At 55.9% G+C, this 55,620-nt stretch carries 61 protein-coding genes (2 of these 61 only partly in view); 32 read left to right on the top strand and 29 right to left on the bottom strand.

What is annotated here, in order from left to right; all coding sequences use genetic code 11:
- From JCM17207_RS11400 to JCM17207_RS11380, 5 genes are all read right to left on the bottom strand, one after another.
- Positions 1-7, bottom strand: partial view of a CpsD/CapB family tyrosine-protein kinase gene (locus JCM17207_RS11400; protein ID WP_238317750.1) — the start only. The gene continues 689 nt to the left of window position 1, outside the view; 7 of the gene's 696 nt are visible here — the first part of the coding sequence; the start codon lies at positions 5-7; the stop codon falls past the left edge of the window.
- A complete protein-coding gene (locus tag JCM17207_RS11395) occupies positions 4-831 on the bottom strand; it encodes a YveK family protein (protein WP_238317749.1) in 828 nt (275 codons plus the stop codon). Before JCM17207_RS11395 ends, JCM17207_RS11400 begins: the two co-directional genes overlap by 4 nt.
- A gap of 30 nt (positions 832-861) precedes the next feature.
- Positions 862-1,812 carry an LCP family protein gene (locus JCM17207_RS11390; protein WP_238317748.1) on the bottom strand — a complete coding sequence of 317 codons (951 nt, stop codon included), beginning with the start codon at positions 1,810-1,812 and terminating at the stop codon, positions 862-864.
- 132 nt (positions 1,813-1,944) lie between these two features.
- Positions 1,945-2,679 carry a CpsB/CapC family capsule biosynthesis tyrosine phosphatase gene (locus tag JCM17207_RS11385; RefSeq protein WP_238317747.1) on the bottom strand — a complete coding sequence of 245 codons (735 nt, stop codon included), beginning with the start codon at positions 2,677-2,679 and terminating at the stop codon, positions 1,945-1,947.
- Between the two features lie 846 nt (positions 2,680-3,525).
- On the bottom strand, positions 3,526-4,020 hold the full coding sequence (locus tag JCM17207_RS11380; protein ID WP_238317746.1) for a DUF7000 family protein: 495 nt from the start codon (positions 4,018-4,020) through the stop codon (positions 3,526-3,528).
- A gap of 146 nt (positions 4,021-4,166) precedes the next feature.
- Between JCM17207_RS11380 and JCM17207_RS11375 the strand changes: the two genes are divergently transcribed.
- The 7 genes from JCM17207_RS11375 (at position 4,167) to rbr (ending at position 9,421) form a co-directional block, all read left to right on the top strand.
- Positions 4,167-4,616 (top strand): helix-turn-helix transcriptional regulator, encoded by a 450-nt coding sequence (locus JCM17207_RS11375; RefSeq protein ID WP_238317745.1) that lies wholly within the window; start codon positions 4,167-4,169, stop codon positions 4,614-4,616.
- A 32-nt stretch (positions 4,617-4,648) separates the two neighbouring features.
- Positions 4,649-4,849, top strand: a complete 201-nt coding sequence (locus JCM17207_RS11370; RefSeq protein WP_238317744.1) for a hypothetical protein — start codon at positions 4,649-4,651, stop codon at positions 4,847-4,849.
- 147 nt (positions 4,850-4,996) lie between these two features.
- A complete protein-coding gene (locus JCM17207_RS11365) occupies positions 4,997-5,434 on the top strand; it encodes a LytTR family DNA-binding domain-containing protein (protein ID WP_238317743.1) in 438 nt (145 codons plus the stop codon).
- A 5-nt stretch (positions 5,435-5,439) separates the two neighbouring features.
- Positions 5,440-5,880, top strand: coding sequence for a hypothetical protein (locus JCM17207_RS11360; protein WP_238317742.1), 441 nt, complete (start codon positions 5,440-5,442; stop codon positions 5,878-5,880).
- 163 nt (positions 5,881-6,043) lie between these two features.
- Entirely contained in the window at positions 6,044-6,778 is a 735-nt protein-coding gene (locus JCM17207_RS11355) for an EFR1 family ferrodoxin (protein ID WP_238317741.1), read from the top strand.
- Positions 6,779-6,926: 148 nt separating this feature from the next.
- Positions 6,927-7,304 (top strand): Fur family transcriptional regulator, encoded by a 378-nt coding sequence (locus tag JCM17207_RS11350; RefSeq protein WP_238317740.1) that lies wholly within the window; start codon positions 6,927-6,929, stop codon positions 7,302-7,304.
- Positions 7,271-9,421: a rubrerythrin gene (gene rbr / locus JCM17207_RS11345; protein ID WP_373871962.1), complete on the top strand. Its 2,151-nt coding sequence runs from the start codon at positions 7,271-7,273 to the stop codon at positions 9,419-9,421. Before JCM17207_RS11350 ends, rbr begins: the two co-directional genes overlap by 34 nt.
- A gap of 61 nt (positions 9,422-9,482) precedes the next feature.
- Here rbr and JCM17207_RS11340 read toward each other — a convergent pair whose 3' ends face one another.
- Complete coding sequence (locus tag JCM17207_RS11340; protein WP_238317738.1) at positions 9,483-10,091, bottom strand: 4Fe-4S binding protein; 609 nt, start codon at positions 10,089-10,091, stop codon at positions 9,483-9,485.
- Entirely contained in the window at positions 10,088-10,300 is a 213-nt protein-coding gene (locus JCM17207_RS11335) for a 4Fe-4S binding protein (RefSeq protein WP_238317737.1), read from the bottom strand. The genes JCM17207_RS11340 and JCM17207_RS11335 overlap by 4 nt, the downstream gene beginning before the upstream one ends.
- A 366-nt stretch (positions 10,301-10,666) precedes the next feature.
- On the opposite strand from JCM17207_RS11335, the gene JCM17207_RS11330 reads away from it, so the two are divergent.
- The 13 genes from JCM17207_RS11330 to JCM17207_RS11275 all read left to right on the top strand — a co-directional run bounded on the left by JCM17207_RS11330 (position 10,667) and on the right by JCM17207_RS11275 (position 28,040).
- Positions 10,667-11,503 carry a PRD domain-containing protein gene (locus JCM17207_RS11330; RefSeq protein WP_238317736.1) on the top strand — a complete coding sequence of 279 codons (837 nt, stop codon included), beginning with the start codon at positions 10,667-10,669 and terminating at the stop codon, positions 11,501-11,503.
- A gap of 145 nt (positions 11,504-11,648) precedes the next feature.
- Positions 11,649-13,052, top strand: coding sequence for a PTS transporter subunit EIIC (locus JCM17207_RS11325; RefSeq protein ID WP_238317735.1), 1,404 nt, complete (start codon positions 11,649-11,651; stop codon positions 13,050-13,052).
- A 58-nt stretch (positions 13,053-13,110) separates the two neighbouring features.
- Positions 13,111-13,872, top strand: coding sequence for a ChbG/HpnK family deacetylase (locus JCM17207_RS11320; RefSeq protein ID WP_238317734.1), 762 nt, complete (start codon positions 13,111-13,113; stop codon positions 13,870-13,872).
- 232 nt (positions 13,873-14,104) lie between these two features.
- The gene (locus JCM17207_RS11315; protein WP_238317733.1) at positions 14,105-14,449 is read left to right on the top strand and encodes a hypothetical protein; all 345 of its coding nucleotides are present in this window, start codon (positions 14,105-14,107) and stop codon (positions 14,447-14,449) included.
- 233 nt (positions 14,450-14,682) lie between these two features.
- Complete coding sequence (locus JCM17207_RS11310; protein ID WP_238317732.1) at positions 14,683-15,678, top strand: helix-turn-helix domain-containing protein; 996 nt, start codon at positions 14,683-14,685, stop codon at positions 15,676-15,678.
- A 169-nt stretch (positions 15,679-15,847) separates the two neighbouring features.
- Positions 15,848-17,851, top strand: a complete 2,004-nt coding sequence (locus JCM17207_RS11305) for a DUF4118 domain-containing protein (protein WP_238317731.1) — start codon at positions 15,848-15,850, stop codon at positions 17,849-17,851.
- A gap of 308 nt (positions 17,852-18,159) precedes the next feature.
- Positions 18,160-18,237, top strand: coding sequence for a K(+)-transporting ATPase subunit F (gene kdpF / locus JCM17207_RS13885; protein ID WP_154658714.1), 78 nt, complete (start codon positions 18,160-18,162; stop codon positions 18,235-18,237).
- A gap of 31 nt (positions 18,238-18,268) precedes the next feature.
- Entirely contained in the window at positions 18,269-20,029 is a 1,761-nt protein-coding gene (locus JCM17207_RS11300) for a potassium-transporting ATPase subunit KdpA (protein WP_238317730.1), read from the top strand.
- Positions 20,030-20,045: 16 nt separating this feature from the next.
- On the top strand, positions 20,046-22,097 hold the full coding sequence (kdpB, locus tag JCM17207_RS11295) for a potassium-transporting ATPase subunit KdpB (protein WP_238317729.1): 2,052 nt from the start codon (positions 20,046-20,048) through the stop codon (positions 22,095-22,097).
- 14 nt (positions 22,098-22,111) lie between these two features.
- A complete protein-coding gene (kdpC, locus tag JCM17207_RS11290) occupies positions 22,112-22,786 on the top strand; it encodes a potassium-transporting ATPase subunit KdpC (RefSeq protein WP_238317728.1) in 675 nt (224 codons plus the stop codon).
- A 642-nt stretch (positions 22,787-23,428) separates the two neighbouring features.
- Positions 23,429-26,074, top strand: a complete 2,646-nt coding sequence (locus JCM17207_RS11285; protein ID WP_238317727.1) for an ATP-binding protein — start codon at positions 23,429-23,431, stop codon at positions 26,072-26,074.
- Positions 26,067-26,771, top strand: a complete 705-nt coding sequence (locus JCM17207_RS11280; protein WP_238317726.1) for a response regulator — start codon at positions 26,067-26,069, stop codon at positions 26,769-26,771. The genes JCM17207_RS11285 and JCM17207_RS11280 overlap by 8 nt, the downstream gene beginning before the upstream one ends.
- A gap of 192 nt (positions 26,772-26,963) precedes the next feature.
- A complete protein-coding gene (locus JCM17207_RS11275) occupies positions 26,964-28,040 on the top strand; it encodes a helix-turn-helix domain-containing protein (protein ID WP_238317725.1) in 1,077 nt (358 codons plus the stop codon).
- Positions 28,041-28,112: 72 nt separating this feature from the next.
- Here the strand turns inward: JCM17207_RS11275 and JCM17207_RS11270 are convergent, their stop codons facing one another.
- The 4 genes from JCM17207_RS11270 to JCM17207_RS11255 form a co-directional block, all read right to left on the bottom strand.
- Positions 28,113-30,254, bottom strand: coding sequence for a hypothetical protein (locus JCM17207_RS11270; RefSeq protein WP_238317724.1), 2,142 nt, complete (start codon positions 30,252-30,254; stop codon positions 28,113-28,115).
- Between the two features lie 32 nt (positions 30,255-30,286).
- Positions 30,287-30,778: a hypothetical protein gene (locus JCM17207_RS11265; RefSeq protein WP_238317723.1), complete on the bottom strand. Its 492-nt coding sequence runs from the start codon at positions 30,776-30,778 to the stop codon at positions 30,287-30,289.
- 109 nt (positions 30,779-30,887) lie between these two features.
- Entirely contained in the window at positions 30,888-31,946 is a 1,059-nt protein-coding gene (locus JCM17207_RS11260) for a DUF3829 domain-containing protein (RefSeq protein WP_238317722.1), read from the bottom strand.
- A 280-nt stretch (positions 31,947-32,226) separates the two neighbouring features.
- Positions 32,227-34,014, bottom strand: coding sequence for a glycoside hydrolase family 2 protein (locus JCM17207_RS11255; RefSeq protein WP_238317721.1), 1,788 nt, complete (start codon positions 34,012-34,014; stop codon positions 32,227-32,229).
- A 244-nt stretch (positions 34,015-34,258) separates the two neighbouring features.
- Between JCM17207_RS11255 and JCM17207_RS11250 the strand changes: the two genes are divergently transcribed.
- The 4 genes from JCM17207_RS11250 to JCM17207_RS11235 are packed head-to-tail and all read left to right on the top strand — an operon-like array spanning position 34,259 to position 36,285.
- Entirely contained in the window at positions 34,259-34,471 is a 213-nt protein-coding gene (locus JCM17207_RS11250; RefSeq protein WP_238317720.1) for a DUF4177 domain-containing protein, read from the top strand.
- 31 nt (positions 34,472-34,502) lie between these two features.
- The gene (locus JCM17207_RS11245) at positions 34,503-34,937 is read left to right on the top strand and encodes a cytidine deaminase (RefSeq protein WP_238317719.1); all 435 of its coding nucleotides are present in this window, start codon (positions 34,503-34,505) and stop codon (positions 34,935-34,937) included.
- Positions 34,938-34,968: 31 nt separating this feature from the next.
- Positions 34,969-35,382 (top strand): EamA family transporter, encoded by a 414-nt coding sequence (locus JCM17207_RS11240; protein WP_238317718.1) that lies wholly within the window; start codon positions 34,969-34,971, stop codon positions 35,380-35,382.
- Between the two features lie 42 nt (positions 35,383-35,424).
- Positions 35,425-36,285, top strand: a complete 861-nt coding sequence (locus JCM17207_RS11235; RefSeq protein WP_238317717.1) for a hypothetical protein — start codon at positions 35,425-35,427, stop codon at positions 36,283-36,285.
- 76 nt (positions 36,286-36,361) lie between these two features.
- On the opposite strand, the gene JCM17207_RS11230 is transcribed toward JCM17207_RS11235, so the two are convergent.
- The 5 genes from JCM17207_RS11230 to JCM17207_RS11210 form a co-directional block, all read right to left on the bottom strand.
- Positions 36,362-36,643, bottom strand: a complete 282-nt coding sequence (locus JCM17207_RS11230; protein WP_238317716.1) for a GNAT family N-acetyltransferase — start codon at positions 36,641-36,643, stop codon at positions 36,362-36,364.
- A gap of 36 nt (positions 36,644-36,679) precedes the next feature.
- Entirely contained in the window at positions 36,680-36,913 is a 234-nt protein-coding gene (locus tag JCM17207_RS11225) for a hypothetical protein (protein WP_238317715.1), read from the bottom strand.
- Between the two features lie 124 nt (positions 36,914-37,037).
- On the bottom strand, positions 37,038-37,412 hold the full coding sequence (locus JCM17207_RS11220; RefSeq protein WP_238317714.1) for a desulfoferrodoxin family protein: 375 nt from the start codon (positions 37,410-37,412) through the stop codon (positions 37,038-37,040).
- Positions 37,413-37,533: 121 nt separating this feature from the next.
- Positions 37,534-38,304, bottom strand: coding sequence for a DUF3169 family protein (locus tag JCM17207_RS11215; RefSeq protein ID WP_238317713.1), 771 nt, complete (start codon positions 38,302-38,304; stop codon positions 37,534-37,536).
- Positions 38,297-38,512 carry a helix-turn-helix transcriptional regulator gene (locus tag JCM17207_RS11210; RefSeq protein ID WP_238317712.1) on the bottom strand — a complete coding sequence of 72 codons (216 nt, stop codon included), beginning with the start codon at positions 38,510-38,512 and terminating at the stop codon, positions 38,297-38,299. Before JCM17207_RS11210 ends, JCM17207_RS11215 begins: the two co-directional genes overlap by 8 nt.
- A gap of 218 nt (positions 38,513-38,730) precedes the next feature.
- Between JCM17207_RS11210 and JCM17207_RS11205 the strand changes: the two genes are divergently transcribed.
- From JCM17207_RS11205 to JCM17207_RS11175, 7 genes are all read left to right on the top strand, one after another.
- Complete coding sequence (locus JCM17207_RS11205) at positions 38,731-39,207, top strand: YbaK/EbsC family protein (RefSeq protein WP_238317711.1); 477 nt, start codon at positions 38,731-38,733, stop codon at positions 39,205-39,207.
- A 33-nt stretch (positions 39,208-39,240) separates the two neighbouring features.
- Positions 39,241-39,771, top strand: a complete 531-nt coding sequence (locus tag JCM17207_RS11200; RefSeq protein ID WP_238317710.1) for a GNAT family N-acetyltransferase — start codon at positions 39,241-39,243, stop codon at positions 39,769-39,771.
- A gap of 16 nt (positions 39,772-39,787) precedes the next feature.
- Positions 39,788-40,294: a GNAT family N-acetyltransferase gene (locus JCM17207_RS11195; RefSeq protein ID WP_238317709.1), complete on the top strand. Its 507-nt coding sequence runs from the start codon at positions 39,788-39,790 to the stop codon at positions 40,292-40,294.
- Between the two features lie 133 nt (positions 40,295-40,427).
- Positions 40,428-40,847, top strand: coding sequence for a nuclear transport factor 2 family protein (locus tag JCM17207_RS11190; RefSeq protein WP_238317708.1), 420 nt, complete (start codon positions 40,428-40,430; stop codon positions 40,845-40,847).
- 215 nt (positions 40,848-41,062) lie between these two features.
- A complete protein-coding gene (locus JCM17207_RS11185) occupies positions 41,063-42,247 on the top strand; it encodes an MFS transporter (protein ID WP_238317707.1) in 1,185 nt (394 codons plus the stop codon).
- Between the two features lie 190 nt (positions 42,248-42,437).
- On the top strand, positions 42,438-43,106 hold the full coding sequence (locus JCM17207_RS11180) for a DUF2178 domain-containing protein (RefSeq protein WP_238317706.1): 669 nt from the start codon (positions 42,438-42,440) through the stop codon (positions 43,104-43,106).
- Between the two features lie 3 nt (positions 43,107-43,109).
- On the top strand, positions 43,110-43,310 hold the full coding sequence (locus tag JCM17207_RS11175; RefSeq protein ID WP_238317705.1) for a helix-turn-helix transcriptional regulator: 201 nt from the start codon (positions 43,110-43,112) through the stop codon (positions 43,308-43,310).
- 74 nt (positions 43,311-43,384) lie between these two features.
- Here the strand turns inward: JCM17207_RS11175 and JCM17207_RS11170 are convergent, their stop codons facing one another.
- Entirely contained in the window at positions 43,385-43,618 is a 234-nt protein-coding gene (locus JCM17207_RS11170) for a helix-turn-helix domain-containing protein (RefSeq protein WP_238317704.1), read from the bottom strand.
- 114 nt (positions 43,619-43,732) lie between these two features.
- Here JCM17207_RS11170 and JCM17207_RS11165 point away from each other — a divergent pair, with 114 nt between their 5' ends.
- Positions 43,733-44,257, top strand: a complete 525-nt coding sequence (locus JCM17207_RS11165) for a hypothetical protein (protein ID WP_238317703.1) — start codon at positions 43,733-43,735, stop codon at positions 44,255-44,257.
- A 66-nt stretch (positions 44,258-44,323) separates the two neighbouring features.
- On the opposite strand, the gene glf is transcribed toward JCM17207_RS11165, so the two are convergent.
- The 12 genes in view from glf to JCM17207_RS11105 are tightly spaced (at most 31 nt apart) and all read right to left on the bottom strand, a layout consistent with a single transcriptional unit that may run on beyond the window.
- On the bottom strand, positions 44,324-45,445 hold the full coding sequence (gene glf / locus JCM17207_RS11160; protein WP_373871963.1) for a UDP-galactopyranose mutase: 1,122 nt from the start codon (positions 45,443-45,445) through the stop codon (positions 44,324-44,326).
- A gap of 26 nt (positions 45,446-45,471) precedes the next feature.
- Positions 45,472-46,524 carry an acyltransferase family protein gene (locus JCM17207_RS11155; RefSeq protein ID WP_238317701.1) on the bottom strand — a complete coding sequence of 351 codons (1,053 nt, stop codon included), beginning with the start codon at positions 46,522-46,524 and terminating at the stop codon, positions 45,472-45,474.
- 25 nt (positions 46,525-46,549) lie between these two features.
- Entirely contained in the window at positions 46,550-48,004 is a 1,455-nt protein-coding gene (locus JCM17207_RS11150; protein ID WP_238317700.1) for a flippase, read from the bottom strand.
- Between the two features lie 5 nt (positions 48,005-48,009).
- On the bottom strand, positions 48,010-49,236 hold the full coding sequence (locus JCM17207_RS11145) for a hypothetical protein (RefSeq protein WP_238317699.1): 1,227 nt from the start codon (positions 49,234-49,236) through the stop codon (positions 48,010-48,012).
- Between the two features lie 24 nt (positions 49,237-49,260).
- Entirely contained in the window at positions 49,261-50,193 is a 933-nt protein-coding gene (locus JCM17207_RS11140) for a glycosyltransferase family 2 protein (protein WP_238317698.1), read from the bottom strand.
- A 28-nt stretch (positions 50,194-50,221) separates the two neighbouring features.
- Positions 50,222-51,136 carry a glycosyltransferase family 2 protein gene (locus JCM17207_RS11135; protein ID WP_238317697.1) on the bottom strand — a complete coding sequence of 305 codons (915 nt, stop codon included), beginning with the start codon at positions 51,134-51,136 and terminating at the stop codon, positions 50,222-50,224.
- Entirely contained in the window at positions 51,133-52,125 is a 993-nt protein-coding gene (locus JCM17207_RS11130) for a glycosyltransferase family 8 protein (protein WP_238317696.1), read from the bottom strand. The genes JCM17207_RS11135 and JCM17207_RS11130 overlap by 4 nt, the downstream gene beginning before the upstream one ends.
- On the bottom strand, positions 52,122-53,276 hold the full coding sequence (locus tag JCM17207_RS11125) for a glycosyltransferase (RefSeq protein WP_238317695.1): 1,155 nt from the start codon (positions 53,274-53,276) through the stop codon (positions 52,122-52,124). Before JCM17207_RS11125 ends, JCM17207_RS11130 begins: the two co-directional genes overlap by 4 nt.
- Before the next feature lie 11 nt (positions 53,277-53,287).
- Positions 53,288-53,788, bottom strand: coding sequence for a glycosyltransferase (locus JCM17207_RS11120; protein WP_238317694.1), 501 nt, complete (start codon positions 53,786-53,788; stop codon positions 53,288-53,290).
- Positions 53,789-53,807: 19 nt separating this feature from the next.
- The gene (gene pssD / locus JCM17207_RS11115; RefSeq protein WP_238317693.1) at positions 53,808-54,257 is read right to left on the bottom strand and encodes a PssD/Cps14F family polysaccharide biosynthesis glycosyltransferase; all 450 of its coding nucleotides are present in this window, start codon (positions 54,255-54,257) and stop codon (positions 53,808-53,810) included.
- A 13-nt stretch (positions 54,258-54,270) separates the two neighbouring features.
- On the bottom strand, positions 54,271-55,506 hold the full coding sequence (locus JCM17207_RS11110) for a nucleotide sugar dehydrogenase (RefSeq protein WP_238317692.1): 1,236 nt from the start codon (positions 55,504-55,506) through the stop codon (positions 54,271-54,273).
- Between the two features lie 31 nt (positions 55,507-55,537).
- On the bottom strand, positions 55,538-55,620 hold the final stretch of the coding sequence (locus JCM17207_RS11105; protein WP_238317691.1) for a sugar transferase. 670 nt of this gene lie beyond the right edge of the window; the window shows 83 of its 753 coding nt (coding positions 671-753); its start codon lies off the right edge, out of view — the gene reads right to left on this strand; it ends in the stop codon at positions 55,538-55,540.

Here is a 55,620-nt window from a genome sequence, read left to right as displayed (position 1 = left end):
TATTCACCCCTGCTCCACCTTCTTTCTCTTCTCCGAATTTCTATCCTGACGCTGCAGCGCATTGCGGTATCCATATCCGTACCCATAGCCATAACCCTTGGCGCCGGACTTTCCGCTCTCCGGGATCATTGCCAGGACCTGAACATTGTACCGTTTTTCGATATCCTCCATAGTGGAAAGGCTATCGTCCATCAGGAAGAGGACTACCAGAACACCGCAATAAGCCGCTGCGACCAGGAAAGCCCCAATCAAGATATTGCGGACGTAACTCGGGGTGTATGCCTTCTCGGGGATAACCGCTGTTTCAGCGATATTCGGGGTATCGCACTCCATAATACGAGGCAGATAAATTACCGCCTGCTGTGCAAGCTCATTGGCAATTGCAGCCGCTTCCTCCGGATCATCGCTGACAGCCGTGATCTCCAGAATACGGGTATCGGAAGGATTGTTGATGGTAACCACATCCTCCACCAATTCCGCCGGCGTATACTCCAAATCAAGGTTCTTGATTACATCTTCCAGAAGGGGGCGAACCGTCATCAATGCCTGATAGTCCGCCGTCAACTGGCTGCCGATCTGAAGATCTGCCAGGCTGACCAGCGAGTCATTGGAGGCAGACACAATGTAAATCTTGGAGGTAGACTTGTACATCGGTGTGACCAGGAAAAAGGTATAGAGGAACGCCAGAAAACCGCCCAAGACCACACACAGAAGAATTTTCCATATGTGCTCCAGGAACAAGTAGAACAGCTCCACCAGGTCGATTGTATCCTCTTCCCCGTCCTGAATCATCACTTTTCTTGCCTGATCCGCAGCAAGCACTGCATTCATTTGCGTTTCCATTGCGTTATTCCTTCCCATTTAGGATACCGGGCGATAAAACAGTTTCAGAATTGTCTGCTGTAGACTGTCCTCGTCCAGGTCGTATGCCATGAATCCATGTGAATCCAGGTAGTTTTCACCGTCAATTGTAAGGGTGTCCAGTTCCTCGTACCCTTTGATCTGTTCTGCCAGATCCACCAGAGTCCGGCTCCCCATATCTGTGACCATATAGTCCCAGACGGCTTCATACCCTTCCACAATGATTTCTGTATCCTGGCTCAGCATTTTTTCAATCAGCGCCGAGAGATATTGTCTTTGCCGCTTCATTCGGGCAAGGTTGGTTTCGTCGTCCACATTTTTACGGGTACGGACAAAATGCAGAGCCTGTTCCCCTTGCAAAGTGACGGTCTCACCCATCACAAGGGTCGGATCAACCTCAGAGAAATCCGATTCAATGGTCACCGTCACACCGCCCACAAGATCATTGAGGACCATGACGGCATCCATATTCAGCGATATATATCCATCGATGGGCTGGTTGCCCAACATCCGGGAAACGGCGGTGACATTGTTCATACAGCTGTCTTTAAGGCCTTCTCCATAGGTGTGTGCCAACGCCAGCTGCTGGTATTCGGTGCCAATCTCCGTTCCCAGCACGCCCAAAACAGGCACTTCCACCATGCTGTCCCGGTTAAACTGAAGCAGCTGCCAGGTCTGAGACTCATGATCCACTACCAACAAAAGCTGGAAGTCCGCCTGGCCGCCGCCGACATAACTCTTGTTGGAACGCACTGGGCCTGATTCGTCAATGCCCATAAAGAGATAGGCTTCAACTGCGTCCTTTCTTTGATAAAGGACGTCATCGTATTCAATTTGCTGTTGGGGCGCGTCCTGAGCGGTAGCATTCGCCACCTCTTGGCCGGCATTTTCCACAATGGAATGTGAATCTTGCCACGACTGAATCCCGAATGCTGCAACAACCAGCAGCAAAACAGCCCCGCAAAAGATTACCCCCGCCTTAATTGCATCTTTTTTATGGATTCTTCTGTGTTTGTGGCGGGACAGGTGCTCTCGTTTTGACAAGTCCAAGTCCTTTCTATGTACAAAATATTTTCTAATGGTTTAAAGGCTTATTGCTCCGCACCACTCCGCAGCGCATGCATCAACCTGGTCCAGCATGGATTTGCCAAGTTTTCGGGCAATGACTTTCCGGGCAGAGGCCAGATGCGGCGCTCTGGTTGTCAGGTTATGGCAGTCGCTCCCCAAAAGCGGGTATCGAGCCATGGACAAAAGCTCCAGCGCACGTTTGCGGGTTTTCCAGGCGCAGAAAGTATCTGCGTTGACTTGAAACGCCAGGTGAAGATTCGTCAGTTTTTCCAGGTGGCGCTGATTTCCCTCGCTGAAACAAAAACGCTCCGGATGAACCAGAACCACTCGGTAGTCCCGATCCAGAACCAGAGAGATCACTTCTTCAACCTCTTTGGTGCTCCAGTCGGAAAAAGGCATTTCCAACAGCAAGGTTCGGGTCTGTTCCAGACAAAGCGGATCCAAGTAATCGCATTTGCTGATTCCCGGAAAAAAGGCCACCTCGGAACCCAGGCAGATTCCGGGCAGTGTCTCTCGATCGGGGGCATGCTGCACGGCCTGACGCAGCTTCGCGGCAGCCTGTCCTCTGCGCTCAACAAAGTCTGGAATGGTTTCTTTCCAGGCGTAGTAGTGAGAAGTGGCGCAAGCAATGTTTACTTCCTGTTTTGCCTGGCGGCGAAGCAAAGCCAGCGACGTTTCCACATCCGGGCTTCCATCATCCATCCCAGGCAAAATATGACAGTGAAGATCTATAACCTGTTTTTCACACATAAATTCAAGGTATCCTTTGTTCCGATCCTTTGATCGGGCCAAATTGCCCGTATCTTAAACGAAACAAACCCCTGGCCCTTGGCGGCGGCTCCATCGGTAAGGAATTAGCCAACCTGCGCGGCGGCAGATTCCCAAAGGACAAGGAGGGCATTGTTTTCCATATTTTTACACGTTACATAGCGTATATTACCACATTTTTCTTTGGTCTGCAAGGCCAAACTGTCTTTCGGTCTATTATTCTGCAATTATGGCAAACATTGTCCCATTTTTCTTTTTTAATTTGCCCATCTTGCCGGAAACATTCCTAAAAACGACATTTTTATCCTCCAGTTCAATGCATTTTCGGGCTGAAAGCAACGATGTTTTGACTTATTTTTTCAATTCATTAATCTTTCATTATAAATCAAAACGTATGATCCCGCCAAATACTGCATGGTATTATTGGGGGATATTATTCCTTATAAAAGAATATCCTTCAAAAAATTTTATGGTTTCTATTTTTGCATCAGAATTTTTTCTGTTTTTTCCATGCAATAATATAAATTTACTGAATCGTTTTTATGAATGTCAGTTTATCTCCTGATCCCGCCGAATTTAGTAAATAATTTACTCTTTCATTTAATCCTCCTTAATGAACCTTCATCTTATCCAAAAAAATGCGCAAAAAAGGGGAACCTGCGGTATTTTGCCCCCGCTCATGTCCGCCGTATTTCTAAATTTAAATCAAGCTTATGTACAATAAACCCGTCAAAACAGGTCTTGTCTCATCCCTTTAGCGGACGTTCCCTGGCATTTTGACAAAACCGAATCGCAGGATCGTCTTCATCCACGGGTTACCGGTCGGTTTTAAATTTCGCTCAGCAGACGCTCCACCGTCTGTTCGAGGGTTGCAACAACTGCATTTCCGTCAGCCCAGTTCACCGGAATCGGGGCACGCAGGATATAATCTGTGTGCAGGGGATCCGCGGTGCAGGAAAACGACGTGGCCGCTGAGCGCAATTTTTCCTCCCAGAGTGCCTGGGATTTGCGGTTGACGCCTGAAAGCCATACTTCCAGACTAAAATCTCTATGGAGGAATGCCACAACGATTTTAAGTCCCTTTTCCTTTAACTCCACCGATGCAAATTGAAAATAGGCATACTCCATCCCGTTTTCTGCAACGGTTCCCTGAAATTGATAGTCCGGCATTCGCCTTTCCAGTTCATTTCGCAGAAAGCGGAACCAGCGAAACCACTCCTGATATGCTTTTTGCAGGTTGGTGGTCTGTAAAAGTTCCCGATAACAAGCCAAAAGCCTTTCGTCAAACCGGTGGCACGTTTCTATTTTCCCCGATTTTGCCATGGTATCTCTCCTCCCTATTTGTCCCAGTATTCCATGGATTTATCCCTTCGCTAAGAAAGCGGGCGAAATTGCCGAGGCAAATTGGTGGCTTTTTCTCTGCAAACACGCTATACTGGCAGCCAGAACAACGCCAAGGAGGTAATTCCATGAGTTTGGGAAGCAGCTTGTACAACGCAAGAAAACAGAGCGGCCTTTCGCAGGAAGAGGTCGCAGGAAAATTAGGGGTCAGCCGACAGACGATCTCCAAGTGGGAGACCGATGAGACGCTGCCGGATATCCGTCAGTCCAAGGGGCTGGCCATGCTCTACCACCTGACCCTGGATGAGCTGATCGAATACAACTTTGACGAACAGCAGGCCCGGCAGATGATTGAAAGCGTCAGCGATCAGGCCCAGGAAAAAATCGACTGGAACCGTGTGTGGAGCAAAAAGTACCCCGTTCTGGCGGAATACCACAAGACCGTACGGGTCGAAGACTATGCACCCACCCTGCGGGAGATGCTGACCCAGCTGCGGGTCACTTACGGGTATAATGACACCGACGCCCTGCTGGTTCTCAAAGATATTTTGGCCCGGGTCTGGAAAGGGCAGGTCTGACCCCCTATTCTGATAAACAGGAGAACCGTACAATGGCCTACACGAAAGAGGAACTGACCGAAGCCTCCCGTCAGATCGAATCCACCCTCCACAAACTGCGGGAAACGCTCAAAACCTTAGAAACCAAGGAGAATCCCTCCCGGTACAAATCCCAGATCACCCTGGCCAAGCGGCGCATCGAGGCGTTCACCCTCGCCAACGCGCTGATCTTGCGGGAATTGGAGAACCAATAATCTTCAACATTGCGCCCGACGCTTTGGACTCCCCACAGCGTTGGGCGTTTTATGCATCCTGGCCCCTCAAAACAACCGCTTGAAGGCCGAACCATTGCCAGCTGATCGCTCCTCTGTTATCCTAGTGTCAAAGGGAGGTGGCCGCCAATGGACTTAGTGATTGAACACCGGCCCGGCGACGTCCGAGTGATCCTGCAAGGACCTGCGGACAGTGCCGAGCTGCAGCGCATCCTTTCTCTTCTGCAAAATCATTCCGACAAACTCTGGTGCCTGGACGAAGAAAGGAACACCGTTGCTCTTTCTGCCGGGCAGGTGTTGTGGGCTGAAACGGTGGACGACAAATTGTTTGTTTACACAGAGCATTCTTTATACCAGGCGCCCGGCAGCCTGGCAGCCCTGGAACTGCGCTGGGAACGATTCGGTTTTTTTCGGTGCGGAAAATCCACCGCAATTAACCTGAACGCCGTCCAGAGTCTCCGCAGCCGCCCCGGCGGCCGGATCGAAGCACTCCTGAAAACCGGCGAGAAAATCATCATTTCCCGCCGCTACTCGCCCGCTCTCCGGGAAAAATTACAGGGAGGTTAATTCATATGAAAATCTTTTTACAAATTTACCGCTGGTCCATGCAGATGAAACTGCGGATGGCCCTCTACACCTTTGTAGGGATTTTTTTGAAAATTGTCTGCAATCTGCTGCAAGGAGAACAAACCGTTCTCATCCATGACCTGCTCACCCTCTGGGCCGCCAGCCTGGTATTTGCCATGATCGAATCGGCCATTTTCCCAGAGGGAAGCGAGTGCGCCCGGAGCCGTTCCCTGCTCTGGCTGGGGGCCGCCAACCTCTGCTTTTTGGGGGGAACAGCGCTGTTCCAGTGGTTTGAGGGAGTCCCGCTCTGGGGCGGTATTCTGCTGATCCTTTTTCTGGAAATGGGGCTGGGGATGATGTGGTTCGGCGATCAGTTCGTTCTGAAAATGGACAGCGCGCAGTTAACCCAACAGCTCAGAAGATACCAAAACGCTCCCCATAATTAAGCCGCAGGTCCCGGCCATGGTCCATTGGTTCTCCCGTTTTGAGGTCAGTGTATCCCTGTTTCTTGCGGGCAGTTGAATCCTTTGCTATACTTTATATATAAGGTATCGCTTCTGCCCTGCCGGTTCCACGGCAAAGCGCGACCCAGAAAGGAGCCTTTGGTTTATGATTTTCTATTTTTCCGGAACAGGAAATTCCCGCTGGGTTGCGGAACAAATCGCAGCCCTTACCGGAGACAACGCACAAGACATTGTTGCCCTGCGTCAGCCCCCCAGCCTGCAAGATGTGGGTCAGGTCGGTTTGGTCTTTCCTATTTACGCCTGGGGACCGCCGGAACCAATGGTCTCCTTCGTCAAAGCACTCCCCAAAACAGAGGCTTTCTGTTTTGGAGTCTGCACCTGCGGCTCGGAAGCCGGCCACGCCATGCGAAAACTGGCCCGGCTCTATCCGCTCCAGAGCAGTTACAGTCTGGTTCTGCCCAACAACTATATCATCGGCGCCGAGGCGGACAGTGAAACGGTCATCCAGCAAAAACTGAACACCGCCCGGTCCGAGATTGAAGTCTTATCCCGGGAGATTTTGCAGCGCAAACCGGTTTTCCGGGTCAAAGAAGGCAGCGCTGCCGGGCTGAAGTCCAGTCTGGTAAACTTTGGGTTCAATCGGTTTGCCCGCAGTACCAAGCCTTTCCATGCAGATTCCTCCTGTGATGGCTGCGGCCTGTGCGCCCACCGCTGCCCGGCCGCTACCATCTCCTTGCGGGAGGGCCGCCCGGTTTGGGGCACAGCCTGCTATCAGTGCCTGCGCTGTCTCAACGAATGTCCCCGGCAAGCCATTCAATACGGTGACTCTACCCAGGGCAAAACCCGGTATACCCTCCAAAAACACTGGAAAGAATCCTAATCCATCGTTTGAGCCGTTCCACTCTGTTTGGAACGGCTTATTTTTTAGGAACGCTTCTCAAAAAACTTGAAAATCGCCCAATTTGCTCTTGATTTTTTACAGAAGTTGAGTATAATAATTTTAGAATCATTCCAATTTCGAGGCTGTTATGACCAAGTACGAAGAGAAGATTTGGCAAATTGTGGAGGCTTCCCGCTGCCACATGACCGCCGAACAGATTTTCACCGAATTGCGCCGGACCTATCCCAAAGTGGTTCTGGCGACCGTTTACAACAACCTGAACCGCCTGTGGGAGGACGGCCGCATCCGCAAAGTTTCGGTAGAGGGGATGCCCGACCGCTACGATCGGATCGAGCGGCACGACCACCTTGTATGCCGAGGCTGCGGCAAGTTGCTGGACTTGGATCTGACCGATCTCACTGAACAACTGCAAAAGCAGGTCGGGGTCCCCTTATTGGCCTATGACCTGAAATTGATTTATCTGTGTGAAGAATGCCGAGCCAAGCAAAAGCAAAAAGGAGAGTGATTTGTTTGTCCCATCTGCCCCTGTCTGTCCGTGTTCCCATTGAGTCGGACAACCCCAGCATCCTGCGCATCGAAGACAAATGCATCCGGTGCGGCATGTGCAAAGACGCCTGTACCCAGTTGATGGGGGTCCACGGCAGCTACACCCTGGCCCAAACCGGCGGCCACGCCGTCTGCATCTATTGCGGTCAGTGTGCCAACGCCTGTCCAGTGGACAGCATTGTGGAGCGGGACGAAACTCCCGCGGTTCAGAAGGCCATCGCCGACCCGGAGAAGATCGTGGTTGTCAGCACCTCCCCTTCCGTACGGGCTGCCCTGGGCGAGGAGTTCGGGATGGAACCCGGCGCCTTCGTGGAAGGCAAAATGGTAGCACTTCTTCGGGCCCTGGGCGTGGATTATGTGCTGGACACCAACTTCGCCGCTGACCTGACCATCGTGGAGGAAGCTAGTGAACTGGTCCGCCGCATCACGCAAAAGGACCGGCCCCTGCCCCAGTTTACCAGCTGCTGCCCGGCCTGGGTCCACTTCGCGGAGATTTATTACCCCGAGCTGCTGCCTCACCTCTCCACCGCCAAGAGCCCCATTGGAATGCAGGGCCCCACAGTCAAGACCTATTTCGCCAAGAAGATGGGCCTCGCCCCCGAGAAAATCGTCCACGTGGCACTGACCCCCTGCACCGCCAAAAAGTTCGAGATCCGCCGGGAGGAAATGCACGCCGCGGCCGATTACCACAACCGGCCCGGAATGCGGGACACCGACCAGGTCATCACCACCCGGGAGCTGGCCCGGTGGGCCAAGCAGGCGGGCATCGATTGGGACAGCCTGGAAGATTCCGCCTACGACTCCCTGATGGGCCGTTCCTCCGGTGCGGGCGTCATCTTCGGCAACACCGGCGGCGTCATGGAAGCCGCGCTGCGCACAGCCTATGAAACCATCACCGGCCAGAGCGCACCGGAATCCTTCTACCAGCTCCAGCCCGTCCGGGGCTATGAGGGTGTCCGGGAGGCGGTCGTCCCCATTGGAGACCTGAACGTTCGGGTGGCTGTCATCTACGGCACCGCCCATGCCAAAGCCTTCCTGGAGGAAATGAAGCAGCGCGGAACCGAATACCACTTTGTGGAAGTCATGGCCTGCCCCGGCGGCTGCATCGGCGGCGGAGGACAGCCCAAGGATCTCACGAAAGACCCCAACCAAACCCGCCAGAGCCGGATTGCTGCCCTTTATAAACGGGACGCAGCCATGACCCTCCGCAAGAGCCACGAAAATCCCGATATCAAAGCCGTTTATGAACAGTTCTACGGCCATCCCCTCAGCGAACTGGCCGAGAAAATGCTTCATACCCTATACAAAGACCAAAGCGAAATTCTCCACCCGGCGCAGGAAATCCGGGAGGAGCCGTCCCACACCGAAGAATACAATCATCCGTCACTGAAAGGAGAAACAACTACTATGAGCAAATGGAAATGCAAAGTCTGCGGTTACATCTACGAGGGCGAGACCCTGCCCGCCGATTTCACCTGCCCCCTCTGCAAGCAGCCCGCCTCGGCTTTCGAAAAGATTGAGGAAGCTGCCCCCAAGGCCGGCAACAAGTACGCCGGCACCCAGACCGAGAAGAACCTGCAGGCCGCTTTCGCCGGTGAGTCTCAGGCCCGCAACAAGTACACCTACTTCTCCTCTGTCGCTCAGAAGGAGGGCTACGAGCAGATCGCCGAGCTGTTCCTGAAGACTGCCGAGAATGAGAAGGCCCACGCCCGGCTGTGGTTCGAGGAGCTGAACGGTCTGGGTGACACCGCCCAGAATCTGCTTCACGCCGCCGAGGGCGAGAACTACGAGTGGACCGACATGTACGACGAGTTCGCCAAGACTGCCGAGGCAGAGGGCTTCCACGAGCTGGCCACCAAATTCCGTCTGGTGGCTGCCATCGAGAAGCGCCACGAGGAGCGGTATCGCGCTCTGCTGCACAACGTAGAGACTGCCCAGGTCTTTGAGAAGAGCGAGGTCAAGGTATGGGAGTGCCGCAACTGCGGCCACATCGTGGTGGGCACTGCCGCCCCCGAGGTCTGCCCCACCTGCCAGTACTCCAAGAGCTTCTTTGAGGTCAGCAGCGACAACTACTAATCCTCTTCCGCCAACCTGAAGAGAGGGCACCGCAATCTGCGGCGCCCTCTTTGTTTTTCAATCAAACTTTGTTAGCCGTGGGGCAGCTTGGGTCTTTCGAGCCGTTTTTGACTTTACAGATCAACTGGGTCATGGTTCCCATAGGGCAATAGACACACCAGCTGCGGGGTTTAAAGAGGACCATCGTCACCAGGCCCAGCACAGTGGAAGTCAGCATCACGCTGTAAAAGCCGAATGCAAACTGGGCCACACCGGGGTGGAAAAGGGTGCCATGATAAGCCCACTGCCAGGGAAGTTTAAAGGTCCACAGAAGGGTCACCACCTGTTTTAAATCCGACGCCCCTGCGAAGACCAAATAGGTATTCCAGAGCATCTGGAAGAACATGACAAAAAAGAAAATCAGGAAACCATAGCGGAACCACTTGCTCCGCATCCAGGCGGGGATATCCTGTTTCCGCGAAAGGCCAAACCGGCCGCCCAACAGCCCGAACAGCTGACCCCGGCCGCAGTAGCGGTTGCAATAGCCCTTACTGCCCTGTGTCACCGCGATGATCAGCGGGATAAAGAAACAGAGCAGCCCCAGCCAGGCAAACAGAATGTTGAAAAAGCCCAGGATCAGATAGCTCAGGGACACAATCCAGAGGTAGTCGTACCAGTGTTTGTTCTTCATGCCGTCACCTCCCGAATCCGAATCACCGAGGCCGGGCACTCGGCTGCGCACTTGCCGCAGCCCACACATTTTTCCCGATTGACCACGGCCTGGATACCGCGAAAAACAGAGATTGCCCCCAGGGGGCAGACCTTGACGCAACAGCCGCAGGCGACGCATTGATCCTGGGCCACTTCGGCTTTTCGTGGTGTTCTTTTGTTGGGTGTCATAATGAGATCCTCCTTTGTGCAGGTTACAGTTTTCCCACTATACCGCATTCTCCAAAGTTTTTCTGTGATGGTGTCACGTTTGGGTAAAAAGCCTTTTGATCCCCGGGGAATATCCTGCGGGACTATTCTCGAAACCAACAAAAGACGAAAAAGATTCTTGTGCATTCTGTGAATTGCAAAGAAAAAGCATTTTTGCTAGAATAGCCGTGTCGATGTCAGACTGTTACCGTATGGGCATTTCCGATGTCACACAAAATCAACTAAATTCATGGAATGTTACTCCTCAAGGCATGACTGTGATCTCTTAAAGCGATCGTGTGATGCATGGGGGGTTTTTTCGTTCAAGGCTGGAAGGAGGCGCACTGGATGCAGGCGATAAAAAAGATCAATAACAATACTGTCGTCTGCGTTGACCGAAACGGCAAGCAGCTGATCGCCATGGGGCGGGGGCTGGGGTTCCCCCAGCTGCCGCGGGAGATTTCCCTTGCCGAAATCGAGCGCACCTTTTACAACATTTCGCCCCAGTATGTGGCGGCGATCTCTGAGCTGGATCCGGCTATGGTGGATTTTGCAGCCCGGATTACCGATATTGCCCGCAACGAGCTGCCCTATGAACTGAGTCCCAACGCTGCTTTCGCCCTGGCCGACCACATCTCTTTTATGGTCCAGCGGGCCCGGAAACACCTTCGGGTGAAAATGCCTCTGGCCTATGACATCCAGACCTTGTATCCGCAGGAATACAAAATCGCCCGGTATACCCTGGAACGCGCCCAAAAGGAATTTAAAATCGGCCTGGACAAGCAAGAAATTGTAGGCATCGCCCTGAATTTTGTGAACAGCCGGATCACCCCGGACACCACCGAAGCCACCGACCGTACCCTCCAGGATGAAACCATGCTGGAGGATCTGATCGAAATTGTGGAGGAACATTTCGGGTTGATTGTAGAGCGCACCGGTTTCAACTACACCCGGTATGCCAGCCATATGCAATATCTGTTTGATCGAATTCACGCCGGGACACTGATCCAGAGCGGCAACAGCCCCATCTACCAGGATTTAAAACAAAACCATCCCAAAGTTGCCGACTGCGTGGAAAAAATTGCCGCCCACCTCGAGCAGGAGTGGAGCTGTCACCTCTCGGACGAAGAAAAACTCTATATTATGCTGCACGTGAACCGTGTTTGCAGCAAAAATCAAACATAAGGATTGTTACCTGAAAGACAGGGCATGACCTTTCCTCCATGCGTTTGATCGCATGGGGAAAGGTCTTTTTTCTTTCCTTCCATCACCCGTTGATTACAGCACCTGCTGTAAAAGATACATCCAATATTTCAAAGGAGGAACCATCATGGCCATTGACAACAAACAAATTGCGCTGGATGTTCTGGCTGCCGTCGGCGGAAAAGACAATATTACCAGCGTCACCCACTGCATGACCCGGCTGCGGTTTAATCTGAAAGATTTGAGCCTCCCCGACCGGGAACAGGTCAAAAGCATCAAGGGCGTTCTGGGCGTCGTAGAATCCGGCGGCCAGTTCCAGGTCATCATCGGCCAGAATGTGCCCAAAGTTTACGAACACGTCTGCGCCCTGACCGGCCTGCAGAGCCAGGCGCCTGTCCCGGAAAATCTGGACAAACCCAAAGAAAAGCTGACCCCCAAAAAGATCGGCAACAACATCCTGAACTATATGGCAGGCTGCATGACCCCTCTGATCCCCGTGATGATGGCCTCCGCCATGTTCAAAACCCTGATGGTGATTCTGGGCCCGGATATGCTGGGTCTGGTCGGCGCAGAGAGCGATGTCTATATCCTGCTGGATTTTCTGTATGATGGCTTCTACTACTTTATTCCCATCTTCCTGGGCTATACTGCCGCGGTAAAGCTGGGCCTGAACCCCGGCCTCGGCATGTACGCCGGTGCCATCCTGCTGGTCCCCGACTTTGTGGCCCTGGTTGGGAATGTGGAGAGTTTTAAAATTTACGGGCTGTTCAACGTTCCCCTGAACAATTACGGTCAGAGTGTCCTGCCCGCTGTTCTCTCCGTCTGGGTATTGAGTTACATTTATAAATTCTTCAAAAAGATTATCCCCGACACCTTGTCCACCATCTTCACCCCGTTTTTGTCCATGGTTGTCATGGTTCCCATCGAGTTCTGCCTGCTGGCCCCTCTCGGCTCTATCTGCGGCGATTATCTCGGCAACGGCATGATCGCCTTCGGTGAGTTCGGCGGCTTTATCGCTGTGGCTGTGGTAGCTGCCATCTGGGAATACCTGGTCATGTCGGGTATGCATGTGGTTCTGATTACCTTTGCCATCACCAGTTTGCTCAGCACCGGCGTAGATACCTTTGTCCTGACCGCAGGCGGCTGCGCCACCTGGTCGGCCATTGGTATGGCTCTGGGCGCTTTTCTCCGGCTGAAAGACAAGGAAGAAAAATCTCTCGCCTTTGGTTACTTTGTTTCCGGTATTCTGGGCGGTGTCACCGAGCCGGCCCTCTACGGTATTGGCTTTAAGTATAAACGGCCCTTTATTGCCATGTCCATCGGCGGCGCATTGGGCGGACTGTATGCGGGCATTATGCACGTGGGCACCTATGTAATGGGCGCAGCCAACTTCCTGAGCGTTCTGGGGTACGTCGCAGGCGGCACCTCCAACATGGTGAACGGTATAATCGCCTGCCTGATCTCTCTGTTCGGTGCTGCCATCGCCACTTATATGATCGGTTTTGCCCCGGCGGACCTTGAAACCAAATGATCTTCCAGCTACTATAAAAACACACCTCTGCAAATCAAACACAAGGAGGCACCGCCCTATGATAAAACTCCTTCTCCGCGCCGACGATCTCGGCTATTCTGAAGCGGTCAACTATGGCATCGAGAAAACAGTCCGGGAGGGCCTGATCCGTTCGGTGGGCCTGATGCCCAACATGCCCGCCGCCGCCCACGGCCTGGCGCTCTTAAAAGGAGCAGATTTCTGTCTGGGCCAGCACACGAATATCTGCTTGGGCAAGCCCTGCGCTGATCCAAAAAAAATCCCCAGTCTGCTGGACGAACAGGGCAACCTGAAAAGCAGCCGGGCCTATCGTGAAGCTTTCAAGACCGGAGCAGAGTTCACCAAACTGGAAGAAATGGTGCTGGAAGTGGAAGCGCAGTATCTCCGTTTTAAAGAGCTCACCGGACAGGAGCCCGCCTATTTTGAAGCCCATGCAGTGGTGAGCACCAATCTGACCAAGGCTCTGGAAATTGTGGCGAAAAAATATAACCTGCCTTTAAACGCTATGAGTCCCATGGACCGAATCGGCACATTTAAAGGCAGTCCCATCGCTGCCCTGCCCATGGATAGCATGAGCCCGGAATACAACCCCTGGCAAAGCCTCAAAAATGCGGTGGCAACCGCTGATCCGGAACTGCCCAACGTCTTCGTCTGCCACCCTGGCTATCTGGATGATTACATCCTGAACCACTCCAGCCTGACCATCAACCGCACCAAAGAAGTGGCCATGCTCTGTGACCCGGATATCCGCCAGTGGCTGGAAAACCAGCGCGTCCAGCTGATCCGTTACAGCGATTTGTAACCCTTTCTATCAAAATGCCTTCAACTCCTCCCGGAAGCAACATTCCGAGAGGAGTTTTTTGTCCATATCAACGACAGTTTTTTGTTCACTTTTGGCCCGTTCAAATAGTTTAATGTGAAATTTAATTTTTATTATTTCTGAAAATATTTTTCGACAAAATACTATTGATTCAAGATGTATCCAATGTTATACTTTAGATACAAAATGTTTTATATTCCCGGAGGAAACGATTATGCCCAGACCCAAAGGAAGCAAAAACAAAGTCAAACGCGCCAACACCAATTCTGCAGCGGAGATCGCCTCTGTTCTGGCTGAAAAAACGGCTGAACGGGAGCAGCTGAACGGTGATATTGCGAGCCTTCTGGAGGAAATCAACTCCCTCAAAACCCAGCTCAAGAAAAAGCGTTCGGAGCTGAACTCCGTTGAAAAGGCCGTCGCAAAACTGGAAGCCAAGAAAACCGCTGAAGAAGCAAAAGCCACCCAGAACGCACGAAAAGCCGAGATTGATTCTGCATTGCAGAAACTCATCGCCGACGGGATGAGCGTCGATGATATTTTGATCAAATTGGCAAATTAAACCCCCCGTCCAGGGCAACCCGGCTTCTGCCCCAGTGTCTTTTTCCACGGCCAGCTTAAAATACTGGCCGTGGCTTTTTTATTTCCGTTTTTTTAGAAAAATCCGGCCTGTGATGGAGGATATTCTGCTCCGCAACCAGCAGTTGACAAACTTCCTGGCCGGATCTCTGGAGTGCAACCATCTTTTTTGGTAAAATAGGGCCATCGAATTCAACGCCAAAAGGAGTGGATTGTATGAGCCTGGCCGAAAAGATTATCAAACTGCGCAAAGAACAGGGCTGGTCCCAGGAGGAACTGGCCTCCCGGCTGGATGTCACGCGTCAATCGGTATCCAAATGGGAATCCATGTCCTCTGTCCCCGACCTGGATAAGATCGTGAAAATGAGCGAGTTGTTCCAGGTCAGCACAGACTACCTCCTGAAAGAAACCACCCCCACCGAAACAGAGGAACGCTGCACTCACCCCGACGAGATCCGTCCGGCAGTCCGCCCCGTCTCTCTGAAAGAAACCAATCTCTATCTGGATCTCGCTCCGCGCTGCCACCGGAACATCGCCCTCGCCCTCAGTCTGTTTATCCTCTCTCCTATCTGCCTGCTGTTGTTGTCCGGAGCCGCCGAGTACCATATTCTTCCTCTGGGAGAAACTGCCGCCATTGCCATCGGGTGCAGCGTACTTTTTGTGGTAGTAGCCGGAGGCGTCGCGCTTTTGCTTCCCAGCTGTATGCGGCTGGCCCCCTTTGAGTATCTGGAGTTGGAGCCAATCTCCACCGAATACAGTGTTATCGGGGTTGTCCAGGCCAAAAAAGAAGCCTTTGCCCCACGGTATCAGCAGGGCCTTGTGGTGGGCGTTTCGCTGTGCATTGTTTCGGTAGTCCCCCTTTTTCTCTCCTACCTACTGGAGAATGAATTTTATTCTGTCTGCGCCATCTGCCTGATGCTGGCCATTCTCTCGGCAGGTGTTCACATTTTGTTCCGGGTCTGGGCCGCCCAGGAGGTCTATCAGAAGCTTTTGGAAGAAGGCGAATATACCCGAGCGAAAAAGGCAGAAAACCGCCGCAATGCCTCCTTTGTGATTTTCTACTGGTGCTTAGCTACCGCCATCTACTTGGCCGTCAGTTTTTACACCGAGTCCTGGAATAAAACCTGGATTGTCTGGCCGGTAGCGGGCGTACTGTTTGCAGCTCTCCTGGCATTAAAAGAGATGTTGTATAAAAACAGAAACCCGAGTTGAACAGATCAAATGCCAAAAGCCGAATGCCGTTTAAAAACGAGCATTCGGCTTTTTTGCGTGTATCTTAATCCGATCTTAATGCGCATGAAAAATTTCTTATTATTTTATAGTACTCCGCATGATAGGATACCAATACCCCCTATAACCGATATCACAGGAGACAAAGGATATGGAGAAGATACAGCAAACCATGGCAGATTTTAGGCCAAACGGAGAAAATTCGGTTCCCGCCGGAAAGCTGAAAATCTTTTTTGGATATGCGGCGGGTGTAGGCAAAACCTATGCCATGCTGGAGGCAGCCCACCAGGCCCAAAAAGAGGGCCTTGATGTTGTGGTCGGCTATGTGGAACAGCACGCCCGACCCGATACGCTGGCACTTTTGAAGGGATTGGAGCGTTTGCCCTGCAAGGAGATCGACTATCGCGGGATCAAACTAAAAGAGTTTGATCTGGACCGGGCTCTCCAGCGGAAGCCCCAACTCATTCTGGTAGACGAACTGGCCCACAACAACGCCCCGGGATGCCGGCACACCAAGCGGTATCAGGATGTGGAGGAACTTCTCCAGGCCGGGATCAACGTTTATACCACAGTGAATGTACAGCACTTGGAGTCGCTGAACGATTTGGTGTCCTCCATCACAGGCATTGCGGTCAATGAGCGAATCCCGGATCGTATTTTTGACCGGGCCAACCAGGTGGAACTGGTGGATATTGAGCCAAACGAGCTGGTGAAACGCCTCCAGATGGGCAAAGTGTACCGGGAGCGCCAGGCAAAGCAGGCGCTCCAAAACTTTTTCACACCGGAAAATCTGGCGGCTCTGCGGGAGATTGCCATGCGGCGCACGGCAGACCAGCTGAACCGAACGGCCTTGCAGGAAGGCAAGGAAAAGAGCGCCAAAGCCGGAGAACATATTTTGATCTGTCTCTCCTCTTCCCCTTCCAACGCAAAAGTAATCCGAACCGCTGCGCGGATGGCAGAAGCTTTTCACAGCGGATTTACGGCGCTGTTTGTGCAGACCCCGGAGACAAAAGAATTATCCGGCGACAATTTAAAGCGACTGCGCGGCAATCTTCACCTGGCGGAGCAGCTGGGCGCCCAGATCTCTACGGTCTATGGAACCGATCCCGCTGTTCAGATTGCGGAGTATGCCCGTGTCAGCGGCGTAACAAAAATTGTTATGGGCCGTATGAATCATAAGCAAAACCCCCTTACCGGGAAAAAGAGTCTGGCCGATCGTCTGATCGAACTAACCGACTTGGACATCTATATTATTCCGGATCACCAGCCGCTCTATAAAAACCCCCTTGGAAAACCTCGTGTCCCCAAATTGCACCTCACATGGAAAGACACAGGCATTGCGCTGGCCTCTTTGCTGGTTTCCTCACTCGTAGGATTTGGGTTTTATTCTGCCGGATTCGGTGAATCCAACATTATCACAGTTTATATTTTGGGGGTTCTGATTACGGCGGTTTGTACAAACGGCCACTTTTACGGTGCAGTGGATTCTTTTCTAAGCGTTGCCGCTTTCAACTTTCTTTTTACGGAACCGCGTTTCACCTTCCGCGCCAATGACCCCAGCTATCCGGTCACCTTTCTGATTATGCTTTTCTCCAGCGTGATCGCCAGTTCTTTGGCCAGCCGGGTAAAGGCACAGGCCCGCTTGGCGGCACAAAAAAGCTATTATACAGAGCTGCTCTTGGGGAGCAGCCAAAAACTGCAAAAGGGACGGACCGAATGGGATTGCCTGCGCCTGACGGCAGAACAATTAAACCGGCTTTTTGCCCGTCCCGTTCTCTACGCTCTAAGTAGAACGGAAAAGGATCTGGCTTTCCGGGTAGAGCCGTCCGATGCGCAGAGCGTCTTGGCCGAACTGGGTCCCGAGGAAATGGGGGTGGCCAAATGGGTGCAAAAGAACAACAAATACGCCGGTGCAACCACAAACACCCTGCCGGATTCCAAGTGGCTTTTTCTCTCCGTCAGAGGAACACAGGGCGTTATGGGAATTGTGGGAATCCCCATTGCAGGGTACTCCATTCCGGATGCCTTTGAAAAAAACCTTATGGTTGCCATTTTAAATGAGTGCGGCCTCAGCCAGGAACGCATCCGGCTGCAGGAAGAGCAAAACAAAGCAGCGCTCGGATCCCTTCATCGTCCCGGAACGGCAAAATATTAATCTCCTGTTAATACTCCGCGCGCTTCCTTAACCCCCGCTTATTACAGATTGCGGTATGCTATGAATGCAAAACAGGTGCTGCATCGCATGGCACTAACCGATTTGTAATTTTTTATTAGACATTTATGATCGAAAAGCAGACCATGCGGCAGGGCAGCTGTTATTCCCAACGAAAGGAGCCCGACATAAGATGGATTTATTTATGGCAGGAATCTTACTGGCCGGTTTTGGCCTTGTCTGGATGCTGGCAAACTGGTGCCAGCGGCAAGTCGATTCTCAGGAATAATGGAGAGTAGGAGTTGAACCGTATGATTTTGCTCGGAATCATTGTTTTGCTGCTGGGCGGATATCTGGTATACGCCTTAGCACACCCGGAACGTTTTTAAAATTGAGGACACCGTATAGGAGGAGTTGCATATGTTACAGCTGGCTCTGACATTGATCCTTTATTTGATCCTTGTCATTCCGGTGGGGCGGTATCTTTATCATATCGCCGCGGGAAAACATACCTTTGCCGACCCGGTACTGGATCGGGTCGACGGGATAATTTATAAACTGAGCGGAGTAGATCCCCGCAAGGGCATGAGCTGGAAACAGTACGCCATGGCTCTGATTGGCACCAACGCAGTGATGATGGTCCTTGGTTACCTGATTCTCCGCATCCAGAGTCTTCCTCTCTTGAATCCCAACGGGATCGAGGGCATGGATCCCGCTTTGGCCTTTAATACCATCATCAGTTTTATGACCAACACCAACCTGCAGCACTATGCCGGCGAAAGCGGATTGAGCTATCTTTCCCAGATGCTGGTCATCATCTTTATGATGTTTGTTTCAGCTGCCAGCGGCTATGCGGCCTGTGTGGCTTTCATCCGCGGCCTGGCCGGAAAAAGCAAGGACAATGTGGGCAACTTTTTTGCCGATCTGGTCCGCATTACCACTCGCGTGCTGCTCCCCTTCTCCCTGGCAGGCGGCCTGCTGCTGGTGTGGCAGGGTGTGCCCCAGAACTTTTCGGAAAATGTGGTAGTGCAAACCCTGGAGGGTACTTACCAGGTCCTGGCGATGGGGCCTGTGGCGGCGCTGGAAATCATTAAGCACCTGGGAACCAATGGCGGCGGATTTTTTGGCGCCAACTCCGCCACTCCCATGGAGAACCCCACCGTTTTGTCCAACCTGATCGAGCTGTATTCCATGATGCTGCTGCCCGGCGCCTGCGTAATCACCTTTGGGAAAATGGTGGGTGACGGCCGCCGCCAGCAGCAGAAGAACAAGACCCCGGAAAACTTGCTCCCCGCTCACCGGGAAGGCATCACCGCCCGGCTGTTCGGCCAGGAAGGGCGCAGTATCTTTTTGGCTATGGGCATTTTGTTCCTGGCGGGTCTGAGTCTTTGCTACTGGGCGGAGATGCAAGGCAATCCGGCGCTGGCAGAAATCGGACTCAGTCAGGCCGCCGGCAGCATGGAAGGCAAAGAGGTACGGTTCGGGGTCGCCCAGTCCGCTCTGTTCACCACGGTGACCACCTCTTTCACCACCGGTACGGTCAACAATATGCATGACACATTGACCCCTCTGGGCGGCATGGTGCCGCTGCTGCAGATGATGCTCAACTGCGTTTTTGGCGGCAAGGGTGTGGGCCTCATGAATATGATTCTCTATGCCATCCTGGCGGTGTTCATTTGCGGATTGATGGTCGGGCGCACCCCCGAATATCTGGGCAAAAAGATTGAGGGGCGGGAGATGAAGCTGACCGCCTTGGCCATCATCATCCACCCGCTGCTGATCCTGTCCTTCTCCGCTCTGGCGGTGGCCACCGCCGCCGGGCAGGCCGGCGTTACCAATCCGGGTTTCCACGGTCTGAGCCAGGTGCTGTATGAATACGCCTCCTCTGCGGCCAACAACGGCTCGGGCTTTGAAGGTCTGGCGGATAACACCCTTTTCTGGAACATCACCACCGGCATTGTCATGTTCCTGGGGCGGTATCTGCCCATCGTGATTCAGCTGGCCATTGCAGGCTCGCTGATGAAGAAGAACTATATAAACGAATCTGCGGGCACGCTGCGAACCAGCACCGCGAGCTTCGCCGTGATCCTTGTGTTCGTGGTATACATCTTTGCCGCGCTGACCTTCTTCCCGGCGCTGGCGCTGGGCCCCATCTCCGAACATCTGACCCTTTGGGGTTAAGGAGGATTTTGGTACTATGAGCAAGAAACAAAACAAAAAACTGCTGACCCGTGAAATCCTCACGCAGGCTCTCATCGGTTCTGTAAAAAAGCTGGATCCCCGGTATATGATCAAAAACCCGGTTATGTTCGTGGTAGAGATCGGCTTCTTTATTACGCTGCTGCTGACCATTATGCCGGGGCTGTTTGGTGAAGACGATGCCAGCCTGCGTACTTACAATTTGATCGTTTCCATCATTCTGCTGGTGACGGTGCTGTTTGCGAACTTTGCAGAGTCTGTGGCAGAGGGCCGGGGCAAAGCCCAGGCCGCCAGCCTGAAAAAGACCCAAAAGGATACCGAAGCCCACTTGCTGGATCCGGACGGCAACGAGACCCTTGTGTCCTCCAGCGAACTGAAAAAGGGCGATATTGTGATGGTGTCGGCCGGTGAGGTCATTCCGGGCGACGGCGAGGTCATTGAGGGCATTGCCTCGGTGGATGAATCGGCAATCACCGGTGAGTCCGCACCCGTTGTTCGTGAGAGCGGCGGCGACTTCTGTTCCGTGACCGGCGGTACCACCGTAGTGTCCGACTGGCTGAAAATCCGGATCACCTCTGACCCCGGCAACAGTTTTCTGGACCGGATGATCGCCCTGGTGGAGGGTGCCTCCCGGAAAAAGACCCCCAATGAAATTGCCCTGAGTACCCTTTTGGTCTCCCTGACCATCATCTTTCTGATTGTAATTGTCACCCTGTACCCCATCGGCATGTACTGTGGGGTTCAGCTGCCGCTGTCCACCCTGATTGCCCTGATGGTCTGCCTGATCCCCACCACCATCGGTGGTTTGCTGTCCGCCATCGGCATCGCCGGCATGGATCGGGTCACCCGGTTCAATGTGATCGCAATGTCCGGCAAAGCTGTGGAGGCCTGCGGCGACGTGGACACCATGATTCTGGATAAGACCGGAACCATTACCTTTGGCAATCGTCTGGCCGCGGATTTCTTCCCTGTGGAGGGGGCAAGCCGCAGCGATCTGATCCGCTGTGCGGCCCTGACCAGCCTTCACGATGAGACCCCGGAGGGCAAATCCACCCTGGAACTGACCCGCCGTCTGGGCGACACCAGCGAGGAGACCCCTGGTTCCTCCTTTATTGATTTTACCGCCCAGACCCGCATGAGCGGCGTAGACCTGCCCGACGGCACCAAGATTCGCAAAGGCGCCTCGGATGCCATTGAGCAGTATGTGAAAGCGCAGGGCGGAACGGTTCCTTCCGATCTGCACGCCCACGTGGAAAAGGTCTCTTCTATGGGCGGCACGCCCCTGGTTGTTTGCCAGAACAAGCAAATTCTGGGTGTTATCTATCTGAAAGACACTGTAAAGCCCGGCATGGCAGAACGGTTTGAACGGCTGCGGGCCATCGGCATCAAAACCATTATGTGTACCGGCGATAACCCTTTGACCGCTGCCACCATTGCAAAGGAGGCCGGCGTAGACGGTTTTATCGCTGAGTGCAAACCCGAGGACAAGATCAGCGTCATCAAAAAGGAGCAGGCCGAAGGAAAGATCGTTGCCATGACCGGCGACGGCACCAACGACGCCCCCGCCCTGGCCCAGGCAAATGTGGGCCTGGCCATGAACTCCGGCACCACCGCTGCCAAGGAAGCCGCCAACATGGTGGATCTGGACTCTGACCCCACCAAGATCCTGGAAGTAGTGGAGATCGGCAAGCAGCTGCTCATCACACTCGGCTCCCTCACCACCTTCTCCATCGCAAACGATATCGCAAAGTATTTTGCAATCATTCCTGCCATGTTTATGGCGGCGATTCCCCAGCTGGGAGTTTTGAACATCATGCACCTGAGCGCCCAAAACAGCGCGATCCTATCGGCATTGATTTTCAATGCCATCATCATCCCCTGCCTGATTCCTCTGGCTATGAAGGGCGTCAAATACCGCCCCATGTCTTCCGGCAAAATGCTGGCCCGGAATATGATGATCTACGGTCTGGGCGGCGTTGTTACTCCCTTCATCGGGATCAAGCTCATTGACACGATGATCACCCCCGTCCTGGCTGCTCTGGGCATCTGAGGAGGGCCCTTGCTATGAACGAAACAACGAACAAAAGCACATTTTTTCACAGTCTGCGCCAGTCTTTGGTGGTAACATTGATCTTGCTGCTGCTCTGCGGCTTTGTATTTCCGGTATTGCTCAGCGGGATCTCCGTGGTGATTTTCCCGAGTCAGGCTGGCGGCAGTCTGGTCTATGCCGGCGGCCAGGCTGTGGGGTCTGCAACGGTGGGGCAGGATTTCGCCGAGCCCTATTTCATGAAAGGACGTCCTTCAGCCTGCAACTACAACACCTACTCCCTGGATGAACAGGGGAACCCATACTACAACGACGGCAGCGAGTTTTCCGGGCTTCGTACCGGCTCCGACAATTATGCTCCCTCCAATCCTGCACTGACCGAACGGGTCGAGGCTGACATCGAGGCCTTTCTGGAGGCGAACCCCGACGTGAAGCGGGAGGATATTCCCGCTGATCTGATGACGGCTTCCGGCTCCGGACTGGACCCCCACATCACCCCTGAATCTGCCCGCATCCAGGTCCCTGCCCTGGCAGCCGCCTCTGGTTTGAGCGAGGAGGAACTGGAACAGATTGTGGAAGCTAACACCGAAGGGAAATTATTCGGTATTTTCGGCGAAGAGACCGTCAACGTTCTGGGTGTAAACCTGGACATCGCCCACGCCATGGGCCTTGTGGGAGATGTGAACAAGTAAAAGTCCCCCGCTGATTCCTACACACAAACGCTTCAAAAGGTCACCGGCTTGTCTGTGCATTTCAGGCAGGCCGGTGACCTTTTATCTGTTTTTAATCCGGTGTGTGCAATCTTATCCCCGGTTTTAGTTTCTATGCGCTATCATAGTGCCATAAGGAGGAGACAAATATGTTTACATTGATACAGCGTGTCTCTTGTTTTGAACGCCAAATGGATACCCGCATGGAAAAATTTATCGTTCATCATCCGTTTTGAGGGATGTTCCTGATCTTTATTGGATTACCCCTTGTCACCTTGGCCGCTGTTTGTGTATGCACGATCATTGCTGCATTGTTCATGGCTTTCCTGTTTGGTTGGGTATGATCTCAATTTGCGGCTCAGCAAGGTGTTCCATATGAAGATTGCAAAAGCCATGATTCCCAGGGTCGCACCATGGTTCTCCATGAGGGCAGCACAACCGCTCCCGTCTTAATGTCATCTTAATATTTGTCTTAACAGATTAACGCTCTCTTTAGACGGGATATGGATAATAAAGCTATAAAGAAGGTATTAAGACCGGTCATTTGAAATTTATCTGCCAGCTTCTGGAGAAACCATTCTGGCAGTATGGTATAATACACCTAAATGAAGGGAGGGCTGCCTCATGGATATCCCCACATTCTCCGATCGATTTACGGCCAAGGCACCGGGGAAGCTCACCATTTTTGCCAGCTATTTTCCCGGCACCGGAAAAGCCCACGCTATGCTGGAGGCCGCCAGAACCGCCAAACAAGAAGGCCTGGATGTGGTGATCGGCCTGCTTTCCTGCGATCGGTGGCCGTCTGTCGGCAAACTGGCGGAGGATTTGGAGGCAGTGCGCTGCAAAACCGTCACGCAGGATGGGCGCACAGAATCCGAAATCGATTTGGACGCCTGCATCCAAAGACTGCCCCAGCTGATTCTGGTTGACGACCTTTCTCACACCAATCTGGGCGAATCCCGTCACAGGAAACGCTATCAGGACATCGACGAATTGCTGAAAGCGGGCATTGATGTCTATACAACGCTGGATATACAACATATCGAAAGCATTCAGGATACGGTTTTCTCCATCCTGGGATCTTCCATACCCGAGCGGATCCCCGATCGGGTCTTCGACCGGGCATCGCAGGTCGAATTCATCGATATCGAGCCGGAACGGCTCCAGCAGCGCCTGTTGCAGCAGAAAAAGGTCAGCCTGCTTTCCAACTATTCCCTCTCTCAGCTAAGCGCCCTTCGGGAAATTGGCCTGCGCCGCTGCGCAGACCGGGCCGCTCTGTACACCCAGGCGGGACAGCACGGGACAGGCTACCGCTCGCACGAGCACATTCTGGTGTGTCTTTCTTCCGCTCCCTCCAACGAGAAGATCATCCGCACAGCCGCACGGATGGCCGGCGCCTTCAAATGCGAGTTTACCGCGCTGTTTGTGGAGACAAAAGATTTCCAGCGGATGTCGCAGCCGGATAAAGAGCGCCTTCGAGCCAACATCCATCTGGCGCAGCAGCTGGGTGCCTCCATTGAGACGGTATACGGCGATGACGTAGCCTATCAAATTTCCGAATTCTCCCATCTATCCGGGGTCACAAAAATCGTGCTGGGCCGCAGTGGATTTCCCCCTCGGCCATGGCTCCGAAAGGCCGCTTTGACTGAACGGCTGATCGAACTGACACCGGAGCTTGATATTCATATTATCCCCGATAACGGGATGAACAACCTGTTCTCAGCCAAACATCGGGAAATCATGCACATGCCCCGGTTATCCGTTTTGGACCTGCTTAAAAGCGTGCTGATCCTTGTCTCGGCTACCCTGATCGGCTTTTTGTTTTATAATTTAGGATTTACCGAAGCCAATATCATTACGCTTTATATCTTGGGTGTCATGCTGATTTCCGTATCCACCCAGAGTTCAATCTGTAGTTTTTTCGCCTCCATTCTCAGCGTTTTGACATTTAATTTCTTTTTTACAGATCCCAGATTTTCCCTGCATTCCTATGACAGCGGATACCCGGTTACATTTCTTGTGATGTTCCTGGCATCCCTGCTTACCGGTTCTTTGGCGTCCAAGCTGAAATCCCACGCCAAGCGATCCGCTCAGGTCGCATGGCGTACAAAACTTCTTTTTGAAACCAACCAGAATCTTCAAAAAGCCCGGACGCAGGAAGAAATTCTCTCAGTAACCGCAAAACAACTATTAAAAATCTTCCAGAGGGACATTATTGTATACCGAATCAAAGATGAAAAAACGGTGGCACCAGAAACATTCCTGGCGGACAATACCTCTTCGCCAGACCGTTATACTTCGGAAAAAGAGCGGGAGATTGCCCAATGGGTCGCTGCAAACAACAAAAGAGCCGGGGCGGGAACCGAGACCTTTTCCGATTCCCGCTGCACCTATTTGTCCGTTCGAACGGGGGACCAGATCTATGGCGTCGTAGGCATTGCCGCCTCGGATAAGCCCCTGGATTCCTTTGAGGCTAGTATCCTTCTCTCGGTATTAGGGGAATGTGGTCTGGCCCTCGAAAACAAAAAAAATCTGGAGGAAAAAGAAGCGGCTGCGGTTTTGGCCAAAAACGAACAGCTCCGCGCCAATTTGCTGCGATCCATTTCCCACGATCTGCGCACCCCCCTTACTTCTATTTCGGGAAACGCCAGCAACCTGCTCTCCAACGGCAATTTATTTGACTCCAAAACCAAGGAACAGATGTATACCGATATATACGATGACGCCATGTGGCTCATTAATCTGGTAGAAAATCTGTTGTCGGTCAGCCGTCTGGAAGAAGGGCGGATGAATCTGCATGTATCCACAGAGCTGATTGACGAGGTGGTGGCGGAGGCCCTGCGCCACATCAATCGAAAGAGCGTGGAATACCACCTGAATGTACAGAACAGTGAGGAATACCTACTGGCCCAGATCGACGCAAAGCTCATTGTTCAGGTTCTCATCAACATCGTTGATAACGCCATCAAATATACGCCGCCAGGATCTGAAATCAACATCGGATGGCAGCGCAAAGGGGATTCAATTTATATTTCCATCGCGGATAACGGGCCGGGAATTCCCGACCAGGCCAAGCCGCACATTTTCGACATGTTTTATACGGCATCCAATCAAATTGCAGACAGCCGCCGCAGCATGGGGCTTGGCCTGGCACTCTGCAAATCCATTGTCAATGCGCATGGTGGAGAAATCACGGTGGCCGATCATCTGCCCCATGGCTCCATCTTTACATTTTCTGTACCAGCCGGGGAGGTAGAGCTGCATGAATAAACCTTTGATTTTGGTGGTTGAGGACGATACGCCCGTCCGCAACCTGATTACCACAACCTTAAAAGCCCACGATTACCGCTTTTTGACGGCGGCAAACGGAGAATCGGCGGTTCTGGAGGCTTCCTCCCATAACCCCGAAATCATTCTGCTGGATCTGGGTCTGCCGGATATGGATGGCGTAGATGTGATTCACAAAGTACGTTCCTGGTCCAATGTGCCCATTATCGTAATCAGCGCCCGGAGTGAAGACACCGATAAAATCGAAGCTCTGGATGCCGGCGCGGACGACTACCTCACCAAGCCCTTTTCTGTGGAAGAGCTGCTTGCCAGACTGCGGGTGACACAGCGCCGGTTGGCCGCCTTGCAGGTCGGGTCCGCCAATACAGATTCGGTTTTTACCAATGGCAAATTAAAAGTGGACTACGCCGCAGGCTGTGCCTTTCTGGACGGACAGGAGCTTCACTTGACCCCCAGCGAGTACAAGCTTCTCTGCCTGCTCTGCAAAAACGTCGGAAAAGTACTGACCCACACCTACATCACCCAGCAGATCTGGGGAAGAAGCTGGGAAAACGATGTTGCATCCCTGCGTGTATTTATGGCCACTCTGCGCAAGAAGCTGGAAAAAGAGCCGGGTTCTCCGCAATACATCCAAACCCACATTGGGGTTGGGTACCGCATGATGAAAGTTGAGCCCTAAGACATGGCCCGCTGAGTATAGAACTTTGGCCCTCTGGTTTGCAGCAGGTGTGAAGTTTGGATGCCCTTAACCACCTGTTAAGAAAATCCTCCTGCCGCTTAACTACACCTCCCTTGCGGCTGCCGGCCAGCGGCGTTACAATAAAATCACAGCAAACCGCGGCGCTGCATCCAAACAAGGGAGGCATAGAAAATGGAATCCACACCCATCAAAATTGGCGCGACCATCGCCGCCCTCCGCCGGGCCCGGGGCCTAACCCAGGAACAGCTGGCCGAGCAGCTGGGGGTATCGGCCCCAGCTGTGAGCAAGTGGGAGACCGGCAGCTCCTGCCCGGACATCACCCTGCTCTGCCCCCTGGCCCGGGCGCTGGGCACCACTCTGGACGGGCTGTTCCAGTTTGAAGAAACCCTCTCCGATCAGGAGGTAGCCGCACAGATCAACGCCCTGCTGCAATCCGCCCAGACCACCGGACCACAGGCCGCAGAAACAGAACTGGATGCCCTGCTCCGGCGTTACCCCAACTGTACCGCCCTGAAATTCAACGCAGCGGCGGCCTGCGACGCATTCCAGATGTTCTTCCCGGCGGCAGCACAAGAGGACAAAAACCGATGGCGAACCCGCAAACAGGCTCTGCTGGAGGATGTGCGGGCCACCGGCAGCGCCGCCTATTGGCAAAGCGCCACCATCCAGCTGGCCAGCCTGGCGGTGCTGGAAAACCAACTGGAAAAAGCCGCCGCCCTCCTGGGCGAGCTGCCCGAACACCCGGGCAGTGCCACCGGCGTATGGGTACAATATTATCTGAAAAAGGGCGAGACCGACAAAGCCCTGGAAACCGCGCAAAAACAGCTCTATTTTCTCTCCAGCCAGATCCAGACCTGTCTGGTCCTGCTGATGGACCCCCGGCTGCGCCCTCAGCCCCAGCAGCTGCTCAAGGCCGGGCAGACCAGCCGGGCGCTGGCTCAGGCCTTTGGACAGCCGGATATGAGCAGCGGGGCTTTGATGGAAGCATACCTGCGGATGGGGCGGATGGACGAGGCCGCCGAATGTTTCGCAGAATATGTGGACACCCTTATCGGCCCCATGATCCAGCCGGATGCGGACCTGTTCTTCCCCTGGTATAAACCCCAGGAGCCTAAGATATGGGAGGCCACTGCCCACCAGATGCGGCAGCTGAGCCTGACGGCCATTCAGGAAGATGAAAAATACCGTCCCCTGCTGGAACACCCCGTCTTTGCGGCGGCCCTGGAAAAACTGAAATCCAGCCTGTAACCCAGACACAGCAAAACACCCCCGAGAGATAGTCTCTCGGGGGTGTTTTATAGAGGGATATATCCTGTTTTTTCACTCTTGGAGATACCACCGGGCATCGGTGGCCGTATTCAGGTTGATGAGGTCCGCCATCTCAAGCTCCGGGATATAAAAGCCGAGATAAACCGTGTCATAGCCCATAGGCTCTGCGGAACCATCCTCGTGCACCATACTCTCGTTGTGGAGTATGACCGTATAGAAGGTATCCAGACAGACATGGTAGCCTGTCTCCTCCGAGCCGAAGGCAAGGGTGGTATACCCGCCTTCCAGCGGGGCACCGTCGGGCCAGTAGCCATCCATGGAATAGAAGATGGTTTCCCAGAGATCTTCCCGGGTCAGGCCGTATTCCTCCCGGAAGGCGATCGCGTCCACCGCGTCCTGCCCATAAAACACCTCATAGGTACCCAGATAGCAGGCGCTGGCCTCGCTGCCCGGCGTCTGATCCCACAAAAAACTTCCGTCCGGGTCCAGGTACAGCTGAGAGCCGTCCCCGCAGAGGAAGTTCCGGCCGCTGATGGCGTCCTCCTGCCCGATCTGGAAGGTGACGCTGTTCAGAACCCCTGCCACTTCCATCGCTACCTGATGGTACTTTTTCAGGGAGGTAGTATAGCCATGGATCGAGATCAGCAGGTTTTTGTCCACCGACATAACGGCAGAAAGACAGCCGTAGAAGTCCTCATCGATCTCCCACTCCTGGAAAAAGAACTGGTAGTCGTCGCCGTCGCCGGTAACGCCATCCGACAGATCCCAGAGGGCCGGATACATGGGGTCTTTCAGAGGGATACATCCCTCGGCCCAAATACTGCACAGATCGTCGTAGGTTTCCTCCGGGGTATAGGCGCCCAGCGGGGTGGCGATGATCCGGTAGTATTCATCGTTTCCTTTCACAAAACCGTCTGCACCGTCGGACTCCCAAGTCTCGTCAATCTGGACGGTGAAGCCCTCGCCCACATAGGGCCGGTAGACTGCCGGGCCCGCCGCAGGGCTGGCGAGCAGCGTATAAGGGATGAAAAAGAGGGCCGCCGTCAAAGCGATCGCCGCCAGGCCAAAGCCCCAGCGACCGGGGGCGGCTTTCTCGGGCGGGGTAGTGCCCGGGACCGGGACAAGGCCCGGATAGGCTTTGGCGATCACCACTTTTTTCCGGCGTTCCGGTTCGGTTCCGCCGCCCCGCACCCGGTAGGAGATCTTCCAGAACCAGGAGGTCTCCTTTTCCAGCTGGGGGTCCGCCAGGCAGGCAACCGCGCGGCTCAGTGCACTGCCCGGCGGCAGCTGGCCCGCGGTCAGCTGCTGGATGGCCCGCTCGATGGCCTCACGGCCTGCCCGCTGTTCTTCCTCGCTCAGCCGCCCCCATTCCAGAGCCCGGAGCGCCCCCCTTTTGTTGGTGAAGCGGAATTCCAGAATCAGATTCAGCAGCTGGAAATCCACCCGCCAGAGGGCTCCGCCGCCCCGCACATAGATCCAGCGGCCGGCCTGGCTGGGCTGGGCCAGATGGACCCCCACCGACAGAAGCACCACCAGCCCGGCCACCATGGCAACACAGCCCATCAGCGGGCCCCACTCATTGCCCTGGGCAGAGGTATAGAGCAGCGCCCAAAAGACGAACCCCAGCACCACAAAAAGGGGCAGGAAAATCGAGAGCCGGTAACGCCGCATCCACCGGGGTTCGGCGATGTAAAACTGGCAGGCCGACCCCGGCTGGCCCGGCGCCGCCGCGCTGGAAACATAGGGCGGGACGGCCTCTTCCTCCGGGGACTTTCGAGCGCCCAGGATCAGGGGCACCGCCCCCGGCAGGGTGAACAGATACAGGACAATCAAATTGCCCCAGTAGTAACGGGGGTTGAGATAGCCCTCCTCCAACAGATAGCCTATGCTGCGGAAAGCCTCGAAAAAGTCGATCTCCGCCTCCCGGGCCACCTCGATGGCGCAGTCCATCTGGAAGACCAGCCAGGTCATCCCCAGCACCAGAGCCAGGGATACCACAATCCCCTTGCGGCTCAGGGTGCCGCCCAGCAGCTCATAGCCTTTGAGGGTGCAGACCCCCATTACCACGCCGCTGATGACCGCCACATAGCCCAGCTGACTGACCAGAATGATACAGACCGCGCCCAAAAACGAGCCCAGAACCGCACCCACTACGCCAGCCACAAAATTTTCGTGTTTTGTCTGCTGCTCCATGGTTTTCCTCCTCTTCGCGTTGCGAGGCCGGATCAGTTGCGGTAGCCCAGCCCGTTCTGAACGTCCCGAAGGAGTTTGATGTCAATTTCGTAATCGAATTTGGAGATCACCATCTGCATCCCCTTTTTGGGGTAAATATTCAGTCCGGTGGACCGTTGGTCCTGCATCCGGCGCAGGGCCGTGGCCATCTTGGGGGCATTTTCCTCCAAAACCAACATATCCTTCACCTCGGAGTAAGGCAGGCGACGCTTGCCCCGTACCAAACCCCGCTCATAGAACCGGGCGTAGCCCGAGCCCTTCTTCTGCTTGAACTGAACCACCAGCCGCCCGAACTCGGCATCCGGCTCCCCTTCTGCATAGGGGCCGTCCCACTCCAGGACACTCTCGCCGCCGTGGCGCTGGCGCTGCTCCTCGGCGTTTTTCTGTCGGATCCGCCGCCCCTCGTTGAAGAGTTTCATGATCCAGACGCAAGCACCAATGGCAAAGCCTAAGATCAGCAGATAAACCGGAATCAAAAAGAGCATACCAAAATTCCTCCGTTTTTTCTCAATTTCCCGGAAAAGCTGCCCCATTGGGTACAGCTCATAATAAAAAGCGGGGGACGATGAGAGACCTCACCGCCCCCTGTCGGGATCAGCCAACAATCGTATTATTGTATTCGTCAATAAAATCAGAAACCGCGTTGCTGAACCCGTTGAACGAGTTTGTATAATCCGCCTGGTTTGCGGCGTCTTCCATCAGTTTGGTCAGCCAGGAATCCACATCGCTGATGGCATTCTGGTATCTAGGCAGAGTGATCTCAGCGAAACCCGCATCGTCCGCCCAGGAGCTGACTTTTTCCCGCTGCTCGGGGTCATCCATGGCAGCCACCAAAGCCTCATAGTTTTCCTTGTACTGGGTGTACAGGGTATTGAGGTTGGTCATATCCAGCACCGGCAGGGTCTCGGCCAGTTCCAACTGGGACCAGATCTCGTCCTGGATCTCCAAACTGGTGTTGGCAATCATCCGGCTGTAATAGGCGATGTTGTGGCCTTCTTCTTTCAGGCGGTTGAGCTCGTCCTGCTCGGTGCTCTCGTCCAGAATGTTGATCTGCTCGATGAAGTCCCAGACATACAGGTCATACTCCGCCACGGCGCTGTAAATTTGCTCGTGGATCTGGGGCGCCTGGGCCATGTTGTCGTCCTGATATTGGACAAAGCTCATGTAGTCGGACAGTTCGTTCAGAGCGTCCACCAGGTTCTTATAGGGCTCCTCCAGCTTTGCCAGCAGGGCGTCGGCCTCCGGGTAGGCAGGCTCGGAATCCATATAGTAAACTGCATCGGACATCGATGTAGTGCTGAGGGAAAGGTATGCAAAGGTATCCTCCAGCATGCTGTAATCCATTCCCTCGTTCAGGGCGAATTCGGGCTGGTTGGCCACCACCGCAAAGTAGACATACAGCAGGTCCTCGGTATCGTAGATATCGCTGACCAGATCAATGTAGCTGTTGTACTTGGTGTAATCCACGGTTTGGGCGGCCGCCTCCGGAGTACTGGCAGCAGAGGAAGCCGGGGTGCTTTCCGCTGCGGTACTGTCTGCCGCGGTGCTCTTTGCATCCGTGCCGCCGCTGCAGCCTGCCGTCACCAGCAGGCTCAGGCACAGAACAACCGCCAGGGCAGCCGCTTTCCATCGGGGGGATTTCTTCACTTTCATAACATTGCTCTCCTTTTCTTACCAAAAGCAATCTTGACGCGTCAAATCGGCGCAAACAACCATAGTTTTTCGCGGAACGTCCATTTTTCCGCGTATTGCACGAGAAGTTCCCGACATTATGCATAAAACATAGAGATAGTATAGCATATCTTCCATTCTTTGTCAGCATTTTATCGAATTTCGGCCTAAAAACAGTTCTTGGGCTTTACCGCAGAAAAAGCCGGGAGCTCCGGCAAAACAGGAGCTCCCGGCTGATTGGACCGTCCGGCAGTTTATAGAATCACTTTTCCCACTTTTCCTTCAGTTCCTGGTAGTACCGCTGAAGGACATAGAAAGCGGGTTTCTTATAGGTCTTTTCGGGGTTCAAAAGGCCCTTGCGGTTGTAGTAGCCCTGAATCACCGAGGTGCGGCGGGGGCAGCGGAAATCGTAGAGAATCCAGGGAGTCATGCCGCGGACATAGTCGATGCCCCGGAGGGTTTCCACCTGCTTTTCGTAGACATAGACCTGGCACTCTTCGGTGCCCTTATCGGTGATGGTGCCATGATGGCCGGGCAGGGCGTCAGCGCCCAGCTCGGTGACAATCACCGGCTTTGTGGGATGGCTGTTCTCAAACAGCTGGGGCAGCAGACGGAAATCGGGGGTATACCAGCCGAAGTATTCGTTCAGACCGATGACGTCCAGATGCTCGGCCAGACGGTCGGCAATGGCGTTCTCCCGGAAGCTCACCAGACAGGCCGCCGAAACCAGGCGGTTCTCGTCGGCCGCATGGGCGGTGTCGGCCAAGTTCTTCATAAAGGCCAGCCGCTCGTCCGAGTCGGCGTTCTCGTTGCCCACCGACCAGATGATGACGCTGGCACGGTTCCAGTCCCGCTCGATCAGCTCCAGCAGCTGGTTGCGGGCATCGGCGTAGGTCTTTTCGCGGGTAAAACGGATCGCCCAGTAGACGGGGATCTCCTCCCAGAGCAGGATGCCCTCCCGGTCTGCCAGCCGGGCCATCCGCTCATCGTGGGGATAGTGGGCCGCCCGCATAAAGTTGCAGCCCAGCTCCTTGGCCAGCCGGATATTCTCCAGCCGCTCTTCATCGGTCAAAGCCTTACCGTTGGGCACGCTCTCCTCGTGGGCGCTGATGCCCCGCAGAAAGATGGATTTGCCGTTGAGCAGGATATCGTGCCCCTGGACCCGGATCTCCCGGAACCCCACCTCATCGCTCACTTCGTCCCCGGCACAGCTCAGGCTGACAGCATAGAGCTTGGGGTTTTCGGGGCACCAGAGAACCGGGTGGGCCTCCAGAACCGCCTCGCCTGCGCCCTCGGTCACCGGGATCTCGGCACAGAGGCCCAGCTCATCGATCCGCAGCTGGGCCGCAGTGTTCACCGGCTCGGACAGCCGGACCCGAACCTTGATCTTATTGAACGCGCCGTCCGAAACCAGCGCAATCTGGAACCGCTTGATGTAGGTTTCCGGCAGGCGGATCAGCTCGATATCCCGGTAAACGCCGCCGTAGTTGAACCAGTCGGTGTTCTCGGTGGGCACCTGCTCGGGGCGGCGGGTGCTGTCGGCCTGAATGATGATCCGGTTTTCTGCCTGAAGCAGGCCGGTCACGTCAAAATAGGCCGGGGTGGAACCGCCCCGGTGCATCCCCAGGTACTCCTGGTTCAAAAAGACCCGGCAGATATAGTTGGCAGCACCGATCTTGAGCAGAACTTTTTCTTTGTTTTGGGCCTCGTAGCGGAATTTGCGGGTAAAAACCATACTGCCGTCGTAGAGCTCAAATTTCTCGCTCTGGGTGTTCCAGCAGCAGGGCAGCTGCATGGTGGGCCACTCGTCAAAGGAATAGTCCACCGGCATGGTAAACCCGTTCTGGTCGGTATACCGCTCTGCGAACCAGTGCTGGCGAATGCAGGTGTCGTACTGGTCCACTGCATAATGCCACAGACCATTGAGAGACTCCTTTTTCCGGCTGCGGTCAAAAATCAGATCTTCCACCGTGGCCTGCTTATCCTCATATTCCCCCAGATAATCCTCGAGGTTGATGTCGGACGAATTTTCCTGCTCGTACTTTCTCATGACAAAGGCTCCTTTTCCAGATGATTGGATGTTTTGTTCCGGTTGTCCCGCTGACTTGCCAAAAGACACTTTCATTATACAGCAACCTGCCAAAATGGAATAGAAAAACCAGCCGGAAATATATGAAATTCTTAAGAAATTTCTGAAAACAAAGGCTTTCATCTTCTTGCCCCCGATAGAAAAAGCGGCCGGGCTGTGCTATACTGCAACCAACAGACCGCATCCCGCGGCCGGGAGGCATACAATGAAAAAAGTGGATTTTGTTCAGATTAAAGCCGAGCTGTGCGGCTATGGGCTTGGCCAGGGCACTCGCTATTGTTTCGACGGGGTCGAAGAGCTGATCCGCCAGCGGCTGGAATCCGGCTGGGAATATGATGGCTATGTTCCCCTGACCACCCGGGGCACCGGCGCCATCGAAACCATCTCCCTGATCTTCCGGAAAGAGCTGGAAGATTGATTTCATTTTATTTCAACAGGAGAGAAACACCATGCACGAACCAGAGATTGAACAGGAAATGTACCGTCAGGCCGTCGCCCTGATCGAAAACCGCTACCCCACCGGCTGGGGCGGCGCCGGGGTGGTACATACCGCCCAAGGGCACTATTTCACCAGCGTCTGCCTGGATAACGCCAACGCCTCGGCGGTGCTGTGCATTGAGACCGGCGCCATGCTGGAAGCCCACAAATACAACGAAAAAGTCACCCATTGCCTGTGCCTGGTGCGGGAGGACGAAAACTCCCCCTTCCAGGTCCTCTCGCCCTGCGGCATCTGCCAGGAGCGGCTGCGCTATTGGGGCGAGGAGGTACAGGTAGCTGTCACAACGGAGGACACCACTTTAAAGTTTGTCCCCCTGAAGGTTTTGCAGCCCTATCACTGGACCCGGGCCTACCCGTGGGACGAACTGGATCACTATAAAGGCTGACTTGCGGTTGATCGGAGGAGGGATCATCTTCATGTGGCTTATCTTTGCATTGGGGTCGTCGGTGTTTGCGGCGCTGACCTCCATTTTGGCTAAAATCGGGATCGACGGGGTCAACTCCAACCTGGCCACCGCCCTGCGCACCTGCGTTGTGCTGGCCATGTCCTGGGGAATGGTGTTTATTACCCACGCCCAGAGCGGCCTACCCGACATCAGCCGGCGAAGCTGGTTGTTTCTGATCCTGTCGGGGCTTGCCACCGGCGCGTCCTGGCTGTGCTACTACAAGGCGCTCCAGATGGGCGAGGCATCCAAGGTGGTGCCCGTCGACAAGCTCAGCGTTGTGATCACTCTGGTTTTGGCCGCTGTTCTGCTGCACGAGCCCTTCACCGCAAAGTCGGTGCTGGGGTGCGTGCTGATCGGTGCAGGCACCCTGCTGATGGTGCTGTAAGACGCCCCTGTTCCTGTGGACCTTACGAAAGGAGGCCCCGCCATGAAACACAGAATCCTCGTCTTTTTGCTCTGCCTGGCCCTTCTCTGCGGGCTGGCCCCCGCCGCCTACGCGGACATAGGCCCCAAGCCCTCGGTCCATATTACCTTTGAAAATATGGACGACACCCTTTGTTATGCCACCCTGCTCTCCAAAACCAAATCCACCGGTCCCTCCTCCGCCTGGGACGGGGACGAAAACCACATCTACAACTACAATCTCGACCTGGAGATCTGGCGGGCTTTCGTGGAATACGAGGACCCGGACGGCTATTACTTTTTGCAGGAGGGCTGGCAGGTCAACGAGACAAAATCTTTCGCCTGGACCTACTACCCGCCCAGCTCTTTCAAGGTACTGCTATACTACCCTGAGACCGGCGAGTTTGTCTCCAGCGGCATCCACGAGCGGTACGCTTTCGACAGCTATTTCACCATCGACCTGGACGCCGCCGGTTCCACCCTCCCCCTGCGGAAGAGTTACGACTACACCTGGGAGACCATCTCGCTGTTGGCGCGGATCCTGCTGACCATCCTGCTGGAGCTGGGTGTGGCGCTGCTCTTCGGCTTCCGGGGCAAACAGGTGCTTTTGACCATCACAGGGATCAATGTTGTGACCCAGGTGGCCCTGAACCTGGCCCTCAACATCATCAATTACAGCCAGGGCAGCATGGCCTTCGTCTTTTTCTACCTGCTGCTGGAGCTAGTGGTCTTTGGGTTGGAGGCTGCACTCTACCTGCGGCTTCTGGGTCGGGTCAGCCCCACACCCCTCAAAAAAGGCCGGATTATCCTCTACGCTCTGGCCGCCAACGTTCTCTCCTTTGCGGGTGGGCTCTGGCTGGCCGTCCAGATCCCCGGTATCTTCTAAACCGATGAACAGTAAAAGCCCCATGGACTCACCCGTCCATGGGGCTTTCTCATTTTATACAAAGCCGGGCGAGGGGTTATCTCTCCTCAGCCAGCAGGTCGGATTGTTCCGGGTGCTGCCCGAACCAGCGCACCGCATAGGAACAAACGGGCACCGTTTTCTGGCCGGTGGCCCGGAGTTCTTTCGCCAGGGCCGTCATCAGAGCCGCTGCCACCCCCTGCCCCCGCAGAACCGGGGAAACATAGGTGGAAGTGATGGTCACTACCCCTTCCGACCGGGCCGGGAACGCCACAAAGGCAATCTCCTGCCCGGAAGGATCTTCGAGCCAAATCCGGCCAGTTCGTTTTTTAAACTCCATTGAGAACCCTCCTTTGATCGCCGGGCTGCCGGAATCTCACATCCGGCGCAGCGCTTTTTCACATTCTTTGGTGATCTGTTTCGGGGCTTCTTTGATTTCCCAGGTGGGGTTGTTCTGACGATCCAGCATCACCCGGCCATCCCGGTATTTTTTTACGATTTCCGGAAACGCGATTCCGCCGCAGATATCCGGCAGGGTGAGGGCCAGCGCCAGGGCGGACTGCCAGCGCCGGTCGGCGATGTTTTGCTCGATTTCCCGTACGCGATCCAAAAAAGTAAAACTGACGTCTGCATGGGCCATAGTGTTCTCCTGCCGGGCGGCGTGCAGCCGCTTTTATCAAAAGAAGCGCCCTCCGGCTGGATGCGGCGGGCGCTTCTTCGCAAATCTTTAAGGATTAGAGGCTGGTCATCCACAGGCCGTGGAGGTTGCAGTAGGCGTAAACCGCCACCGGCTTCTCCTCGCCCAGGTGGAACACTGCTGCCGGCTTGTCACCGGCCTTGAGGTCCTTGCGCAGGCCGCCGTTCTCGGTCTCGACGTAGATCCACTGGATCAGGTGCTCCTCCACCATGGGGTGATCCACCGAACCCACGTTGACGGTCAGAACGCCGTTCTCGTACTTGGCGACGGGCAGGTGCTTCTCACCGCTGGCCTCGACGGTGTTGGGCTCCAGAGCCTGCATCTTTTCGCCGCAGCACATCATGGGGACACCGGAGTTGTGGACAGCTTCGACAAGGTTGCCGCAGTGACGGCAGATAAAGAATTTGGTCATTGTATTTTCTCCTTCCGCTTTTGGTATTGGCGTTGGTTTGCTTCGATGGCTCTATTGTACCACAAACAAAATATTTTTCCGTAACAAAGTCACAAAACCCCAACACCCGCCCGGGCGGCGCTTATTCGGGGCGGTCCCCCGGCCGGGTGCCCCGGCCCAGCTTGATGACGGTCAGGAGATAGCTGGTCTGGAGCACACCCCAGATCACCAGCACCACAAAAATGGGCAGAAGCCCCGTTCCCATGGAAACATTGAGCATCACCAGGATGACCCAGATCACACCGCAGGCTGTGGTGGTGGCCACAAACGACTGATAGGCCGCCTGGCCGATCTGGGCCCGCTCAGCCTCGTCGCAGCTTTCCAACCATCGCTTGCGAAACTTGGTGTCGTAGACGCTGCCCTCTTTCTCCGGGTTCATCCGGCGGGTCAGATCCACCACCTTTTGCTGGAGCAGGGTCAACAGAACCAGCGAGACCACAAACACCCCTACATTCAAAAGAGGATGAGCGCAGAGGAAGGACGTCGCCAGGAAGAACAGATCCACCAGCATAGCCAAATTGTCCAGCAGCAGCGCCCAGCTCAAGCGGCGCTCAATCTGCTCGCTGGTCTCATCCTCATCGGCCGAGGCGTCCCAGCCGGCAAACTGAACCGCAGCCCGGCGATAGAGCCAGTAGCCCGGTGCCAGCAAAAACAGCCCGCTGGCCAGGATGCCCCAGGGGCTGACCAGTTCCAAAACCCACACAAGACCGGTGCGGATGGCCTCCAAAATGCCCTCGTCGGCGAACATTGCCCCCGAAAAACCCAGCACTCCACCCCCCAGCGCCGCGCCAAAAACCAGCAACAGAAACCGGGGCAGCGATTTTTTGTTGTCCTTCTTTACGGTATCATTCATGGGTTTCATCCTCCTGATAACTGAAAATGTCCTCCACCGTCACCCCGCACAACCGGGCCAGCTTGAGAGCCAGGGTCACCGAGGGGGAATAATCCCCCCGTTCGATCTGGCTGATGGTCTGGCGGGAAACCCCTGCCAAATGCCCCATCTCCTGCTGGTTGAGCCCCAGCCGGGCGCGGTGCTCCTTTAAGCGATTGTACAGCGGCATGGCAGCACCTCCCAATATGACAATCTTTGCTGTCATTATGACAAGGATTCTTGTCATTTTCAGAATATCATTGACAAGGAAAGTTGTCAATAGGAAATTTTCAGTTCTGCCGTTTTTTGTTGACAGAAAACATCCGCCCGTGCTAGAATGAGCCCAAAATACCCGGACATTTAATTGCGGGTGGAGACAGTTTTTGAGAAAGATGGAGCAGAAAAAGTATGTCGATCGAAAAAGTCAAAGATTATTTTAGACAGTATGGAATGGAGGGGCGGGTGCTGGAGTTCCCGGTCTCCAGCGCGACGGTAGAACTGGCCGCTCAGGCTTTGGGGTGTGAGCCCGGCCGGATTGCCAAAACCCTCTCCTTTCTGGTGGGGGCCCGGGCCGTGCTGATCGTGGCGGCGGGTGACGCCAAGGTGGACAATCACAAGTACAAAGCCCAGTTTGGGGTCAAGGCAAAGATGCTCTCGGCAGACGAGGTCACCGAGCTTGTGGGCCATGCCGTGGGCGGCGTCTGTCCCTTTGCGGTGAACGAAGGGGTCACGGTCTATCTGGACGAATCCCTCAAACGGTTTGATACAGTCTACCCCGCCTGCGGCAGCAGCAACAGCGCCATCGAGCTGACCATCCCGGAGCTGGAACGGTATTCCGGTTTCGCTGGGTGGATCGACGTCTGCAAGGGCTGGGCAGAGGACTGAACCCGCTGACGGCCATTTCAATGGGAGTTGCCTATGGACACCGTTTATTGGATCGAAACCCCGCGGCTGAGGCTCCGCTGCCTGACGCCGGAGGACGCCCCCGCCCTCTGGTCCTGCCGGAACGACCCTCTCTGCGCCCAATACCAGCACTGGGCGGACACCTCGCCGGAAGCCATCCGGCAGTGGATTGAGCAGTTTCGGAGCTGTCGGTTTTTGTCACAGGAACCGGAGCAGCACTACGCCATCTGCCAAAAAGAGGGGCAGATGGTGGGAGATCTGAGCTGGTTTTATAATCCATCCGACCGCTGTATCACCCTGGGGTATACCATCGCCCGGCCCTACCAGCGGAAGGGCTATGCCTTTGAGATTCTGTCGGCCCTGATCCGCCGGGCACGAGAAGAATTCCCCATGCTGGACCTGGTCGCCCTGGTGGAGCCGGAGAACATCCCCAGCATCCGCCTTTTGGAAAAACTGGGGTTTCAGCAGGAGTGCTGGGCTGAGAAAATTCATTCCTTCATTTACAGCATCCCGGCCGAAAACCAAAACGGTGCCGATGCTCTATAAAGTAAGAGGTTAATATATGGAATTTCGTCTTGCCCAAAAAGCAGATCTGCAACAGCTTCAATCTGTATACCGGGAAATTGTCCAAAATATGAACCGTCAAGGCCTCACCATCTGGGATGATATCTACCCATGTGAATTTCTTGGGGCAGATATTGAAGCCCAGCGGCTTTTTATACTGACAAATCAGGAAACCATCGTTGCCGCGTTCGCACTCTGCCGTGAATCCGCCGGGGCAAACGCCCTTTACTGGAAAACAGAAGGAACACAGCCTCTTTATCTGGACCGTCTCGGTGTCAATATCCACTATACCCGACAAGGCATCGGGAGCCGAATGCTGGCCTATGCCCAGAATGTCGCCCGGATTTGGGGTGCGGATTGTCTGCGATTGTTTGTAGTGGAATCCAATCTGGCTGCACGCCGGCTCTATGAAAAAAGCGGCCTGGTTCAGGCGACGGGTGTTTACGAAGAAGCCATTGATTCAATTTGTACCCTGCGAGAATATGGCTATGAAATTATTCTCTAAGAGAAGAATCTCTTCAATAAAAATTAGCTGATCCGGCAGCAACCCAAAATAAACCTTGAAAAAAGCCGGGGGTTTTGTTTTGGGCGTGGCTATGATAAAATGAGAAAAAGCACCGCCGAAAGGAGCGATTTCCATGGACGAACAACAGCGGGAAGAAAAAATACGACGTTGGTTTGAGATGTGGCTGATCCAAAAGGACCTGGAGATGGAAAATATCTTTGATCCCCAGCTGCATTACATTGAGAGTTGGGGTCCCGAATACCATGGTTTGCCTGTTCTCCAGCACTGGTTTTGGGAGTGGAATGCCCGGGGCAAGGTGCTGGCCTGGGAGATCCGGCAGTTTTTCCACCGGGAGAACCAGTCGGTGGTGGAATGGTACTTCCACAGCCAGATGAAGGATGGTTCCGAGGACGAGTTCGACGGGGTTTCTCTGATCGAATGGACGAAGGAGGGCAAGATCCGGGTATTAAAAGAATTCGGCTGCAACCGCAGCCGCTATAACCCCTATGAGAATGGCTCTAAACCGGTTTTTCGGGATGAGAAAGTTCTCTGATTTTGACCCTCTTTACATGGGCGATCATTCGTGCTACACTAAAAGCCAGACAGGGCCGGCGGAAAGTGCCCCCCAAAACCAATTACAAAGCAGGAGATTCTGCACCATGAACAAGCCGATCTGACAAAACAACAACTTTTCGCGGCGTCGCCCTTTGGGGTGGGGCCTGGTTGTTGTACGCAATTTTGCGCCTTTGTCAGGAGGCTTGTTTTATTATGCTTAAAAAGAATATTCGTTTGCTCTACCTGCTCTGTTTTTTGCAGGGCATGGTTTTTTACGGGCCGATTGCCACCCTCTACCGCCAGGCGCGGGGGGTGACCATTGGGCAGATTACCTTGATTGAAAGCATCAATCTGGGTCTGAGCCTGTTGTTGGAGATCCCCTGGGGTGTGGTGGCGGACAAGATCGGTTACAAGCGGACCTTTGTGTTTTGCACCTGGCTCTATTTCGCTTCCAAACTGGTATTCTGGCAGGCGGAGGGGTTCGGCTGGTTTCTGGCCGAACGGCTGATGCTGAGCGTGGTGATCGCCGGGCTCTCGGGGGTGGACAGCACCATCCTCTATCTCTCCTGCGGGCGGCCCGGGACACCGGGGGCCCTGGACTCTCAAAAAGTCTTTGGGGTCTGGGACAGCATGGGCACCGCCGGTCTGCTCTTTGCCTCGGTAGTCTTTTCGGTCTGGGTAAAAGAGGATTATTCCCTGGCCGCCTTTTTAACCGTTCTGAGCTATGGCGCCGCAGCTTTGCTGGCGCTGGGGATTGAGGACGTGGAAGCTCCTGCCTCCTCCGGCGAGAGTTCCGCCGAAGGATTCGGGAGCGTATGGAAAGAAATCTTTCAAAACCGCAGCCTGATCCTCTTTCTGGCGGCGGGTGCCCTGCTGGGAGAAACCCATCAGACCATCACCGTCTTTCTCAACCAGCTGCAATACGAGGCCTGCGGTATGACCAGCGGAGTGATTGGCCTGGTCTACATTGCGGCCACTCTGCTGGGGATGGCCGGGCAGTATTCTTCCGAAGCAACTCATAAACTGGGGCTGCCCCGGGCGCTTTTCGGGTTCAGTGGATGCGCTGCTGCCGCCTGTCTGGTGCTGGCCTTCACCCGCTCGGCCGGGGCGTCGGTGGGGGCCATCCTGCTGCTGCGGCTCTCCCACAGCCTGTTGCTGCCCCTGCGGATGCAGATTCAAAACCAGAGCATCCAGACCAAAAACCGCGCCACGGCCCTGGGCGTGCAGACCATCTTCACCGACGGGATCGCCGTGGGCACCAATCTGGCCTTTGGCCAGCTGGCTGAGCGAAGCCTGCCGGGGGCTTTCCTCTTCGGGGCGGGGATCTCAGGGCTGTCGGTGGTTCTGCTGGCGGTATGGTACCGCGCTCATCGCCGCAGGACTCGGGCGGCTCAGTAATCTGCCGGACAATTATGTTTCGATTTACAGGCAGAAAACCCATCTGAGAGAGTGGTTTTCTGCTTTTCTTTTTCCCCGGGCAGATTGAAAAGAGACAAATTCATCACTTTCCCATTGACACGCTCGTCTCATGGTGATATATTTATCTCATAAAGTGATAAATATATCTCTTTTTTGGAGGCGTGTTCCTATGAAAAGCAATCAAGCAAAAATTTTTGCAGTCCTGGGCGGAGTTTGTGCTCTCGCCATGGCAGTGTCGGTCTGGTATTCGGTCCGCTTCAACGGCGGGCGGCTGGTGGAACCCATGGACTTCTCGTCCTATGCCTTCCGCCCCCAGGATCTGCCCATGATCCTCTCCCTCTCAGCCCTGACTCTCTACATCCTGTGTCTCGCGGGTTGGTGTCTGCGGGCGGCGTTTGACACCCGCCGCCGGGCCGAAGCAGCCCATACCACCCGTGCCCTCAACCCAAAGCTGGGCTTTTTGGGGCTGTTTGGCTTTCTGGGGTTCGGGGCCTTTTGGACCTACCCAAGGGATGGGAGCATCTTCCCGGTGGTGTTCTTTGTCTTTTTCGGGTTCTTTGGCTTTTTCTACGAGGGCAAGATGTCCAACACCCTGATGGATGAACGGTACCAGGAAAACAAACAAAAAGCCTCGGCCCGGGCGGACGCCCTGGCCCTCCGGCTCATCCTGATTTTTACGGTGATTCTGTCCCAGGGGCGGTTTTTGGGCAGCATGGAGCGTGCCCTGGTGGTTTATCTTGGGCTGGTCTGCCTGACCTTGGCGCTGGATCTTTTTCTGGGTGAATACCTGCTCTACCGCTACGACCACGACGAACTTACGGGCGAAAGCGAGGGCTGACCCATGCCGGAATTTGAATGCAGGCTGAAAACTTTCCGCCAGCAAAAAGGGCTGACCCAGGAGCAACTGGCTGCCCTGGTGGGGGTTCGGCGGGAAACCATCATGCGGTTGGAAAAGGCCCAGTATAACCCCTCCCTCAAGCTGGCGGTGGACCTCTCCCGGGCGGTGGGGGCCCCCATCGAGGAAATTTTTATCTTTGAGTGAAAACTATTTTTATAATCCGAAACCGGCCCAGTGCGTTCCAGAGAGCGCACCGGGCCGGTTTTTCGTGTTTGGTTTCAGGAGTGAGATTCATCCGGGCCAGCAGGGTCCGGATCTGGGATGTGGACCAGCACATCCTCCACCGGGCAGGAGAGGATATTACACAAATCGTTCAGGGTTACTGTGGAGATATTCCGCCCCTGCTTGAGGGAATCCAGGGTGCCGCGGCTGAAATGATAGGTTTTGATGAGGGTGTAGGTGGTAATCCCCTTGCGCCGCATCGTCTCCCATAATGGTTCGTAAGAAATCATGCCCGGCCCCCTTTCCTTTTTCTTTTAGTATAGAGTCCACAAACAACTTGCATATTCCCGAAATATAGGGTATATTGATATACAGTTGAGATTTTATCGCCAAAGGAGGCTGCCATGATCGAAGAAAATATCCGGGACTGGCTTTTTGCCATTGAAGATGCTCGGCAGGGCCTGCTCGCTCCGCATTGGCAACAGGCATATATCCATGAAATGGAACAATCCCTTGAACCGGAGGCTTGCTATTTCTTTTTACCAACGCTGCGCGCAGCGATCCAGAGCAGACCCCAAATCTCAGATGAAGACGCTGCCCGCCAAGAATTGGATCGTTCCGGTTCTCAATTGCTATTTTTCTTTGAGCATGACTACCGCACGATGGTTGAACTTGTTTTTGTGCCTATGCGCCATATTTACACGGTTTATTTGGCCCTTGATTTACGCCAGTCTAACATTAAGATACGGCAGGATGCCTGGCTTATTGAGGAAAGGTTGGACATCTGGCGAAGAGAACAAGGCTTATCTTTTGACAAAACAAGCACCCTTTCCTATCCCGCCCACTTCCCAACAAAGCAAACCTACTCCTCTTTAGAACAAGCATTAAACTATCTCTACACTGTATTGCACTGGCCTGAATTGCTTTAACTTCTTTGTTTCACAACATGAAAAGAATCCGTGCTGTCCTGTTCGGCGCACGGATTTTCTTTTGGGTCAGAGAGGTCGGCCCAGTTCTTCCCGGCTGGCGGTAAGGGCTGCGGCAATCACCTGATCCATATCGTAATATCGATATTCCCCCAACCGCCCCCCAAAGCGCACTCGGGGTTCTGCGGCGGCCAATTCCTGATACTCGGCCCGAAGGGCTTCATTTTTAATGTTGTTCACCGGGTAATAGGGCTCGGCCCCCGGCTGCCATGCAGCGCTGTATTCCCGGCTGATGACCGTTTTATCCAGCTCAGCCCCATCGGCCCCCCGGCCAAACTGGAACCACTTGTGCTCGATGATCCGGGTCCAGGGGGTCTCCCGGTCGGTGTAGTTGACCACCGCGTTCCCCTGGTAATTGGTCTGGGGCAGAACCGCCTCCTCAAAGGTGAGAGAGCGGTATTCAAGGCTGCCCAGCCGGTACCCAAAGTAGGCATCCAGCGGGCCGGTATAAATCACCCGCTTTGCCAGGATGTCCAGCCAGGGCTTACAGGCCAGGTAATCCACCCCCAGCCGCACCTCGGCCCCCGCCAGCATCCGGGCGATCAAGGCAGTATACCCCTCCTCCGGCACCCCCTGGTACCGAGCATCGAAATAGTCGTTGTCATAGGTCAGCCGGACCGGCAGCCGCCGGATGATAAAGGGCGGCAGCTCCCGGCAGGGGCGGCCCCACTGCTTTTCGGTGTAGCCCTGGACCAGCTTTTCGTAGAGGTCCCGCCCCACCAGGGCAATGGCTTGCTCTTCCAGGTTGCAGGGCTCGCCGGTGATCTCCCGGCGCTGAACCTCCAGCTTGGCCTGGGCCTGTTGGGGACTGACAGTCCCCCACATCTGATAAAAAGTATACATGTTAAAGGGCAGCGAATAGAGCTCCCCTTTGTAATTGGCCACCGGGCGGTTGACAAACCGGTTGAACCGGGCGAAACGGGTGATATAGTCCCAGATTTCCGGGTCGTTGGTGTGGAAAATGTGGGCGCCGTATTTGTGGACGGTGATCCCCTCCACCTGTTGGGTGTAGAGGTTGCCCCCGATTTGGGGGCGCTTTTCCACCACCAGGACTCGTTTTCCTTGCTCCATAGCCTGCTGGGCAAAAACGGCCCCATAGAGCCCCGCGCCCACCACCAGATAATCGTACAGCATTGTTTGTTCCTTTCTCTCCCCGTTCAATAGATTTGGAGGGGGAATTTGTACTTTCGCAGCAGAGCGGTGATCCCCACGGCCGCCAGGGCCGAGCCTGCCACACGCAGTCCATAGAGGACCGCCGCCCCTGCCTCGGACCCGAAGAAGGCCGGGCCGCCCAGCTGCCAGGCCCCATACAAAACCAGATAGTTCACCGGATCGGCCCAGAGGTAAAGCCCGAAGGTGTACCCCGCCCAGCGCCGGGCCCTCTCCCCCACCCCCCGGCTGCGGGCCAGCCGGGCCGCCAGCTCCCAGACCCAGAGAGTGCCCAGCAGCGGCAGGAGGGAAACTTCCAGCAGCCAGCCGCCCCAGGGCAGCCGCTCCACCGCCACCCAGGCCCCGAAAAAGAGGACGGTTTCGAGGTGGAGCAATCCCCGCCCGAACCTCCTCCGCAGACGGCGGGTCACCGGGTCCATCCAACGGCCGAGCCAGAACCAGACAAGATATTTAAAGGGGTTGCCCGCCGGGGTCCAGGGACGGAAATACCGCCAAAACACTAACCCCGCCAGAAAGGCCAGAGCCGCCAGCCCGAACTGCCGGGCCGGGCTCTGGATCCGGGTGACCAGGAGATGATCCAATAGAAAGACCAGGAATAGCGCCTCCAAAAACCAGAGATAGACCCCCTCGGGGAAAAAGATCTGCACAAGAGCCGCCCCCAGCGGGTGGGCCTGGCCTGCGTAATAACCTGACACCCACTTGAGGGGAATGTTCCAGGCCAGCCAGACAAAGCAGAGAGGTGCCAGCAGCCGCCGGGCTTTGGCCGCCGCAAGCCGCCCGAGGGAAGGATATTTTCCCCGGCGCAGTTCCAGGGCGAACACCGCCCCCGAAAGGCAGAAATAGGCCGGCATATGGAAGGTATAGATCCAGCTCGAAAGCCCGGATATCACCCCATGGAACACGGTATCCCGCCCCAGCAGCCCGCCGTAATCCACCCCGCCGAAAGTTGTCTCCAGGGTGTAAAAGCTGCCGTGGCCCAGCACCACCAGCGCCGCCAGAATCACACGGAGAACATCCAACTCCACCCGGCGTTTTTCCATCCGATCTTTCTCCTTTCAGAGCGAATTATTTTCCCGGCAGGCGGGTTTTCCGGCGGAGCAAAGCCAAGAGCTCCAGGGCCAGAGGTTCCCGGGCCGCCAGATGCACCAGACTATAGCTGCCGAAAAAGAGGCCCGCCGACAGGGCCAGGGCAAAAAACGGGGGCAAGTCCAGGGCCTTGACCCAGATCGAGGCCAGACACCCAGCCCCCAGCGCCCCGGCCAGCCGCGCCAGGGGCAGCCGGACCGAAGCCAGCTGATCCCGGAGGGCCCGGCGCTGGATGGCCCAGACCACCGTCTCCGCCAACAGGGTGCCCAGGGCCGCCCCCACCGAGGAAAGCCCTGGAATCAGCAAAAAGTTTGCCGCCAGATTTACCGCCGCCCCCGCCAGCTCAGAGCGGAGCACCGCCTTCTCCCGCCCCAGAGGCACCAGCATCTGCAATCCCATCACGTTGGTCAGCCCCACCAGCACCAGCACCGGTAGGATGATCTGCATGGGCAGCACCGCGGCGGCGTAGGCCCCGCCGGAGAGAAAGAGAATCGATTCCCGGGCAAACAGGATAAAGTAGAGGGCCAATGGCGGCGCCGCCAGCCAGACAAAGCGGAGGGCCTTAGCGGCCATCTGTTCAAACTGATCCCGGCGGCCCTGCTGGATGTAATAGGCCGCCCGGGGCAGCAGCACCACCCCCAGGGAGGTGACGACACTGACCAAAATGGATTTGATCTTGACCGCCGCGTGGTAGTAACCCACCTCCCGGTCGGTCTGGAGAAACCCCAGCATGACGGTATCCAACTGGGTGTAGAGGGTGGTGGCGCAGGACATGGCGAAAAACACACCCACCGGCCCCAGGTGCCGCCCCAGATGATAGTCCCCCACCGGCCGCAAGCCCACAAATCGCCGGGCGTTGAGAAGGTTCAAAACGCTGGAACCGGACAGGGCGATCAGACTCACCGCGCCGTATATGAGAACATCTTCCGGACGGTGGACCAGGGCAAAGACCGCCCCCAGGCTCACCACTTTAAAGAAGATGGACCGGGCGGCGATGTAGGCGTACTGTTCCAGGGCCTTATAGAGCCACTCCATCCCGATAGCGTTGAAAAGGATGGTCAGGCTCATGATAAAATACAGCTCCCGTTCAGCCCGCAGTTTGGGCACCGCCCATACCAGGGCGAAAAGTGCCCCATAGGCCGCCGCGCTCATGATGAGGTTGAGCAAGGTCAGCTCCTGCACCGTCCGGGTTAGCTCGGTTTTCCGGTCTCGGAGGGCGGCGCAGACCCGGATGCCATAGGTGGGGATGCCCAGCTGGGCAAAGATGGCAAAATAGGACACCAGCGAACTGGCAAAGGAGACCTTGCCCATTCCCTCCGGCCCCAGGACCCGGGATACATAGGGGAAGCTAACCAGCGGGAAAAGCAGCGAGGAGGCGGTCAGCACCGCATTCATGAAGAAATTCCACTTGAGGGATTTGGGTTTTTCCGCCATAAAATTCACCGCCCCGCCGCCGGGGGCCCGGCTTTGGCCCGATAGTCCAGCAGGGCGCAGAACAGGGCCATCACAAAAAACTGGTCGTGGATATACCAGTGAATATCAATGAAAATCGTCATCAGCATGTACAGCGGGAAGAGCAGAAACAGATAATGATTCTGTTGGCGATAGATCCGCCACCCTTTGCGCAGCATCACGCTCCAAAGAGCCGCCACCCAGAGCACCCCCAGCACTCCATAAGAATAGAGGATGGAGAATACCCCGCCGTCGGCGAAGACGAACGCCCCCCAGTTGAGGTAGGTACGGTACGGTGTGGAGGCATAGGCATAGGCCATCTCGGAGGAAACCCACCCCGAGCCCAAAAGCCACCGGGCCCGGGAATTTTCCAGAATAAAATCAATTAGAACGCCCCGGACACTCAGGGAGCGGTCGCCGCTCAAGAGATAGACGATGCTCTGCTGCAAAAAGTTGGAACTGCGGTAAAGCAGCCAGGCGCAGACCACTGCGGCCAGAAAGAGCGCCGTCTTTTTGGCTGAGACCTTTCGCCAGAGAAGAAAGCCCGCAAAGCTCGCCAGCAGCATCCCGCCCAGGGTGGAGCGGAACTGCTGGACGAAGGTCACCTCGAAAAGCACCGCTGCCATCAGCCCCAGAGAGAGCAGACGCCGCCGGCCATTGAAAAAATTATTGAGGGCCCAAAAGTAGGCCAGCACCATCAGCACCACCGGGAAATAATACCGGACCATCCCCAGCCGTTTGGTGGTAGGGATATAAGTGAAATTCACCTGCCCTGCCAGCAGAGACTGGGCAATGCCGATGCCCACCTGCACCACCGCAAGAAAGACAAAGCCCCCGATCAGGGCAGGATAGACCGAAGGGTGGCGCCTGAGGGCGTACTGAAAGACAAAAAAGGCCAGGCCGTAGATCCACCACTGCATCTGCCCATAGAGCGAATGGAGAAAGGACGCGTCCCCATAGCGGGCCACCTCCACCAGGGAGGCCATCACGGAAAGGCCCAAAGGAGCCGCCATTAAAAGGGTGAGAGCACTTTTTTCCAGCCGGAGCTTCCGGGCCCAGAAGATGACATAACCTGCCATCCCGAGCACCAGCCCATAGGCCAGGTAGTTATAAAAAGAATGTTCCGGGGCCAGATAGAGCAGATTTTGGCTCAGGATATAGACGGCCATCAGGGCCGCCGTCAAGAGCCCCGGTTTGTGAATTCGTAGTTCCATGGTTTTCCCCGTTCCGTGCCGCATTTACAGGCGCTGGCGCCGTGCGTCAAAGGCGGCACGATTGTATCTGCCGAGCCCATAGGCCCATAGGCCGCCCAGGACGGCCCGGAGTTTACGGCCCCGGTACTTCACCCCGGGACGCAGGAGCACCCGCCCGCACTCCCGCAGCGCATCGGCGCAGAACCGCCGGGCGGCGGGCCTGCCCTCGTAGGCGGCCTTGTTAAGGAGGGTATTGCGGTAAAAATAGGTGTAGAAGCCGATCCGGGCCGGATTATTCTCGGTGAGGACCGACAGCTTTTTGGTTTCAAAACGTTTGTGCAGCACCCGGCTTTGGCCCGTGAGATAGGCGGGGCCATAGTACCGGGTCAGCCGCAGGGTGTATTCGGTGTCGTCCCCCCAGAGAAAATACCAGTCCAGGGGCAACCCCACCGCCTGGACCGCCTGGGCCCGGACCAGCAGGGAGACAAAGGTGGCGGACTGGATCTTGACCCGTTGCTGCTGGAGACCGAAATACCAGTCCGGGTAGCCGTTGGCGGTGGGGGTCAGGTCCAGGGCGGGCAGGTTCATGGGCTCGCCCCCCGGGCCAAACACCGTGCTGGCCAGAAAGCTGGTTTTCTCCCCCGCTTCTTCGGCGGCGGCACAGAGCCCCGCCAGGGCGTCCGGGGCGGGGATGGTGTCGTCGTCCATCAGCCAGATCCAGTCGCAATGGGGCCAGGCCCGGCGAATCCCCTCGCAGAAGCCACCTGCCCCGCCGGTGTTCCGGTCCAGCCGCTCATATTGTATGAGGGGCTGGCAAAAGGGCCCGCCCGGGGCGAAGAGTGCGGGGGTGCCGTCGGTGCTGGCGTTGTCCAGCACCAGAACCCGGTCCGGCCGTCGGGTCTGGCTCAGCACCGCCTCGAGGCACTCGCAGAGAAGCGCGCGCCGGTTGTAGGTGACAATCAGTGCATAAACGGTCAATGGTTTTCTCCTTTCGGCAGGCATTGTGTCAGGCTTCAACCCGCCCGCTCCGGCCCAGAATCCTCCGCCCAAAGAGCTTGGCGGTGCGAATCAGGGTATAGCCGGGCCGCCGGACCAGAGCCCGGGCGGTAAAGCAGCAGAACGCGCCGGGGCGGCCCTCCGCCAGCGCCGCGGCCTGGAGCCCCAGGGCATGCTCGGCGTACACGGCGGCCCGCTGGGCCGGACCCAGGGCGGCGAGCTCGAGGCGGTATTTTTCGAGGTACTGGCGCTTGGTCTTTTGAAAAGCCTCGAGACTTGGGCGGTTTGTCCCCAGCTCGTGCTTTGTCAAGAGAACTTCCGGCAGGGCCAAAAGACTGTACCGGCGGAAATACCGCACCAGAAATTCATAGTCCTGGTGCCGCCGGAAGTTCTCGTCGAAGCCCCCCAGTTCCCGCACTACCCCCGCCCGGAGAAAGAGGTTTGACCCCGAGGACAGAGGGAAAGCCGCCGCCAACGTCTCAGCCAGAAAATTGCCGCTTTTGATGTGGGTACGGCGGCGAACCAGCCGCCCGCCCTGCCAGATCTCGCAGCCTGTATATACCCCGGCCCAGGGGTCCGGCGCCCCTTCCAGAGCGGCGAGGCAGCGTTCCAGCCGCTGGGGAGCGTATTCGTCGTCACTGTCCAGAAAGGCGATGTACTCCCCCGCTGCCCGGGCGATGCCGGTGTTCCGGGCCGCTGCGCCGTTCCGGTTCCGGTCGTGCTGGAGATAACAAATCCGGCCGTCCTCTCGATAAATCGTCATCGCCGCCCCGGTACTGCGGCGGGCCTCGGTCGCTGGATCGTTGTCGTCTACCACGATCAGCTCCCAGTGGGGGTAGCTTTGTTGCAACACGCTCTCGATGCTCCGGGGGAGGAATGCCGGGTCCCCGTAGGTGGGCAGAATCACCGAAACTTTGGGTCTCATTTTCCGCCTCCTTCTCCCCGCAGCAGCTGCCGCCCCCGCTTGAGGGCCTGCCAGCTGCCCATCACCGGGCGGCTGTGCTTGAGTCGGATCACCGGCGCCCGCCAGCGGTTCCGGCGAATGTAGGGGGCGAGAAATTCCCGACGGATCGCCGGATCTGCCGCGTCGCAGTACCGCCACCAGTGTTCCGCCATGGGGAACCGCCGGCTCAGCCAGGGCTTCTGAGGCTGGGCATAGTGAACCACCGCCGGGGCCCGGTAAGCTGCCCGGACTCGGGCTTCTTCCTCCCGGGATAATAACCCCGGAGGGAGGGTGTCGGGGCCGTTGAGGGGGCAGACGTTATATTTCCGCGGGGCATGGGCGATCCCGCCGGCACAGAGGGCGTTTAAAATATCCTGATCCTGATAGGGGTAGTTTTGCGCTACCCGCTCGAGGAACCGGGGCACAAGATCATCCCGCCGCATCTTTTCCAGGTTACACACCAGCACCCCGGCGTTGATGTACCCATCCAAATTTTCCAGCCCCAGGAGAGCCGCGTGGCGGGCCCGGGCCTCCCCTTTTAAACCGGGCAGAGCCGGGTTGCCCGCCACCACTCCCGCCAGATAGGAATCTTCCGGCAAGGAGAGGTAAAGCCCGGTCAAATCTTCTTCCACCACCAGATCGGCGTCGAGGTAGAGGCACCGGCCCCACTGGGGCAAAAGCTCGGGCAGCAAGAGCCGGTAATAGGTGGCGGGAGTGATATAGGAAATCTGCATTTTGGCGTTCTCGAACTGCTCCCTCATTTCGATCCATTCCACCCGGCAGCGGCCCGGGCACCCCAGCGAAGAGAGCAGCCGCCGCCCGGCCTCCGGTAGCCCCACCGGGATCATAAAATAAAGAACCAGTTCTGTTTCCGGGCGGGTATTCTGCACCAGCGAAAAGGCCGCCACATAAGCAGGAACGAGATAATTTTCATCGGCCGCAAAAACGACCGGCAGGGTCAAAGACTTCATTCCCGGCTCCTTTCCGAGGGGTTTTTGGGGATAAGTTTGCGGTAAAGGGCCTGATACTCCCGGCTCATCCGCTGGGCACTGAAACAGGTCCGGGCCACCTGGCCAGCCCTCCGGCCCCGTTCCGCCTGGTCGGCGCGCAGCACCCGATCCATGGCGGCGGCCAGCTGATCCGGCCGCCCCAGAGGGTAAAGCCAGCCGCAGCCGGGGTCAGGGGCCAGGGCCTCTCTGTGCTGAGGGATATCCGACGCTAGGACCGGCAAGCCGCAGGCCATAGCTTCCAGCACGCCGTTGGGCAGCCCCTCGGAACGGCTGGTGGTCAGATAAATGTCCGACGCCCGGAGATAGTCGCTGACGTTGGTCACCCGGCCTGGGAACAGCACCCCTTCGGCCTCGCCGAAGGTCCGGCGCAGAGGTTCCAGGTCCGGGCCATCCCCCAGCAGCACCAGCGCCGCCTCAGCCCGGCCTTCCATCTTTAAAAATCCTTCGATGGCCTCCTGCTGGTTTTTCCGCTGGATAAAGCCGCCCCCATAGACAAACAAAACCTTCTCTTTCGGCAGGCCCAGCCGGGCCCGGAGGGCGGTGCGGTCCGGCCCAGCCTCGGGCCAAAGTCCCAGTTCCACCCCGTTGCAGATGCAGGGAAAATCCAGCCCGCAGCGGGTGCGGTAGATTTGGCGCAGGCTCTCGGAGCAGACCACAAAGGGCTCCCCCCGGGCCGCCTGATGCCGGATCAGTCTCAGATCCAGCCGGGCCAGGGCCGGGCCGATCCATCTGCCGTACTGGTCGGGGTAGTCTGCGGGGCAGTCGTTTCGCAAGGTGGTCAGGTGCATCCCCTGCCGCCAGCCCAGGGTCATCCGGTAAGGGGGCATCCCCACAGCGTGGACGATGTCCGGTCCCAACTGGCGGAGAATCCGCCCCACCGCCCTTCGGCCCTGGAGGATCGACTGCGCCCGGCTCAGCCCCGCCGAAAAAATGGGCACCCCCAGGGCCCTGTATTCTTCCAGCAGAGTGTTGTCCGGCTCCTCAGGCCAGAGGGTGACGAGAAACGGCTCAAATGCCCCCCGGTCCAGGTAGCGCAGAAGGTTGAGGGTCTGCTGGATGGGCCCCGTCTTTTTGCAGTTGGTAACCACATAGGCCAGCTTGATTTTTCTCATGGCCAGACCTCTCACTGGGGGAACAAGCCGCGCACCAGTGCGTCCAGTTCCCGGTTAAATCGTCCGTTATTCCGGGGTATCTCCCCCGCTGCGGCCCCGGCCAGGGTATCATACCGGGCCAGCACCTCCCCCAGGCGGTCCACCTCTTCCACCGGGAGAATCAGCCCCATCCGCCGGGAGACCTCCCGGGCGAACTCCACCTGATGGTCGTTGACGTGCTCCCCGTATTGCTTTTGCCGGGGCACCACCACCGGGGTTTTGCCCATCTGGAGAGGGAGCATAAAGCTGGCCGGGCCGCCATGGGTCACGACGATCCGCGCCCGGGACATCTGTTCCACCATCTGCCGGTAGGGCAGCATCCTGGCCCACCCGCAGGCCTTGGGCTGATAATCCGAGCAGCCGGTCTGGAGGAATACTTCTTCCTGAATTGCGCCCTGCCGACGCAGTTCATCCACCGCCCGGAGCAGCCGGTCAAAGGGCTGCTCATGGGTGCCTACTGTCACAAAGATCATGGGTTTTGCCCTCCTATCCTCAGAAAATACTGCCCAAGCATTTCGCCCGGGGATAAACCTGGGTCTGTTCCTCCCACTGGACGATGAACTGGTCTGCAATCGGGTAGACCAGCCGCCCGGTCAGGGTCGGTTTATGGATCCGATCAAACACCTCCACATAGACCAGCTTCGCCCCCAGCAGCTTGCCCAGGTAAAAAAACGGCACTGCCACCGCCGCCCCGCTGGAAACAATCAGGTCCGGTTTTTCCCGCCGGAGCACCCGCCAGGCCAGCCAGGTATTTTTTAAAAGGGCTTTCAGGCTGCGGTTGGTCGGGTAATAACAGGGGTACATCCGCTCCCCCTCCAAGAGGCTGCGGGCATCCTCTTTATCAAAGGTCACCCAAAACCGTTCCCGGTCGCCCCAAAGGGGCCGCAGCAAATAGAGATGGGCCAGGTGGCCGCCGGAAGACCCCACCATACAGAGTTTCATCTTTCTCTCCTCCTCAATCCCGCAGGAACACATCCCGCGTATAGACTTTTTCCCGGATATCGTCCAGGCAGCGGTCATAGCGGTTGGCCACCACGGCATGACTGCGTCGTTTAAACTCGGCCAGATCGTTTACCACCGGACTGCCGAAAAAAGTCTCCCCATCGGGCAGGGTGGGTTCATAAACAATCACGGCGGCGCCCCGGGCCTTCACCCGTTTCATGACCCCCTGGATGCTGCTCTGGCGGAAATTATCGCTGTTGGTTTTCATGGTCAGGCGGTAGACTCCGATCACGATTTCTTTCTCCCGGGCGCCGGTCCAGCCATCGCCGGTCTGTTCAAAGCCCGCCAGCTGGAGCACCCGGTCGGCAATAAAATCCTTGCGGGTGCGGTTGGAGGCCACAATGGCCCCGATGAGGTTTTCCGGCACGTCGGCGTAGTTGGCCAAAAGCTGTTTTGTATCTTTGGGCAGGCAATAGCCGCCATAGCCAAAACTGGGGTTATTGTAGTGGGCGCCGATCCGGGGGTCGAGGCAGACCCCCTCCACAATCTGGCGGGTGTCCAGCCCTTTTAGTTCGGCATAGGTGTCCAGCTCGTTGAAGTAGCTCACCCGGAGGGCCAGGTAGGTGTTGGCAAAGAGTTTCACCGCCTCGGCCTCCGAGTAGCCCATCAGCAGGGTTTCTACCTCCGGTTCCAGGGCGCCCTCCTGCAAGAGGGCCGCAAACTCCCGGGCCGCCGCTATAAGGGGCTCATCTGAAAGGTTGGTCCCCACAATGATCCGGCTGGGATGGAGATTATCGTAGAGGGCTTTGCTCTCCCGCAGAAATTCGGGGCTGAACAAAATCTTGCAGCCGTATTTTTCCCGCAGCTGGGCGGTGAACCCCACCGGCACCGTGGATTTGATGACCAGGACCGTCTCCGGGTTCGCGGCCAGGGCCTGGCCCACCACCGCCTCCACTGCTGAGGTGTCGAAAAAGTTCTTTTTGCTGTCGTAATTGGTGGGGGCGGCAATCACCACAAATTCGGCGTCCCGGTAGGCCGCCGCCCCGTCCAGGGTAGCCGTCAGGTCCAGATCTTTCTCGGCCAGGTACCGCTCAATGTATTCGTCCTGAATCGGCGAGCGCCGGTGGTTGATCAGCCGGACCTTCTCGGGCAGAAGGTCCACCGCCGTCACAGAATTGTGCTGGGCCAGCAGCACCGCCAGGGACAGGCCCACATAACCTGTGCCCGCAATCGCAATTTTTCGGTTCATCCGTTCTCCCTCCGGGTCTTGGGGCGGGGTATTAAGCTCCGTACCGCCGGAACACCGCCGCCGCTGTTTTCAGGATCAGCTTCCAGTCGGTCCAGAAGCTTTGTTCCTGTATGT

The organism is Faecalibacterium gallinarum, assembly GCF_022180365.1.
Classification (GTDB): domain Bacteria; phylum Bacillota; class Clostridia; order Oscillospirales; family Ruminococcaceae; genus Faecalibacterium; species Faecalibacterium gallinarum.
This window is presented reverse-complemented; position numbering and strand designations above follow the sequence as displayed.

Excerpts from the sequence above, each read along its gene's own strand:
- JCM17207_RS11395 (WP_238317749.1), bottom strand. The coding sequence starts at position 831 with ATGAATGCAGTGCTTGCTGCGGATCAGGCAAGAAAAGTGATGATTCAG.
- JCM17207_RS11385 (WP_238317747.1), bottom strand. The coding sequence starts at position 2,679 with ATGTGTGAAAAACAGGTTATAGATCTTCACTGTCATATTTTGCCTGGG.
- JCM17207_RS11380 (WP_238317746.1), bottom strand. The coding sequence starts at position 4,020 with ATGGCAAAATCGGGGAAAATAGAAACGTGCCACCGGTTTGACGAAAGG.
- JCM17207_RS11375 (WP_238317745.1), top strand. The coding sequence starts at position 4,167 with ATGAGTTTGGGAAGCAGCTTGTACAACGCAAGAAAACAGAGCGGCCTT.
- JCM17207_RS11370 (WP_238317744.1), top strand. The coding sequence starts at position 4,649 with ATGGCCTACACGAAAGAGGAACTGACCGAAGCCTCCCGTCAGATCGAA.
- JCM17207_RS11365 (WP_238317743.1), top strand. The coding sequence starts at position 4,997 with ATGGACTTAGTGATTGAACACCGGCCCGGCGACGTCCGAGTGATCCTG.
- JCM17207_RS11360 (WP_238317742.1), top strand. The coding sequence starts at position 5,440 with ATGAAAATCTTTTTACAAATTTACCGCTGGTCCATGCAGATGAAACTG.
- JCM17207_RS11355 (WP_238317741.1), top strand. The coding sequence starts at position 6,044 with ATGATTTTCTATTTTTCCGGAACAGGAAATTCCCGCTGGGTTGCGGAA.
- JCM17207_RS11350 (WP_238317740.1), top strand. The coding sequence starts at position 6,927 with ATGACCAAGTACGAAGAGAAGATTTGGCAAATTGTGGAGGCTTCCCGC.
- rbr (WP_373871962.1), top strand. The coding sequence starts at position 7,271 with ATGCCGAGCCAAGCAAAAGCAAAAAGGAGAGTGATTTGTTTGTCCCAT.
- JCM17207_RS11340 (WP_238317738.1), bottom strand. The coding sequence starts at position 10,091 with ATGAAGAACAAACACTGGTACGACTACCTCTGGATTGTGTCCCTGAGC.
- JCM17207_RS11335 (WP_238317737.1), bottom strand. The coding sequence starts at position 10,300 with ATGACACCCAACAAAAGAACACCACGAAAAGCCGAAGTGGCCCAGGAT.
- JCM17207_RS11330 (WP_238317736.1), top strand. The coding sequence starts at position 10,667 with ATGCAGGCGATAAAAAAGATCAATAACAATACTGTCGTCTGCGTTGAC.
- JCM17207_RS11325 (WP_238317735.1), top strand. The coding sequence starts at position 11,649 with ATGGCCATTGACAACAAACAAATTGCGCTGGATGTTCTGGCTGCCGTC.
- JCM17207_RS11320 (WP_238317734.1), top strand. The coding sequence starts at position 13,111 with ATGATAAAACTCCTTCTCCGCGCCGACGATCTCGGCTATTCTGAAGCG.
- JCM17207_RS11315 (WP_238317733.1), top strand. The coding sequence starts at position 14,105 with ATGCCCAGACCCAAAGGAAGCAAAAACAAAGTCAAACGCGCCAACACC.
- JCM17207_RS11310 (WP_238317732.1), top strand. The coding sequence starts at position 14,683 with ATGAGCCTGGCCGAAAAGATTATCAAACTGCGCAAAGAACAGGGCTGG.
- JCM17207_RS11305 (WP_238317731.1), top strand. The coding sequence starts at position 15,848 with ATGGAGAAGATACAGCAAACCATGGCAGATTTTAGGCCAAACGGAGAA.
- kdpF (WP_154658714.1), top strand. The coding sequence starts at position 18,160 with ATGATTTTGCTCGGAATCATTGTTTTGCTGCTGGGCGGATATCTGGTA.
- JCM17207_RS11300 (WP_238317730.1), top strand. The coding sequence starts at position 18,269 with ATGTTACAGCTGGCTCTGACATTGATCCTTTATTTGATCCTTGTCATT.
- kdpB (WP_238317729.1), top strand. The coding sequence starts at position 20,046 with ATGAGCAAGAAACAAAACAAAAAACTGCTGACCCGTGAAATCCTCACG.
- kdpC (WP_238317728.1), top strand. The coding sequence starts at position 22,112 with ATGAACGAAACAACGAACAAAAGCACATTTTTTCACAGTCTGCGCCAG.
- JCM17207_RS11285 (WP_238317727.1), top strand. The coding sequence starts at position 23,429 with ATGGATATCCCCACATTCTCCGATCGATTTACGGCCAAGGCACCGGGG.
- JCM17207_RS11280 (WP_238317726.1), top strand. The coding sequence starts at position 26,067 with ATGAATAAACCTTTGATTTTGGTGGTTGAGGACGATACGCCCGTCCGC.
- JCM17207_RS11275 (WP_238317725.1), top strand. The coding sequence starts at position 26,964 with ATGGAATCCACACCCATCAAAATTGGCGCGACCATCGCCGCCCTCCGC.
- JCM17207_RS11270 (WP_238317724.1), bottom strand. The coding sequence starts at position 30,254 with ATGGAGCAGCAGACAAAACACGAAAATTTTGTGGCTGGCGTAGTGGGT.
- JCM17207_RS11265 (WP_238317723.1), bottom strand. The coding sequence starts at position 30,778 with ATGCTCTTTTTGATTCCGGTTTATCTGCTGATCTTAGGCTTTGCCATT.
- JCM17207_RS11260 (WP_238317722.1), bottom strand. The coding sequence starts at position 31,946 with ATGAAAGTGAAGAAATCCCCCCGATGGAAAGCGGCTGCCCTGGCGGTT.
- JCM17207_RS11255 (WP_238317721.1), bottom strand. The coding sequence starts at position 34,014 with ATGAGAAAGTACGAGCAGGAAAATTCGTCCGACATCAACCTCGAGGAT.
- JCM17207_RS11250 (WP_238317720.1), top strand. The coding sequence starts at position 34,259 with ATGAAAAAAGTGGATTTTGTTCAGATTAAAGCCGAGCTGTGCGGCTAT.
- JCM17207_RS11245 (WP_238317719.1), top strand. The coding sequence starts at position 34,503 with ATGCACGAACCAGAGATTGAACAGGAAATGTACCGTCAGGCCGTCGCC.
- JCM17207_RS11240 (WP_238317718.1), top strand. The coding sequence starts at position 34,969 with ATGTGGCTTATCTTTGCATTGGGGTCGTCGGTGTTTGCGGCGCTGACC.
- JCM17207_RS11235 (WP_238317717.1), top strand. The coding sequence starts at position 35,425 with ATGAAACACAGAATCCTCGTCTTTTTGCTCTGCCTGGCCCTTCTCTGC.
- JCM17207_RS11230 (WP_238317716.1), bottom strand. The coding sequence starts at position 36,643 with ATGGAGTTTAAAAAACGAACTGGCCGGATTTGGCTCGAAGATCCTTCC.
- JCM17207_RS11220 (WP_238317714.1), bottom strand. The coding sequence starts at position 37,412 with ATGACCAAATTCTTTATCTGCCGTCACTGCGGCAACCTTGTCGAAGCT.
- JCM17207_RS11215 (WP_238317713.1), bottom strand. The coding sequence starts at position 38,304 with ATGAATGATACCGTAAAGAAGGACAACAAAAAATCGCTGCCCCGGTTT.
- JCM17207_RS11210 (WP_238317712.1), bottom strand. The coding sequence starts at position 38,512 with ATGCCGCTGTACAATCGCTTAAAGGAGCACCGCGCCCGGCTGGGGCTC.
- JCM17207_RS11205 (WP_238317711.1), top strand. The coding sequence starts at position 38,731 with ATGTCGATCGAAAAAGTCAAAGATTATTTTAGACAGTATGGAATGGAG.
- JCM17207_RS11200 (WP_238317710.1), top strand. The coding sequence starts at position 39,241 with ATGGACACCGTTTATTGGATCGAAACCCCGCGGCTGAGGCTCCGCTGC.
- JCM17207_RS11195 (WP_238317709.1), top strand. The coding sequence starts at position 39,788 with ATGGAATTTCGTCTTGCCCAAAAAGCAGATCTGCAACAGCTTCAATCT.
- JCM17207_RS11190 (WP_238317708.1), top strand. The coding sequence starts at position 40,428 with ATGGACGAACAACAGCGGGAAGAAAAAATACGACGTTGGTTTGAGATG.
- JCM17207_RS11185 (WP_238317707.1), top strand. The coding sequence starts at position 41,063 with ATGCTTAAAAAGAATATTCGTTTGCTCTACCTGCTCTGTTTTTTGCAG.
- JCM17207_RS11180 (WP_238317706.1), top strand. The coding sequence starts at position 42,438 with ATGAAAAGCAATCAAGCAAAAATTTTTGCAGTCCTGGGCGGAGTTTGT.
- JCM17207_RS11175 (WP_238317705.1), top strand. The coding sequence starts at position 43,110 with ATGCCGGAATTTGAATGCAGGCTGAAAACTTTCCGCCAGCAAAAAGGG.
- JCM17207_RS11170 (WP_238317704.1), bottom strand. The coding sequence starts at position 43,618 with ATGATTTCTTACGAACCATTATGGGAGACGATGCGGCGCAAGGGGATT.
- JCM17207_RS11165 (WP_238317703.1), top strand. The coding sequence starts at position 43,733 with ATGATCGAAGAAAATATCCGGGACTGGCTTTTTGCCATTGAAGATGCT.
- JCM17207_RS11155 (WP_238317701.1), bottom strand. The coding sequence starts at position 46,524 with ATGGAAAAACGCCGGGTGGAGTTGGATGTTCTCCGTGTGATTCTGGCG.
- JCM17207_RS11150 (WP_238317700.1), bottom strand. The coding sequence starts at position 48,004 with ATGGCGGAAAAACCCAAATCCCTCAAGTGGAATTTCTTCATGAATGCG.
- JCM17207_RS11145 (WP_238317699.1), bottom strand. The coding sequence starts at position 49,236 with ATGGAACTACGAATTCACAAACCGGGGCTCTTGACGGCGGCCCTGATG.
- JCM17207_RS11135 (WP_238317697.1), bottom strand. The coding sequence starts at position 51,136 with ATGAGACCCAAAGTTTCGGTGATTCTGCCCACCTACGGGGACCCGGCA.
- JCM17207_RS11130 (WP_238317696.1), bottom strand. The coding sequence starts at position 52,125 with ATGAAGTCTTTGACCCTGCCGGTCGTTTTTGCGGCCGATGAAAATTAT.
- JCM17207_RS11125 (WP_238317695.1), bottom strand. The coding sequence starts at position 53,276 with ATGAGAAAAATCAAGCTGGCCTATGTGGTTACCAACTGCAAAAAGACG.
- JCM17207_RS11120 (WP_238317694.1), bottom strand. The coding sequence starts at position 53,788 with ATGATCTTTGTGACAGTAGGCACCCATGAGCAGCCCTTTGACCGGCTG.
- pssD (WP_238317693.1), bottom strand. The coding sequence starts at position 54,257 with ATGAAACTCTGTATGGTGGGGTCTTCCGGCGGCCACCTGGCCCATCTC.
- JCM17207_RS11110 (WP_238317692.1), bottom strand. The coding sequence starts at position 55,506 with ATGAACCGAAAAATTGCGATTGCGGGCACAGGTTATGTGGGCCTGTCC.